This window comes from Streptomyces sp. NPDC040432 (genome assembly GCF_055595445.1).
This window is the reverse complement of record NZ_JBVIVP010000018.1, coordinates 55,971-113,641: the sequence shown is the minus strand read 5'-3', so window position 1 is coordinate 113,641 and position 57,671 is coordinate 55,971. Positions and strand designations below refer to the sequence as shown.

General features: G+C 73.1%; 43 protein-coding genes. 21 read left to right on the top strand and 22 right to left on the bottom strand.

What is annotated here, in order from left to right; translation table 11 throughout:
• Window positions 1–183: 183 nt before the first annotated feature.
• A complete protein-coding gene (locus ACZ58N_RS29205; protein ID WP_471165813.1) occupies window positions 184–1,308 on the bottom strand; it encodes a glycosyltransferase family 39 protein in 1,125 nt (374 codons plus the stop codon).
• A gap of 338 nt (window positions 1,309–1,646) precedes the next feature.
• Here ACZ58N_RS29205 and ACZ58N_RS29200 point away from each other — a divergent pair, with 338 nt between their 5' ends.
• Window positions 1,647–3,359, top strand: a complete 1,713-nt coding sequence (locus ACZ58N_RS29200) for an MFS transporter (RefSeq protein WP_471165711.1) — start codon at window positions 1,647–1,649, stop codon at window positions 3,357–3,359.
• A gap of 96 nt (window positions 3,360–3,455) precedes the next feature.
• Window positions 3,456–4,658 (top strand): acyl-CoA dehydrogenase family protein, encoded by a 1,203-nt coding sequence (locus ACZ58N_RS29195; protein WP_471165708.1) that lies wholly within the window; start codon window positions 3,456–3,458, stop codon window positions 4,656–4,658.
• Between the two features lie 9 nt (window positions 4,659–4,667).
• Here ACZ58N_RS29195 and ACZ58N_RS29190 read toward each other — a convergent pair whose 3' ends face one another.
• Window positions 4,668–5,126, bottom strand: coding sequence for a cell division protein SepF (locus ACZ58N_RS29190; protein ID WP_471165705.1), 459 nt, complete (start codon window positions 5,124–5,126; stop codon window positions 4,668–4,670).
• A gap of 286 nt (window positions 5,127–5,412) precedes the next feature.
• On the opposite strand from ACZ58N_RS29190, the gene ACZ58N_RS29185 reads away from it, so the two are divergent.
• From ACZ58N_RS29185 to ACZ58N_RS29175, 3 genes are all read left to right on the top strand, one after another.
• Window positions 5,413–6,774 (top strand): DUF5685 family protein, encoded by a 1,362-nt coding sequence (locus ACZ58N_RS29185; RefSeq protein ID WP_471165702.1) that lies wholly within the window; start codon window positions 5,413–5,415, stop codon window positions 6,772–6,774.
• Between the two features lie 1,103 nt (window positions 6,775–7,877).
• Window positions 7,878–8,771: a S1 family peptidase gene (locus ACZ58N_RS29180; protein ID WP_471165700.1), complete on the top strand. Its 894-nt coding sequence runs from the start codon at window positions 7,878–7,880 to the stop codon at window positions 8,769–8,771.
• Between the two features lie 105 nt (window positions 8,772–8,876).
• Entirely contained in the window at window positions 8,877–9,356 is a 480-nt protein-coding gene (locus ACZ58N_RS29175; RefSeq protein ID WP_471165697.1) for a hypothetical protein, read from the top strand.
• A gap of 77 nt (window positions 9,357–9,433) precedes the next feature.
• Here the strand turns inward: ACZ58N_RS29175 and ACZ58N_RS29170 are convergent, their stop codons facing one another.
• From ACZ58N_RS29170 to ACZ58N_RS29140, 7 genes are all read right to left on the bottom strand, one after another.
• Window positions 9,434–10,330 carry a DUF4231 domain-containing protein gene (locus ACZ58N_RS29170; RefSeq protein ID WP_471165810.1) on the bottom strand — a complete coding sequence of 299 codons (897 nt, stop codon included), beginning with the start codon at window positions 10,328–10,330 and terminating at the stop codon, window positions 9,434–9,436.
• Between the two features lie 84 nt (window positions 10,331–10,414).
• On the bottom strand, window positions 10,415–14,401 hold the full coding sequence (gene fxsT, locus ACZ58N_RS29165) for an FxSxx-COOH system tetratricopeptide repeat protein (RefSeq protein ID WP_471165695.1): 3,987 nt from the start codon (window positions 14,399–14,401) through the stop codon (window positions 10,415–10,417).
• Entirely contained in the window at window positions 14,385–15,797 is a 1,413-nt protein-coding gene (locus ACZ58N_RS29160) for a TIR-like protein FxsC (RefSeq protein ID WP_471165807.1), read from the bottom strand. The genes fxsT and ACZ58N_RS29160 overlap by 17 nt, the downstream gene beginning before the upstream one ends.
• Window positions 15,798–15,840: 43 nt before the next feature.
• The gene (locus tag ACZ58N_RS29155; RefSeq protein ID WP_471165692.1) at window positions 15,841–16,575 is read right to left on the bottom strand and encodes an AAC(3) family N-acetyltransferase; all 735 of its coding nucleotides are present in this window, start codon (window positions 16,573–16,575) and stop codon (window positions 15,841–15,843) included.
• 122 nt (window positions 16,576–16,697) lie between these two features.
• Window positions 16,698–18,962, bottom strand: coding sequence for a radical SAM/SPASM protein FxsBH, inactivated beta-hydroxylase extension form (gene fxsBH / locus ACZ58N_RS29150; RefSeq protein ID WP_471165690.1), 2,265 nt, complete (start codon window positions 18,960–18,962; stop codon window positions 16,698–16,700).
• A gap of 29 nt (window positions 18,963–18,991) precedes the next feature.
• Window positions 18,992–19,180: an FxSxx-COOH cyclophane-containing RiPP peptide gene (fxsA, locus tag ACZ58N_RS29145; protein ID WP_471165687.1), complete on the bottom strand. Its 189-nt coding sequence runs from the start codon at window positions 19,178–19,180 to the stop codon at window positions 18,992–18,994.
• Window positions 19,181–19,456: 276 nt separating this feature from the next.
• Entirely contained in the window at window positions 19,457–20,377 is a 921-nt protein-coding gene (locus ACZ58N_RS29140; RefSeq protein ID WP_471165684.1) for an alpha/beta fold hydrolase, read from the bottom strand.
• Window positions 20,378–20,649: 272 nt separating this feature from the next.
• On the opposite strand from ACZ58N_RS29140, the gene adhE reads away from it, so the two are divergent.
• A complete protein-coding gene (adhE, locus tag ACZ58N_RS29135) occupies window positions 20,650–23,286 on the top strand; it encodes a bifunctional acetaldehyde-CoA/alcohol dehydrogenase (protein ID WP_471165681.1) in 2,637 nt (878 codons plus the stop codon).
• A gap of 91 nt (window positions 23,287–23,377) precedes the next feature.
• Here the strand turns inward: adhE and ACZ58N_RS29130 are convergent, their stop codons facing one another.
• Window positions 23,378–23,998, bottom strand: a complete 621-nt coding sequence (locus ACZ58N_RS29130) for a TetR/AcrR family transcriptional regulator (RefSeq protein ID WP_471165679.1) — start codon at window positions 23,996–23,998, stop codon at window positions 23,378–23,380.
• Between the two features lie 139 nt (window positions 23,999–24,137).
• On the opposite strand from ACZ58N_RS29130, the gene ACZ58N_RS29125 reads away from it, so the two are divergent.
• From ACZ58N_RS29125 to ACZ58N_RS29115, 3 genes are all read left to right on the top strand, one after another.
• Entirely contained in the window at window positions 24,138–25,526 is a 1,389-nt protein-coding gene (locus ACZ58N_RS29125; RefSeq protein ID WP_471165676.1) for a purine-cytosine permease family protein, read from the top strand.
• Between the two features lie 50 nt (window positions 25,527–25,576).
• Window positions 25,577–27,232: an amidohydrolase gene (locus tag ACZ58N_RS29120; protein ID WP_471165674.1), complete on the top strand. Its 1,656-nt coding sequence runs from the start codon at window positions 25,577–25,579 to the stop codon at window positions 27,230–27,232.
• Window positions 27,233–27,302: 70 nt separating this feature from the next.
• Window positions 27,303–27,731 carry a hypothetical protein gene (locus tag ACZ58N_RS29115; protein WP_471165671.1) on the top strand — a complete coding sequence of 143 codons (429 nt, stop codon included), beginning with the start codon at window positions 27,303–27,305 and terminating at the stop codon, window positions 27,729–27,731.
• A gap of 19 nt (window positions 27,732–27,750) precedes the next feature.
• Here the strand turns inward: ACZ58N_RS29115 and ACZ58N_RS29110 are convergent, their stop codons facing one another.
• Window positions 27,751–28,422: an acetate uptake transporter gene (locus ACZ58N_RS29110; protein WP_471165668.1), complete on the bottom strand. Its 672-nt coding sequence runs from the start codon at window positions 28,420–28,422 to the stop codon at window positions 27,751–27,753.
• Window positions 28,419–29,537, bottom strand: a complete 1,119-nt coding sequence (locus tag ACZ58N_RS29105; RefSeq protein ID WP_471165665.1) for a DUF3533 domain-containing protein — start codon at window positions 29,535–29,537, stop codon at window positions 28,419–28,421. Before ACZ58N_RS29105 ends, ACZ58N_RS29110 begins: the two co-directional genes overlap by 4 nt.
• A 160-nt stretch (window positions 29,538–29,697) precedes the next feature.
• Between ACZ58N_RS29105 and ACZ58N_RS29100 the strand changes: the two genes are divergently transcribed.
• Together ACZ58N_RS29100 and ACZ58N_RS29095 are read left to right on the top strand one after the other, a co-directional pair.
• On the top strand, window positions 29,698–33,285 hold the full coding sequence (locus tag ACZ58N_RS29100; RefSeq protein ID WP_471165663.1) for a DNA polymerase III subunit alpha: 3,588 nt from the start codon (window positions 29,698–29,700) through the stop codon (window positions 33,283–33,285).
• Window positions 33,282–34,283, top strand: a complete 1,002-nt coding sequence (locus ACZ58N_RS29095; RefSeq protein WP_471165660.1) for a DNA polymerase Y family protein — start codon at window positions 33,282–33,284, stop codon at window positions 34,281–34,283. Before ACZ58N_RS29100 ends, ACZ58N_RS29095 begins: the two co-directional genes overlap by 4 nt.
• Window position 34,284: 1 nt before the next feature.
• Here the strand turns inward: ACZ58N_RS29095 and ACZ58N_RS29090 are convergent, their stop codons facing one another.
• Entirely contained in the window at window positions 34,285–35,391 is a 1,107-nt protein-coding gene (locus tag ACZ58N_RS29090) for an acyl-CoA dehydrogenase (RefSeq protein WP_471165658.1), read from the bottom strand.
• A gap of 206 nt (window positions 35,392–35,597) precedes the next feature.
• On the opposite strand from ACZ58N_RS29090, the gene ACZ58N_RS29085 reads away from it, so the two are divergent.
• The gene (locus tag ACZ58N_RS29085; RefSeq protein ID WP_471165656.1) at window positions 35,598–36,458 is read left to right on the top strand and encodes an esterase/lipase family protein; all 861 of its coding nucleotides are present in this window, start codon (window positions 35,598–35,600) and stop codon (window positions 36,456–36,458) included.
• Between the two features lie 134 nt (window positions 36,459–36,592).
• On the opposite strand, the gene ACZ58N_RS29080 is transcribed toward ACZ58N_RS29085, so the two are convergent.
• Window positions 36,593–37,687 carry a lytic polysaccharide monooxygenase auxiliary activity family 9 protein gene (locus ACZ58N_RS29080; RefSeq protein WP_471165653.1) on the bottom strand — a complete coding sequence of 365 codons (1,095 nt, stop codon included), beginning with the start codon at window positions 37,685–37,687 and terminating at the stop codon, window positions 36,593–36,595.
• Window positions 37,688–38,146: 459 nt separating this feature from the next.
• Between ACZ58N_RS29080 and ACZ58N_RS29075 the strand changes: the two genes are divergently transcribed.
• Window positions 38,147–40,186 (top strand): TerD family protein, encoded by a 2,040-nt coding sequence (locus tag ACZ58N_RS29075; RefSeq protein ID WP_471165805.1) that lies wholly within the window; start codon window positions 38,147–38,149, stop codon window positions 40,184–40,186.
• A 213-nt stretch (window positions 40,187–40,399) separates the two neighbouring features.
• On the opposite strand, the gene ACZ58N_RS29070 is transcribed toward ACZ58N_RS29075, so the two are convergent.
• Both ACZ58N_RS29070 and ACZ58N_RS29065 read right to left on the bottom strand, forming a co-directional pair.
• Complete coding sequence (locus ACZ58N_RS29070; RefSeq protein ID WP_471165650.1) at window positions 40,400–40,885, bottom strand: ribonuclease FAU-1 family protein; 486 nt, start codon at window positions 40,883–40,885, stop codon at window positions 40,400–40,402.
• Window positions 40,882–41,826: a GNAT family N-acetyltransferase gene (locus tag ACZ58N_RS29065; RefSeq protein ID WP_471165647.1), complete on the bottom strand. Its 945-nt coding sequence runs from the start codon at window positions 41,824–41,826 to the stop codon at window positions 40,882–40,884. Before ACZ58N_RS29065 ends, ACZ58N_RS29070 begins: the two co-directional genes overlap by 4 nt.
• 71 nt (window positions 41,827–41,897) lie before the next feature.
• Here ACZ58N_RS29065 and ACZ58N_RS29060 point away from each other — a divergent pair, with 71 nt between their 5' ends.
• Window positions 41,898–42,284, top strand: coding sequence for a GntR family transcriptional regulator (locus ACZ58N_RS29060; RefSeq protein WP_388903445.1), 387 nt, complete (start codon window positions 41,898–41,900; stop codon window positions 42,282–42,284).
• Between the two features lie 197 nt (window positions 42,285–42,481).
• Here the strand turns inward: ACZ58N_RS29060 and ACZ58N_RS29055 are convergent, their stop codons facing one another.
• Window positions 42,482–43,579 (bottom strand): DUF5925 domain-containing protein, encoded by a 1,098-nt coding sequence (locus ACZ58N_RS29055; RefSeq protein ID WP_471165644.1) that lies wholly within the window; start codon window positions 43,577–43,579, stop codon window positions 42,482–42,484.
• Window positions 43,580–43,784: 205 nt separating this feature from the next.
• On the opposite strand from ACZ58N_RS29055, the gene ACZ58N_RS29050 reads away from it, so the two are divergent.
• The gene (locus tag ACZ58N_RS29050) at window positions 43,785–44,588 is read left to right on the top strand and encodes an SGNH/GDSL hydrolase family protein (protein ID WP_471165803.1); all 804 of its coding nucleotides are present in this window, start codon (window positions 43,785–43,787) and stop codon (window positions 44,586–44,588) included.
• 17 nt (window positions 44,589–44,605) lie between these two features.
• On the opposite strand, the gene ACZ58N_RS29045 is transcribed toward ACZ58N_RS29050, so the two are convergent.
• Window positions 44,606–46,321, bottom strand: a complete 1,716-nt coding sequence (locus ACZ58N_RS29045; RefSeq protein WP_471165641.1) for a serine/threonine-protein kinase — start codon at window positions 46,319–46,321, stop codon at window positions 44,606–44,608.
• Between the two features lie 246 nt (window positions 46,322–46,567).
• On the opposite strand from ACZ58N_RS29045, the gene ACZ58N_RS29040 reads away from it, so the two are divergent.
• Window positions 46,568–46,837, top strand: a complete 270-nt coding sequence (locus tag ACZ58N_RS29040) for a hypothetical protein (RefSeq protein ID WP_281205829.1) — start codon at window positions 46,568–46,570, stop codon at window positions 46,835–46,837.
• 48 nt (window positions 46,838–46,885) lie between these two features.
• On the opposite strand, the gene ACZ58N_RS29035 is transcribed toward ACZ58N_RS29040, so the two are convergent.
• Together ACZ58N_RS29035 and ACZ58N_RS29030 are read right to left on the bottom strand one after the other, a co-directional pair.
• Window positions 46,886–48,223 carry a CaiB/BaiF CoA transferase family protein gene (locus tag ACZ58N_RS29035; RefSeq protein ID WP_471165638.1) on the bottom strand — a complete coding sequence of 446 codons (1,338 nt, stop codon included), beginning with the start codon at window positions 48,221–48,223 and terminating at the stop codon, window positions 46,886–46,888.
• 104 nt (window positions 48,224–48,327) lie between these two features.
• A complete protein-coding gene (locus ACZ58N_RS29030; RefSeq protein ID WP_471165800.1) occupies window positions 48,328–49,449 on the bottom strand; it encodes a type ISP restriction/modification enzyme in 1,122 nt (373 codons plus the stop codon).
• A 160-nt stretch (window positions 49,450–49,609) separates the two neighbouring features.
• On the opposite strand from ACZ58N_RS29030, the gene ACZ58N_RS29025 reads away from it, so the two are divergent.
• The gene (locus ACZ58N_RS29025) at window positions 49,610–49,774 is read left to right on the top strand and encodes a hypothetical protein (RefSeq protein WP_471165636.1); all 165 of its coding nucleotides are present in this window, start codon (window positions 49,610–49,612) and stop codon (window positions 49,772–49,774) included.
• A gap of 42 nt (window positions 49,775–49,816) precedes the next feature.
• On the opposite strand, the gene ACZ58N_RS29020 is transcribed toward ACZ58N_RS29025, so the two are convergent.
• Window positions 49,817–50,566 carry a GntR family transcriptional regulator gene (locus tag ACZ58N_RS29020; RefSeq protein WP_471165634.1) on the bottom strand — a complete coding sequence of 250 codons (750 nt, stop codon included), beginning with the start codon at window positions 50,564–50,566 and terminating at the stop codon, window positions 49,817–49,819.
• 132 nt (window positions 50,567–50,698) lie between these two features.
• Window positions 50,699–52,021 carry a homogentisate 1,2-dioxygenase gene (gene hmgA / locus ACZ58N_RS29015; RefSeq protein WP_471165632.1) on the bottom strand — a complete coding sequence of 441 codons (1,323 nt, stop codon included), beginning with the start codon at window positions 52,019–52,021 and terminating at the stop codon, window positions 50,699–50,701.
• Between the two features lie 149 nt (window positions 52,022–52,170).
• Here hmgA and ACZ58N_RS29010 point away from each other — a divergent pair, with 149 nt between their 5' ends.
• The 4 genes from ACZ58N_RS29010 (at window position 52,171) to ACZ58N_RS28995 (ending at window position 57,652) form a co-directional block, all read left to right on the top strand.
• Window positions 52,171–54,300, top strand: coding sequence for a right-handed parallel beta-helix repeat-containing protein (locus ACZ58N_RS29010; RefSeq protein ID WP_471165630.1), 2,130 nt, complete (start codon window positions 52,171–52,173; stop codon window positions 54,298–54,300).
• 280 nt (window positions 54,301–54,580) lie between these two features.
• Window positions 54,581–55,417 carry a cupredoxin domain-containing protein gene (locus ACZ58N_RS29005; protein ID WP_471165797.1) on the top strand — a complete coding sequence of 279 codons (837 nt, stop codon included), beginning with the start codon at window positions 54,581–54,583 and terminating at the stop codon, window positions 55,415–55,417.
• Window positions 55,414–56,952 (top strand): hypothetical protein, encoded by a 1,539-nt coding sequence (locus ACZ58N_RS29000; RefSeq protein WP_471165627.1) that lies wholly within the window; start codon window positions 55,414–55,416, stop codon window positions 56,950–56,952. Before ACZ58N_RS29005 ends, ACZ58N_RS29000 begins: the two co-directional genes overlap by 4 nt.
• Before the next feature lie 79 nt (window positions 56,953–57,031).
• Window positions 57,032–57,652 (top strand): TetR/AcrR family transcriptional regulator, encoded by a 621-nt coding sequence (locus tag ACZ58N_RS28995; RefSeq protein WP_471165795.1) that lies wholly within the window; start codon window positions 57,032–57,034, stop codon window positions 57,650–57,652.
• Window positions 57,653–57,671 lie beyond the last annotated feature (19 nt).

Below are 57,671 nucleotides of genomic sequence, written 5' to 3'. Positions count from 1 at the left end.
CGTTATTGTGGCTCCGGTTGGAACTCCGGGGATTCAACTCCCGCGACTCGGGCGGCGTAATTATCTGCATACTTACCCGAGCTTTATTGCTGCTGGTCAATTCCTTTGCCCAATCATGGATTGGAATGATCCGTTCCGTGATCACGTCCTCCGGGGCGGCCCGGCGGCCGTCCGGCGGCGGTCCTACGGAGGTCCCGACCCGTTGAGCCAGAAGGCTCCGTACACGGCCGAGCACACGGCCAGCGCGCCCAGCACCACCACCGCCCGTCGCGTCCTCCACCGGCCGAGGGCCGCCGCCACCGGCAGCATCAGCGGGAACGCCGGCAGCAGCAGCCGGGGCTTGGAACCGAAGTACCCGGAGGCGCACAGCGCCAGCGCCACGACGATCCCGCAGTACACGAGCAACGCGGCGGGCTGCCCCTGCCGGACGCACGCCCGGTACAGCCACAGCACCAGCAGCACGCCGGCGATCAGTCCCACGCCGGCGAGGAACGCGGAGGAGGCGAGCCGCTCCCCGACGAACCGGGCGAAGGCCCAGCCCCCGTCGAAGCCGTTGCCCCAGCCGGCCTGCACGTCCAGGTACCCGAGCAGCCCGCCGCCGGTCCGCTGCCCGACCCACAAGACGTACGAGGCCGCCCCCAGCGGAGCCAGCAGCACCCCGGCGGCCGTCCGCCAGGACCCTTCGCCGCGCCGCCACGCCAGGGCGGCCCCCACCCACAGGGCCGCGACGACGGCGGCGCCGACCGGGCGGGTCAGACCCGCGCCCGCCGCGAGCAGCCCGGCCGTGATCCAGTGCCCGCGCAGCACCCCGTACAGCGCCCAGGCGGCCAGCGCCGTGAACAGGGCCTCGCTGTACGCCATGGACTGCACGACGGCGACGGGCAGTGCCGCCCACAGCGCCACCGAGAGGATCCCGGCCCGGCGCCCGAGGAGCAGGTCGGCCACCGCGAAGATCCCCCAGGCGGCGGCCAACCCCGCCACCACCGAGACGACCAGTCCCGCCGACCCGTACGAGAGCCCCGTGACGGCCGCGACGAGCCGCTCCAGCCACGGCAGGAGCGGGAAGAACGCCAGGTTGGAATGGACGTCCCCGTTCGGCAGGGCGATCTCGTACCCGTACCCCTCGGCGGCGATCCGGGCGTACCACAGCGAATCCCAGCGGGCCGAGAGCAGCGTGTGGGGACTGCTGCCCGCCGCCGCCCCCCAGCCCGCGAGGACGGCGAGGCCGAGCAGGCGGACGGCCGCGAAGGCGGCCAGCGCGGGGGCGGCCCGCCGCAGCGGGGAGAGCCCGGGGGGCGCGTCGGTCACATCGTTCTCGGGGGTCACGGGCGTGTCGTTCACACGGACAGTCTCGCGGGCCCGCCTCCCGGCGCCCCCCTCGCCCGGCCGCACCCGCCGGCCGGAACCACGGAAAGTGAACAGGCGTGCACCCGGAGGAAAGGGGGGATCGGACGAGTGGCGCACACCACAGGCCGGCCGTCGCCGAGGTGAGAGCTTGACCACGTGTCGGACACGCGAACTCGCGTACGCTGACCGTTCACTCGCGTGTCGATGCCGGACCCCGTTGGACGCCGCAAGCGCACCACCCGCGGCGGGCCGACGACGCAGGTCCGCCGAGTGTGAGGGATCACCTGGGAGGTACATGCATGTCGGGCACGCACATGACCGGCGACAGGACCCCTTCCTACCGGCAGCGGCTCAGCGCGGCATCCGGCGGGGCGAACCGCTGGTTGGTCCTCGCGGTCCTGTGCGTCAGCCTCGTGCTCGTCGCGCTCGACGCGACGATCCTGCACGTGGCGGTCCCCTCCGTCACCGAGGACCTGCGCCCCGGCGCGATCGAGCTCCTGTGGATCGTCGACGCCTACCCCCTGGTCTGCGCCGCGCTCCTGATCCTCTTCGGCACCCTCGGTGACCGCGTCGGCCGCCGCCGGATCCTGCTCCTCGGCTACGGACTCTTCGGCGTCGCCTCCGCCATCGCCGCCTTCGCCGACAGCGCCCAGGTCCTGATCGCCGCGCGCGCCCTGCTCGGCATCGGCGGCGCGATGATCATGCCGGCGACCCTGTCCATCCTGCGCCAGGTCTTCCCCGACCGGCGCGAGCGGGCGCTGGCCATCGGCATCTGGACCGCCGTCGCGGCGATCGGCGCGGCCGGTGGGCCGGTGCTCGGCGGATTCCTCGTCCAGCACTTCTGGTGGGGCTCCGTCTTCCTGATCAACATCCCGCTGATGGCACTGATCCTGCCGCTCGGCCGCTGGCTGCTGCCCGAGTCCAAGGGCTCCTCCGACGGTCCCTGGGACGTCCTCGGCGCGCTGATGGCCGCCGCCGGCGTGCTCGGTTCGGTGCTCGGCGTCAAGCGGATCGGCGCGGAGCGACACCTCGCCGACCCCGGGGCGCTGCTCCCGCTGGCCGTCGGCGTGGCCCTGCTCATCCTCTTCGTGCGCCGCCAGAAGCGGCGCGAGCACCCGCTGATCGACATGCGGATGTTCTCCCGGGCCGCGTTCTCCACCTCCGTCGGCTGCATCGTGCTGGCCATGTTGGCGCTGGTGGGCCTCGAACTGATCGCCGTCCAGTACCTCCAGCTGGTGTTGCACCTGAGCCCACTGGAGACCGGCCTGCGGCTGCTGCCGCTCACCTTCGCCGCCATGGCCGCCGGCGCCACGGGCTCGTACACCCTCCAACGGGTCGGCCCCCGCACGATGGTCTCGCTGGGCTTCGTGCTCACCGCCGCCGCCGTCCTGCTCCTGACGTTCATGGGCCAGCAGGACCGGCCCGTGCTGCTGACCGTCGGCTTCATCCTGCTCGGTTTCGGCCTCCAGACCACCCTGTTCGCCGCCTACGAGTCCATGCTGAGCGAGGCCCCGTCGGCCACCGCCGGCGGCGCGGCCTCCATAGGCGAGACCTCGTACCAGCTCGGCGCGGGCATCGGCATCGCCCTGCTCGGCAGCGTGATGAACGCCGCCTACGCGCCCGGCCTCCACGGGGTACCCGGCGTCTCCGCCACCGACTCGGCGGGGGCCGCGCACTCCCTCGGCGAGGCCTACCAGATCGCCGCCCGGCTCGGCGGTCCGGCGGGGGAGTCGCTGTACGCCGCGGCCCGGCACTCCTTCGTGCACGGACTGCACGTCACCCTCGTCGTCAGCGCCGCCCTGCTGCTGGCGGGCGCCGTCATGGCGCTGAAGCTGCCGCGCGCCATGGACACCACCGAGCCGGTCGACGACGCCGAAACCGGAGCGGAGCGGTCCGTGCGGCTGCCCGCGCAGTCGACCGCCCCGGCCGCGTCCGCCGGAGGACGGATCCCCGGCCCGGCCACGTCCGAGTGCGATTCGGCCGTCGGCGGGCGGCCCGGCCGCACCGCCTGACGGCACGCCCCCGGAAGCCGGGGGTGGACCCGGGGCCCGACCGGCGACAAACTTGCACTGCTAGGTTTCGCCCACGTGCCTGCCGGGAGGCCCCTCTTGTCCGCCTCGTCTGCGTCCTCAGTGCCGAGGACCCCCTTCGTCCCCACCGATCCGCTCGGCCTCGACGAGCTGCTCGGCCCCGAGGACCTCGCCGTCCGCGACACCGTCCGCTCCTGGGCCGCCGACCGGGTCCTGCCGCACATCGCGCAGTGGTACGAGGACGGCGAACTCCCCGGCATCCGCGAGCTGGCCCGCGAACTCGGTTCCATCGGCGCCCTCGGGATGTCCCTGGAGGGGTACGGCTGCGCCGGCGCCAGCGCCGTCCAGTACGGCCTGGCCTGCCTGGAACTGGAGGCCGCCGACTCCGGGATCCGCTCGCTGGTCTCGGTACAGGGCTCACTGGCCATGTACGCGATCCGGAAGTACGGGTCCGAGGAGCAGAAGCAGCGCTGGCTGCCCGGCATGGCGGCCGGCGAGCTGATCGGCTGCTTCGGACTGACCGAACCGGACGTGGGCTCCGACCCCGCGGCCATGCGCACGTACGCGAAGCGGGACGGCACCGACTGGGTGCTGAACGGTCGCAAGATGTGGATCACCAACGGCTCGGTCGCCGCCGTCGCCGTGGTCTGGGCGCAGACCGACGAGGGGATCCGCGGGTTCGCCGTGCCCACGGACGCGGCCGGGTTCTCCGCGCCGGAGATCAAGCACAAGTGGTCCCTGCGCGCCTCGGTGACCAGCGAACTCGTCATGGACGACGTACGTCTGCCCGCGGACGCGGTGCTCCCGGGCGTCACCGGGCTGGGGGGGCCGCTGGGCTGCCTCAGCCACGCGCGGTACGGGATCGTCTGGGGCTCCATGGGCGCGGCGCGCGCCAGCTTCGAGTCCGCGCTGGACTACGCGAGGACACGGGAGCAGTTCGGCAGGCCGATCGGCGGGTTCCAGCTCACGCAGGCCAAGCTCGCGGACATGGCTCTGGAACTCCACAAGGGCATCCTGCTCGCCCACCACCTGGGGCGACGCATGGACGCGGGCACGCTGCGGCCGGAGCAGATCAGTTTCGGCAAGCTCAACAACGTCCGCGAGGCCATCGATATCTGTCGGACCGCGCGGACCATCCTGGGTGCCAACGGGATCTCGCTCGAATATCCCGTGATGAGGCACGCCACCAACCTCGAATCGGTGCTCACCTACGAGGGCACCGTGGAAATGCACCAGCTGGTGCTGGGCAAGGCACTCACCGGGCTCGACGCCTTCCGGTGAGGGCCCCGCTCAGCTCTGGTTGAAGAAGTCGCGCGAGCGGCCGTTCGCCTCACCGTTGACGATCTGGGTGTCGGCCGGGGTCAGGAGGAAGACCCTGGTCGCCACCCGCTCGATCGAACCGCGCAGGCCGAAGGTCAGGCCGGCCGCGAAGTCGACGACCCGCTTCGCGTCGCCCGGGTCCATCGACGACAGGTTCACGATGACCGGGACGCCCTCGCGGAACAGCTCGCCGATACCGCGGGCGTCACGGAAGCCGTCCGGTGTGACGGTCGCGATCCGGCGGCCCTGCTCGACGGCCGACTCCGAGGCGACCTTCACGCGGGGATCGGTGACCCACTGGTCGCCGGGGCCGGAGACCGAGCCCTGCTGGCGCTCCACCGCCTCCGCGTAGTCGTCGTCGTAGTACCGCTCGTCGTCGCTGTCCTCAACGAGACCCAACCAGGCACTCGCCTTGCGTACCGAACCCATGGACGCCTCCTTTCACCGTGGCCAGTCTGTCTTCTTCCCCGTTGCCCCTATGGTCGTCCATGATGCTGACAACGCGCCAAGTGGATAGTCGCCGCGCAGGGGTTTCGTGACGGGACTGGTGCAGAACATCCGTTGCACGGTCAAGGATTCCGGGCGGCTGCCGCTGCTGTCTGAGTGAAAATACGACCGCCGCCGCCGTCCGGGTGAGCCCTTGGGGCGTACGGGTGAACGACCTGGCTGGATACCATGCCCGGGAAGAGTGCGGATCACACACGGGGGAAGCGGATTGTTCGGCATTGTCAGACCTTGCACGCACCGGCTCGGCGAGCGGTTCAAAACGGAATGGATGGCCCATCTTTGTGGGCTCTGTCTGGCACTTCGTGGTGACCACGGACAGTTCGCACGCATCGTCACCAACTACGACGGGCTGCTCGTCTCCGTTCTGACGGAGGCTCAGTCGGGTCCGCTGCCCGGCGCCCGGCGCACGGCGGGCCCCTGCCCGCTGCGCGGCATGCGGACCGCGCCGGTGGCGAACGGCGAGGGGGCGAGGCTCGCCGCCGCCGTCTCGCTCGTACTGGCGTCCGCGAAGGTGCGCGACCACGTGGCCGACCGGGACGGGCTGTTGGCCCGCGCCCCGATCGCCGCCGCCGCGCGCAAGGTGGCCCGCGGCTGGGACCGGGCCGGCGCCCGCACCGGTGCCTCGCTCGGATTCGACACGGCGGTCCTCGTCGACGCGGTGGACCGGCAGGGCGGCATCGAGACCCTGGCCGGGCTCGGCACCTCCGTGCTGGTGGTGACCGAGCCGACGGAGACCGCGACGGCGGCCGCGTTCGCGCATACCGCCATCCTCGCGGGGCGGCCAGGCAACGGTTCCGCGCTCGCCGAGGCCGGCCGGTACTTCGGGAGGCTCGCGCACCTGCTGGACGCCGTCGAGGACCGGGCCGCCGACGCCGCCGCGGGCGCCTGGAACCCGCTCACCGCGACCGGGACCTCCCTGGCCGAGGCCCGCCGGCTGTGCGACGACGCGCTGCACGGGATACGGCTGTCGCTGGACGAGGTCGAGTTCGCCGACTCGGGGCTCGCGCACCGGCTGCTGGTGCACGAACTGCGCACCTCGGTCGACCGGGCCTTCGGGACGGGCACCTGCCGGCACGGCGTCGCGAGCGTCGCGGGCCCCGGCCCCGGGCAGCCCCAGGGCGGCCCGTACGGCCAGGGCGGGCCCCACCAGGGCGGCGGCCCGTACGCGGGCGGGCCGTACGGCCAGGGCGGCCCGTACGGCGGCGTGGGCGGCAACCCGTACGGGCAGCAGCCCGCTCCGGGCGGGCCGGCGGGGCCGCCGCCGATGGGCCCCGGCGGGCCGTGGGGGCCGGGCGGCGGTGGTCACGGCGGCCCCTCCGGGCAGAAGCCGCGCCGCGGACTGCTGGCGGGCTGCGCCGTGGCCATCGGGCTCTTCTGCACCTGCCAGATCTGCTGCACCGAGCACGAGGGCCCGTGGTCGCGCAAGAAGCGCGACCCCTGGTGCGACGCCTGCGAATGCTGTGACTGCTGCCGACCGAACTCCTCGCCCACGGGCGGCTCGGGCGGCGGGAGCGGCGGCGGTGGTGACGGCGGGTGCTGCGACTGCAACTGCTGCGGCTGCGACTGCTGAGGGTCCGCGGGCGCGGCGGCGCCGGACCGACCCCTTCCTGAGTCCACGTCAGTTCCCTTGGGCCCGGACGGAGTACCGGGGGATTCCCGCCCCGGCCCGTGTGGAAGGGGTGAGCGGCATGAGTGACGACGACGCCGCCGCGACCCGGCGGGAGGGGCGCGAGCACCGGGCGGCCGCGGGCTCCGGGTCCTGCCGACCCCCGACGGTGACCGGTGCCCACCGGCCTCCCGAGGCGGCCACCAGGCACCCGGAAGGTCGAATTCCGGCCGTTCCGGGACGCCGGCGCGCCACCGGCGGCGGTGGTGTCCCGCCGAGCGCCGCCGCCGAGGACGGCCGCGGTCCCGACGGCGCTCCCCTCGCGTGGGACGTCGTCCGAGCCGCCGACCGGGGCGGGCCCGCGGGCCCCCGGAGTGCCTCCGGGGGCGTACGGCTCGGCGCGGTCCACCGGGAGGGGGAGCGGGTCGTACGGGTCCGCGCCCCCGTCCCCTCCGCCCGGCGGGTCTCCGCCGGGATCGGGGTCGCCGACCGCGACCCCCTTCTCGCGCCGCCCGGTCGCCCCGCGCCGGACGGCGGGCGGGGGACGGGCAGGTGGCGAACGCCGACGGGTGTGGGCGCGGCCTCGGACCCGGGGCGAGCCGATGTTCTCGGACGGGCGGGGTCCGCTCGTCCGGCACGTGTCGGTGGCCGGTGACGGCGGCAGTTCCCGGGCCGTTCCCGGTGACGCCGGCGGCGGCCGTGCCGGCCGCCGCTCCCGTTTCCCGCGGCCCGGGATCCCGGCCGCCGACGGGGGCGTTGACGTCACCGTCGACCCGGCCCCGCTCCCGCCCCGCGCCGTCGCCGATCACTTCGTCCGCCCCTTCCCGCTCCCGGGCAACACCCGGCCCTTCGCGGTCGAGGCGGGCGGGCAGAGGCTGAAAGACGCCCTTGTCGCCGGAATCCGACGCCATGACACTCCCGTCAGCGTCATCCGGCGGACTTGTCAGGGGCACGGCGAAACTGTGCGGGGTGCGACCCCACCCGCACGCCCTGCCCCCACCGCCGCTCACGGGCTCCGGCACCCCCACGACCGCCGGGCCCCCGACCCCCTTCCGGGAGGACGTGCAGTGAGGATCAACCGCATCACCCGTGTCAGGCTGCTCGCGGTGGCCACCGGCCTGGCCGCCGCCGGCGTACTCGTCGCCCCCACGACCGCCGGCGCCGCCGCGCCCGAACCCACCGACAACGGCTTCAGCGCGGCCCGGCTCGCCGCCGCCGAGGCCTCCGTCCTGCGGGCCGACGTCGCGGGCACCGCCTGGCACACCGACACCGCCACCGGCACCCTCGTCGTCACCGCCGACTCCACCGTCAGCGCCGCCGACCTGGCCAGACTCCGTCGCGAGGCCGGATCCGACGCCCGCGCCCTGCGCATCGAACGCACCCCCGGCAAGCTGACCAAGCTCGCCTCCGGCGGCGACGCCATCTACGCCTCCAGCTGGCGCTGCTCCCTCGGCTTCAACGTGCGCAGCGGCAGCAACTACTACGCCCTCACCGCCGGTCACTGCACCGACGGCGCCGGCACCTGGTGGACCAACTCCGCCAAGACCAACGTGCTCGGCTCCACCACCGGCTCCAGCTTCCCGACCAACGACTACGGCCTGATCAAGTACGCGAGCAACTCGCCCGTCCCGCCCGGCACCGTCGGCAGCCAGGACATCACCAGCGCGATCAACGCCACCGTCAACCTGTCCGTCACCAGGCGCGGCTCCACCACCGGCATCCACAGCGGCCGGGTCACCGGCCTCAACGCCACCGTCAACTACGGCGGCGGCGACGTGGTCTACGGCATGATCAAGACCAATGTGTGCGCCGAACCCGGCGACAGCGGCGGCCCGCTCTACTCCGGCACCCGCGCCGTCGGCCTCACCTCCGGCGGCAGCGGCAACTGCTCCTCGGGCGGAACCACCTACTTCCAGCCCGTCGTGGAAGCCCTGAACGCCTACGGGGTCAGCGTCTACTGACCCACGCGCCCCCGTCACGCCCCTGGACGTCCTCCCGCCTTCTGGGAGGATGTCCAGGTGCCCGTGTCCTTGGGGGAGGCAGGTTTGCCGCATGCAGGTTTCCACATGAAGCGCATCGGCGTGACCGGACACCGGGCGATCCCGACGGAAGCGCTCGGACACGTCCGGGACGGCCTGCGCGCGGTCCTGGCGGAACACGAGGGACCCCTGGAGGCGCTCTCCAGCCTCGCCGACGGAGCCGACCAGCTCTTCGCCGACATCGCCCTGGAACGCGGAGCCGACCTCACCGTCGTGATCCCCAGCGGCGACTACGAGGAGACCTTCGACGACGCCGAAGCCCTCGCCGGCTACCGGCGCCTGCGCCTGCGCGCCACCCAGGAGGTCCGGATGGACTTCCCCCGCTCCACCGACGAGGCCTACTACGCCGCCGGCACCTGGATCGCCGACTGCTGCGACCGACTCGTCGCCGTCTGGGACGGCCTGCCCGCCCGCGGGCACGGCGGCACCGCCGAGATCGTCGCCTACGCCCGGGCCCTCGGCAAACCCGTCACCGTCATCTGGCGCGAGGGCGTGGCCCGGGACTGAGCCGCGCGACCCCGCCCCGGACCTCAGGGCACTGATCCCCGGCGGGCGCACCGGGGATCACGGGGCAGCCCTTGGCCTCAACTGCTGTGCCGGGCCAACCAGTCGGTGTGCTGCGGGGACACGTACCGCTCCGTCTCGTACACGCTGGACGGCCACTGCGCCTCCGTGATGGTCGTCTGCATCACGACCATCATCGCCGACAGGTCCTGCTCGATCAGGGTGTGCGCCTCGATCAGCGGATGGTGGCGCCGCACCTCGTTCCAGGCGATCCCGGCCGCCGCCGCCGCGCTCAGCAGCGCCGTCAACCGCGGCCCCGGACCCGAGCCCAACGCCCCGAAGAGGGCGAACAGCAGGGCGAGACAGGTCAGCAGCACGATCGTCCACGACCACACCCGGGTCGCCCGCCGCGACACCTCCGTCCTGCGCCGGTACCAGGTGCGCTGCTCGATCAACCGGTCCCGCACGTACGTCTCCCGGCGGACCTGGTAGTCCATCCCGCGCAGCCGGTGCATCGCCCCCGTGATCTCGGCACCCTCCGGCACCGGCCCCGAGACGCGCGGATCCTGCCAGCCCATCTTGCGCAGTTCGGCCAGCCCCGCCTCCAGCCGCGTGCGGTACGCGGCCTCCACCCCCTCGGTCTCCTTGCCGAACGGCGCCCCGTGCACGGCGTACCGCCAGGCCAGCGACTTGATGAACTCGGCCGCGCTGCGGTTCAGCTGCCACTGCGGCCGGGCCCGCCGCCGGGTCGCCCGCACCCCCACGGCCAGCACCCCCGCGTACGCGAGGGTGCTCAGTGCCCCGAAGAGGTGCAGCGGACCCGCGGCGGGCCCGGCCGGAAGGGCGGCGGCCCCCGCGGCGGCCACCAGCAGCAGCAACTGCGCGCGCGTGGCCTTCACGGACTCCCGCTGCCGGGAGATCGCCGCCTGATCGGTGTGGTGGTAGAGGGCCGGCAGGTCCTCGTTGCGAAAGGTCATGCTGTCGGTCACAGCGCCCCCCTGCTGTCGGGTGGCGGGCGGCGGGGGCCCCGCGCCGCGGAGCACCCGCCGCCCTCCGTCGGATCACACGGCGAGCGGCTCCAGGTCCCGGTGGACCCGCCGCTCGTCACGGGCGTACCGGGTCAGACCGTGGTCCTCCCCGAGCAGCCGGGTCAGCTCGGCCACCGCCTCCGCCCGTACCCGGGCCGCCTCCTCCTTGCGGCCCATCATGTCCAGGCTCACCGCCATGTTCGACGCGCTCGCCAAGGTCTCCGGATGGTGCGCCCCCAAGGCCTCGCGCAGGCGCAGCACGGAGACCCGCTCCAGCTCCAGGGCGCCCTCCGGATCACCGAGGTCCGCCCGCGCGTTCGCCAGGTTGAGGTGGGCGAAGACGGTGTGCGGGTGGTTGTCGCCCAGCACGTCGCGCATGTGCCGGATCGTCAGCCGCAGCATCGACTCGGCCGTCTCCGCCGCCCCCGTGCCCCAGTGGAACACCGCCAGGTTGTTGGCCGCGGCCAGGGTGTACGGGTGCCGCTCGCCCGGCACCTTCATGTACTCGTCCACCACCTCCTGCGCCAGGTCCCGGGCCGCGCCCGGATCACCCGTCGCGAACAGGTCGGCGGCCAGGTTCAGCTCGCAGGCCAACAGGTCCGGGTTGACCGAGGTGTACTTGGCCCGGTACCGGGCCCGGGTCGCCGTGGTCAGCCGCAGCGCGTCCTCCAGCTCGCCCGCCCGCCGCAGCGACACCGCCAGGTTCTTCGCCGCCGACAGCGTCCCCGGGAAGGCCCGGCCCAGTTGCCGCTTGTAGATCTCGTACGTGCGGCCCAGCAGTTGCACCGAGTCCTCGTACCGGCCCACCTCGCGCAGGTCCCGGGCCAGGTTCTGCGCCGAGGACAGGGTGTACGGGTGGTCCGTGCCCAACACCTCCGTGCGCCGGTCGAACACCTCCTGGTCGATCTCCCGGGCCCGCGCGTACTGCCCGATCATGCGCAGGTTCAGCGCCAGGTTGTTCGCCGCGGCCAGGGTGCGCGGGTGCGCCTCGTGGAAGATCTGGCCGAACCCCTCGTGCGCCGCCGTCGCCAGCTCCATCGCCTCCCCGTACCGGCCCATCGCGCCCAGGTCCATGGCCAGGCCGCTGGTCGTCATGTACGTGTGCGGGTGCGAGGGGCCCAACGCCGTGCGCTGCCGTTCCAGCGTCACTTCGTCGAGCTCCTTCGCCTCCACGAAACGACCCTGCGACCGCAGGATGTTGGACAGGTGGAAGCGCAGGTACAGGTACTGGAGGTCGTCGTTGCCCAGGGTCTCCTTCCAAGCGTCGCGCAGCTCCTCGCCCAGCGCGTACGCGGCCTTGAAGTCACCGCGCTTCCACAGGTACCGGACCCGGTCGATCAGCAACCGGCGCGTCTCCGGCTCCTTGCAGAACCGGGCCTCCGACGGGCTCAGGTGCGGCCAGATGGTGTTGAACCGCGGCCACGTCTCCGGATTGTCTATCGGCTCGTCGTCGTCGGGCCGGGCACCCGCCAGGATCCGGTGCACCGCGTGCCGCGCCTCCCGCTGCTCCTCCTCCGTCAACTGGGCCCGGATCACGGCCTGTACGAGGCGGTGCACCTGGATGCTGTTGCTCACCTGGTCGACCTTGGCCATCGCGAACCGGCCGATCTCCCTGATCACCCGGCCGAGCACCAGCTTCTCCTGGAGCGAGGCGTCGTACGGCTTGAGCGCGTCGATCATCTCCTTGCTGTACAGCAGGTTCGCCGAGATCGGCTCCGGCGCGAAGAAGGCGCACAGCTGCAACAGCCGTACCGCGGCCGGGGAGCGGGACTGGAGCCGCTCGATCGACACGTTCCAGGTCGCGGCCACCGGCTCCGGATAGCCGGGCGGCTGGTTCAACCCGAGGACCCGGGCCGCCTGCTGGGCCAGCTGCTCCAGGTACGCGGATACCGGCGTCGCGGTCTCCGCGATCCAGGCGCCCGCCTGCTCGACGGCCAGCGGCAGGTCACCGACGGCGACGGCCACCTGCTCGGCGTCGTCCTTGGACAGGCCCGGGGCCCGGCGCTGGAGGTGCTCGATGGACTCCTCGCGCAGGAACACGTCCACCGGCAGCGCGTCCCCGTACTGCGACCAGGACTGGTTGCGGGAGGTCACCAGGACGTGCCCCGGACCGCCCGGTGGGAAGAACCGCTTGAGCGTCTCGGGGTCGTCCGCGTTGTCGAAGACCAGCAGCCAGCGCGCCGACGGGACGCCGCGCCGGAGCAGGTCGATGGCCTCCTGCGACGCCGCGGACATGTCCTCGCCGGTCTGCGCGCCGAGGCGCACCGCCAGCTCGGCGAGGGCCGCGACGACGTCGTCGGTCTGCTCCGAGGAGATCCACCAGACCAGGTCGTAGTCGGCCATGAACCGGTGGACGTACTCCAACGCGACCTGCGTCTTGCCTACGCCGCCCAGCCCGTACAGCGTCTGCGGCTGCGGCAGCACCACGGCCATGCCGCCGCCGAGTTGGTCGCGCATCCGCTCCAGGACGATGCTGCGGCCGGTGAAGCCGGGGTTGCGGGGCGGCGCGTTCCAGATCTTCGGGACGGTCCCCGGGAAGCGGGGGCCCGGGTGGGAGGCGCCGGCGACGCCGTCGGGCAGCACCATCGGCCGCTCCACGGCCCGCAGCAGGGCGGTCGCCGCGTGGACCTCGTCGAGCCGGAACAGGTCCACCGGGTTGCGGTCGATGTACGGCGTCGCGAGGCGTACGTCGCCCACCCGCAGCGGCACCAACTGCCGTCGGCCCCCCGTCGGGTCCTCGGCGGCGGCCCGGTTCCACACGTCGACCGCCCGCGCCGACTTGAGGTAGGCGCTGGAGAGCAGCACCACGGTCCGGGCCGCCGTGTCGACGCCGATGCCCGTCCCGCCCAGGGTGTCACCGGCGCCGGCCGCGGCGGGCGCCGGGGCCCGCTCGGCGGACACGTCCCGGGGGACGACCCGGAAACCGGCCCGGGTGAGTACGGACTCGATCCAGTCGGCCCACATCCGGTTCTCGGCGACGTAGGACAGGAACAGGTCGGCGGGCAGGGCCGGGCGCCGCCGGGTGAAGGCGTCCCTGATCCGCAGCCGGACCTCCTCGCCCACGGCGGGCATGGAGGTGACCTCGCCCTCGGTGACCACCGTGGTGAGCCGCTCGAAGGCGGAGAGCAGGGAGTTGGTCAGCCCGGCCTCGTCGCCGAAGGTGGCCAGGGTCTCCTCGTAGGCGTAGTAGGGACGGTAGGGGATCTCCACCGCCCCCCAGTACGAAGTGAGTTCGTCGCCGATGAGGCCGTTCGGGAAGCGGTCGAACTTGATCCGGGCCAGGGCGCGGCCCGCGTCGGCCTTCTCCTTCTCGCCCTCGTCGATGCGCATCGGCACCGGGTAGATCTTGATGCCCCGATCGTTGAACCGTTCGTCGATCTGCCGGGCGACGGAGGCGGCGCCGTCGATGGACTGGTCGGACAGGGTGAAGCAGTCGACCAGCACGTCGGGGAGGTGGACGGTGCAGATGTCGGCGATGTCGGACAGCCCGGTGCGGCTGTCGATCAGGACGTAGTCGTAGTTCCGCTTCATGTCCGCGCGTAAGGCGTCGAAGAAGAGGCCGCCGCCGAGCCGGTCGTAGAAGTTGTCCCAGTCGAAGGTCGAGACGGTCGCCGAGTACTCGCGGTTCTGCCGGCCCGCCGAGACGAAGTCGAGGGTGCCGCCGTCCGGGAACTCCCAGCCCAGGTTCTCCGGGGTGAGGGAGACGGCGTGCGGCTGGATGCGGGCGTAGTCCTTGTGCCAGTCGTCGGGGCGCTGCACCGGGCTGGTGGCGGCCCACGCGTACTCGCTGATCAGGTCGATGACCCCGGTGGTGGCGCCGAGCGTGGAGGGGTCCAGGAAGGGGTGGAAGAAGCGGTGCAGGCCGGGGGCCTCCAGGTCCCAGTCGACGGCGAGCACCCGCTTGCCGTTCGCGGCGAGGATCCAGGCGGTGTTCGCCAGCGCCATGGTCCGGCCGGTGCCGCCCTTGTACGAATAGAAGGTGACGATGTGTCCGTCTCGGTCGTCACGACTCGCTGTCATCCGCGTCCCCCCGGTCGGTGTCGTGTGGGTCGTCGTGTCCTGCGCGTCCTTCGGGTCCGTATCGCCCCCCGGGCCGCCCGTGGGCGTCCGGCGGGAAGGGTGCGGGCGGCGGCGAGGGCGGTCCGCCCATCCCCATCGGGCCCAGCAGTCGAGGGCGTTCGGTGGGGGTGCTCCCGGCCGGGAGGTACACCTGCGCGTGTCTGAGGAACTGCTGGGCGGCGGCCTCGACCACCTGGGGCAGGATCTGACCGAGGGTCTCGATGTTGGCCACCCCGTTCGCGGCGGCCCGGCAGGCGGCCCGGCCCTGGCCCATCTTGACGGGCAGGGTCTCCTCCAGCCGCCGGGCCAGCTCTGCCTCCTTGGCCCGGCCCTGGTGGTCGTAGCGGTTCCAGGGCACGACCACGTTGATCCACGGCCGGGACTCCTGGTCGAAGGCGGCCAGGCGCCGCCGGCGGTGTTCGTCCTCCACCGCCCAGCGGTCGACGATGAGGATCTCCGGCCGGGTCGGCGGCTGCTTGCTGTCGAAGTGGCCCGACTCGTCGTCGAAGGACGACATGGTGGTGCGGTAGTTGAGGTTCTTGACCAGGTCCTCCGCCACGTAGGCGATGGGCCGCTGCGACACCGGGTGGTACGGGTTCCAGTCCAGCGCGCTCTCCCCGTAGTACTCGGGGCTGCGGCCGTCGGGCAGGTCGTGCCGGGATGCGGCGGCCACCGTCACGTGGAGCGTGCGCGCCGGGCTGCCCGTGGGACCGAACGCGCTGGGCACCACCCGGTAGTCCAGCGGGCGGACGGGTTCGAGGCGGACGGTCTCGGCCACCCGGACGATCCGCTTGGCCAGCTCGTAGACGGCCCGCTCGTACTGCTCGGCGTACCCGCGCAGCTTGATCAGCCCGTACAGCCCGTCGGTGACGTAACGCTCGCCGAAGGTGTTGTGGTTGAACTGCAACCGCTCGGCAGGGCCGGGCAGTTGCGCGGGCGGGACGGGCACCCACAGGGCGGGCACGATGGCCTCGGCCCGCTCGTTGCTGACCGCGCCGTGCTGGATGGCGCGCTGCGCGAAGGCGAACCACTCCTTCCCGCACATCTCGCTCGCGAAGTAGCGCGGGGAGAACAGGGGGACGAAGACCCGGCAGGTGGCCAGCGCCGCCCCGAGCCGTTCCGACCAGCCCTCCCCGCTGCGTATCTCCCGGTCCATGAAACCGGCGTCGGATCCGGCGGGCAGATCGGTCAGTGCCATGACGTGGCTGCAGAGATCGCGGAAGAGCCGCTCGACCCACATGTCGGGGTCGGGGCCGCCGGCCCCGAACCTCGGTGTATGCGCATAACTGAGAAAAAAATACGGCTGCACTGATGCGGGCACACGACCCCCGTCCCGAAGATGCGAGCGAAGAAACATCATTCCGGAGCTGCTTCGCCACATCCCCTCATCGTTCAGTCAATCAGCGTCTGTTTTCGGTCATCCAGTCCATTGCGTGATCGACGGCATCCGGAATGGAGAAGAGCACGGCCCGAGCCCCTCCCACCCGCCCCCTGCGCACCCGGGAATCCGGGAATGAGCTGCCGATCACGGCGAAATCACCGTCGTCCAGTGCGACGTCCTCGAAGGTGGTCCACTCTCCCCCCTGCTGACCACCGATTCCCCCCGGATGGTTCACCTTCACCACACAGTCGTACATGCGCAAGGGGGGCTTCGGAATTCGATACTCCGCGAGGTGGAAGGCGGTGCAGGCGGAAAAACCCACATTGATCATCAGTACCTGACCTCCCTCCCAGCACAGCTTTCCCAGGGGCGACTCCTCGCCGAGGTGGTTTTCGAGCCGGTGCCCTGAACACAGTTCGCGGGCGTCCGCGCCGAGCGCGGCGAAGGAGGTCTGCGGATGGTCGCTGCGCGCCGCGCCCGGCGCGGAGCGGACGGCCTCGGCGAAGGCGCCCATGCCCTGGCTCGGCGTGCTGTCCGGGTCGAACGCGGGCATCCGGGCGCGGAAGGCCCGTACCGCCGGCTCGTCCAACCCCGCGACGCGCGCCCGGTGCGCGGCCGAGGTCAGCGAGTTCTCCGGGGTGAACGCCGGCACCACCAGGGTGCCGTGCGGGCCGAGGAGCCCGATCAGGGCGTCGCGCAGCGTCCCGGCGCGCAGCCCGGTGCCGCCGAGCGCCGCGTGCACCAGCAGCCGCATGCGGGGACGTACGCCCAGCAGTCGCAGCTGGGCCGCCAGGGTCAGCGGGCCGGGGGAGCGGGGCCGGGCCGTGGCGTCGGGGGGTGAGGCGGCCCCGGATCGGGCCGGGGCCCCGGGGGAGGTCACGCGTCGACCGCCTTCAACTCCCAGTGCAGCTCCTCCACCAGCCGCTTGCCGGTCACCGTCAGCTCGGCCGCCCCCGACAGCCGGTCCAGGGCCCGTTGGATGCGGTCCGCGCCGTCCGGCTCGTGGGTGGCGGTGGCCCGCCGGTACGCCTCCACGGCGACCCGCTCGTACACGTCCGCCAGCAGCCTGGACACCGGTACCGGACGCTCCCGCCACGGCGAGGGGTGCTGCCAGGCCCCGTCCAGCGCGTACAGGTCGGTCACCTCGGTCAGCTCCCGCAGCCGGGCCCGCCGCCGGCCGGTCAGCAGGGCCAGGGCCGTCTCCCGTACCCCGGCGCCGTACGGGACGCCGAGCGCCCCGGGACCGTGCCGTCCGGCCTCGCCCCAGTCACCGGCCCGCGGTCCGCCGGCCAGCGGGGTCAGCGTGCTCAGTCCGGCGCCCGCGGCCCGGGCGAACCCGGGCACGGTGCGGTACAGCAGGGCCCTGGCCGCGTCGAGGCGGTTCCGCCAGGCGTCGGCCTCCCCGGCCCCGAGGCGGAGCCTGGGCGGGCGGGCGAAGCAGTTGCGGTGCGGATCGAGGTCCTCCAGCGCCACCGGGGCCGCGTCCGGTCCCGGGGACCAGGTCCGTACGGGGAACCAACGGGCGTCGCCCGCGCCCGGGCCGAAGCGGTGCTCGGCGCGGCCGTCCCGGACGGCGTAGCCCTCGTCGGTGACGCGCAGGGAGGCCCGTCCATCGGTACCGGGCTCGCCGAGCCGGAGCAGGCCCAGGGTCGGGAGGTACACCTCGCCGTCCCGGTGGGCGACCTCGGCGGGCAGGGCGAGCCCGCCCCGCAGCACGGCGGCGGCGGTCAGCGCGGTGAGCTCGCGGGCGGCCCGGGGGCCGTCCGGGCGCATGTCCCGGGCCGCGTCGAGGGCGGCGAGCACCCAGGTACGGGTGAACGGGTGGTCCAGTACGGAGTCCAGGGCGTCCGCGCCCGCCTCCCCGGCGGCCTCGACCCCGGACAACGACTCCCACGCGCGCAGCCATTCGGGGTCGGCGGCGAGGTCCTCGTGCAGGCGGGCCAGCAGGATCCGGGTCAGTTCCGCCTGGGACCGGGCGAGTTCCGCGGTGTCGGCGAGCTCGGGGGCGCTCTCGCGGACCGCGGTCCGCCCCTCCACCCCGTCCACGAGCTCGCGCAGGTCGGAGCAGTAGACGGAGGGGTGGTCGAAGCCCGGCCCGTCGGCCGCGTCCTCCCGGTAGCGGTGGGTGTACAGGCCGCCGCCGCACGAACGTACGACCGGGCAGCGGCGGCACGTGTCGCTGACGCCGGCGAGGCCCAGCTGCCGCGCCCGTACGCCGGGGTGGGCGGCGACTTCGTCGAGGGAGTGGTCGAAGACGTCGAACCCGGTGGCGGCGGCGCCCTCGTAGGCGCTCTTGAGGGAGTCGACCTGCTCCAGGGTGCCGTCGGTCTCCACGACGACGAGGTCGGTCGGCGCGAGCCCGAGGGACTCGGTGAGGCTGGGGCCGCCGCGCAGGGTGGACAGCAGGGACTCGAAGAGCCGCACGGGCACCGGGCGTCCGAGCCGGTCCCAGTGGTCGAAGACCCGCAGCAGCCAGCGCGCGTACGCGTCGGGGGCGCCGTTGGGGCGGGGCGGTGGGGCGGCCCACGTGGCGTGCGGGAGCAGGAAGTCCACCCGGGGCGGCTCCAGCGCGATCAGCGCGTCCAGGACGGCGACGGGGTCGTTGGCCACGTCGACCGTGCACAACAGGCCCTGGTAGAGGTGGCGGTAGGGCGCGGACCGGAGCAGGTCGACCGCGGCGAGGACCAGCGGGTGGCTCGTACGGCCGTCCGCGAAGCGGCGGTGGCGGTCGTTGGCGGCGCGGTCCCCGTCGAGGGAGATGCCGACCCGGACGTCGTACTCGGCGAAGAGGTCCAGGAAACGGGTGCCGAGCCGGAGCCCGTTGGTGTGGATCCTCAGGTCGAGCGCGGCCGTTCCGGCGAGCGCGCGGGTGAACTCCTCGCACACGAGACGGAGTCGGGCGGTGCCCGCCAACAGGGGTTCCCCTCCGTGGAGGATCACCGTGACGGAGGGGAGGGCATGATCACGGGCATGTTCGGCGAGCCGTGACGCGGTCCGGGAAACGACCTCGGGGGAGATCACTTTCGGACGGCCCCGCCAGCTCTGATCTGCGTGTTCGTAGACGTAGCAATGATCACAAGCGAGATCGCATCTGCTGTGAACCTTCAGGACGATCTCGCGAAATGCGATCAGGCCGGTCATTCCGCCAGTCTAGAGCGCGTACTTCCGCGTCAGAGCGCAGAGTTGAAGATCGGTGCCTGGGCGTGACGACCGGATTCCGACGGAAGGACCCGACCGAGCGCCGCGGCGGCGGAAGCGCTGCGCACGTCGATCCGCGCGAGCGGGACGCGGCGGTCCCTGTCCGTGCTGGTCGGGGGGGTTGCGGAAGTGTTCACGACACCGTCCTCGGGGGAGGCCATGCGAAATGGGCGGGGAAGACCTCAGCGCGTTGCTGCTGTCAAGCGTGGACTTTACTCGGCCACACCTCAATGGCAACCGAGACATGACGCCTGGTCAAGCGTTCTATGGAAAGCGTGGCGCATTTCTCGGGAAGGGGTATTCGGCCGTTTGCCCCACGGCAAGATCCTTTTCTTCCGCGGCCCGCTCCGGCGCGGATTCCCCCGCCGCTCGGAGGCGGTTTCCTCCCGCCGGCCCGCCGGCCACCACCGTTTCGGCCCGGCGGGAGCGGCGTCCGCTCAGGCGGGCTGGCGGGTGTCGAGCGGGGGTGCGGGCAGGTCGCGCAACAGCCAGGTCAGTACGTCGGGCAGCGCGCGCAGTGCCGCGAAGTGGGCGGCGGCCGGATCGATGCTGGTGGTGGCCCCGGGGATGCGCCGGGCCAGCCAGCGGGAGTGGCCCACGGGGGAGAACACGTCGAGTTCCCCGTGCCACAGGAGCACCGGGCAGCGGATGTCGGCGGGGTCGAAGCCCCAGGGGCCGCTGAAGGCGAGGGCGTCGTCGATCCAGCCCCAGGCGGAGGTGCGCAGCCCCTCCCGGTAGTTGCGCAGCAACATCGCCCGCAGTCCCGCGTCCGAGACGATCATGCGGTCGTTGTCGGTCAGCTCCCGGCGCAGTTCGTCGAGCAGCCGTCCGGGGTCCCTGCGGATGCCGTCGGCGCGGGGGATCAGCCGGGCGGCCAGTTCCTCGGGGTCGTCGGAGGCGGTGGTGTACTCCCGTACGTTCGATGCGGCCATTCCCGCGAACCAGTCGAGGTCCTCGGCGTCCCGGGGGGCGAGGGGAACCAGGGCGGCGGTGCGGGTGACCCGGTCGGGGAGCAGCGCGGCGCAGGCCAGGGCGCCGGGGGCGCCGCCCGAGCGGCCGGCCACGGTGAACGTGTCGAGGCCCAGGGCGTCGGCGATGGTGGCGACGTCCTCGGCCACGTCGGCGACGGTGCGGCCCCGCCTGCGGTCGGAGCCGCCGTAGCCGGGCCTGTCGTAGGCGATGAGCTGCGTCCGCCGCTGGTAGAGGACCATGCCCCGGGGGGCGGGCCCCAGGCGGCTGCCGGGGGTTCCGTGGAGCAGGAAGACGGGCTTGCCGTCCGGGTCGCCCCAGCGTTCCGTCATCAGCACGCGTCCGTCCGGGGTGCGCACCTCTTGGCGCACGTGCTCCCTCCCTCGCATCGGTGCGGGCCGTCGGTCAGGCCGATTGTGCTCTTCCCCCGGTGAGCGCGATAGGGCGCACTCCGCGGGAAATTCTTGTGAAAGTTTTCACAAGCGCGCAGGGGTCTTAGGTCCCGGACTGTATTCGCAGGTCAGCGGCTTGTTGGTGGAGGAGCGGGCGGGCGTGAAGGGTCCTTCGGCCCGCAGGGTCGGGGCTTTTTCGGCGCCACCGCTTCCGCTTTCGGGTGTCGAATTGAGACATCAGGAAAAGGTCGAAATGAAGGAGTCCTGTCATGCAGGCCAACGAGATGGTCGACGGACTGGTCCAGGGAGCGCTCGCGGCGCTCGGCCGGTTCGAGTCGTTCAACCAGGAGCAGGTCGACCACATCGTCAAGAAGGCCTCCCTCGCCGCGCTGGGCCGACACGGCGACCTCGCGCGGCTCGCCGTCGAGGAGACCGGGCGCGGTCTCTTCGAGGACAAGGCGGTGAAGAACCTCTTCGCCTGCGAGCACGTGGTCAACTCCCTGCGCGGCCTGAAGACCGCGGGTGTCATCCGCCGCGACGAGCTGAACGGCATCACCGAGATCGCCGAACCCGTCGGTGTCGTCTGCGCGATGACCCCGGTCACCAACCCGACCTCGACCACCCTCTTCAAGGCGCTGATCGCCCTGAAGACCCGCAACCCGATCATCTTCGCCTTCCACCCCTCCGCGCAGAACTGCTCCGCCGAGGCCGCCCGCGTCGTGCGCGACGCCGCGATCGCCGCGGGCGCCCCGGAGAACTGCGTCCAGTGGGTCACCACCCCGTCCATGGAGGCCACCGCCGCCCTCATGAACCACCCGGGCGTCTCCACCATCCTGGCCACCGGCGGCAACGCGATGGTCAAGGCCGCCTACTCCTGCGGGAAGCCGGCCCTGGGTGTCGGCGCCGGCAACGTCCCGGCGTACGTCCACAAGAGCGCGAAGCTGGGCCGGGCGATCCACGACATCGTGCTCTCCAAGGCCTTCGACAACGGCATGATCTGCGCCTCCGAACAGGCCGTCATCCTGGACGCGGAGATCTACGAGCAGGGCCTCGCCGAGTTCGAGCGGCTCGGCGCGCACGTGGTGACCGCGGCCGAGAAGACCAAGCTGGAGCAGTTCGTCTTCGGCACGACGGCCCACGCCGCCAACTGTTCGGACGCCAAGCTCAACGCGGCGGTCGTCGGCCGGTCCCCGGAATGGATCGCCGAGCAGGCCGGGTTCACCGTCCCCGAAGGCACCTCGATCCTCCTCGCCGAATGCGACGAGGTCGGCGAGGGGGAGCCGCTGACCCGCGAGAAGCTCTCCCCGGTACTGGCCGCCCTCAAGGCCTCCGGCACCGAACACGGCCTCGAACTGGCCGCCGCGATGGTCGAGTTCCACGGGCTGGGGCACAGCGCCGCCATCCACGCCGAGGACGAGGCACTCGTCGAGGAGTTCGGCCGCAAGGTCAAGGCGGTCCGTGTCATCGCCAACTCGCCGTCCACCTTCGGCGGCATCGGAGACGTCTACAACGCCTTCCTCCCCTCCCTCACCCTCGGTTGCGGGTCCTACGGCCACAACTCGGTGTCCAACAACGTCACCGCGGTGAACCTGATCAACGTCAAGCGGATCGGACGGCGCAACAACAACATGCAGTGGTTCAAGGTCCCGCCCAAGATCTATTTCGAGCGCAACGCCATCCGCTACCTCGGTGAGATGGAGGGCATCGGCCGGGTATCGATCGTCACGGACCGGACCATGGTCGACCTCGGTTTCGTGCGGCGGGTCACCGACATCCTGGGGGCCCGGGAGGGCGCCGTCGCCATCCAGGTCATCGACAACGTCGAGCCCAACCCGGAGCTCGACACCGTCCGGGCCGGTGCGGCGATGATGCGCGACTTCCGGCCCGACACGATCATCGCCCTCGGCGGTGGCTCGCCGATGGACGCCGCGAAGATCATGTGGCTGATGTACGAACGGCCCGAGGTCGAGTTCGGGGACACCAAGGAGAAGTTCTTCGACGTCCGCAAGCGTGCCTACAAGTTCCCCTCGCTCGGCGAGAAGGCGCGGATGGTCGCCATCCCGACCACCTCCGGCACCGGCTCCGAGGTCACCCCCTTCGCGGTCATCTCCGACCCGGCCGCCGCCCAGAAGTACCCGCTGGCGGACTACGCGCTCACCCCGAACGTCGCCATCGTCGACCCGGTCCTGTCCATGGGGCTGCCGCCCACCGTGACGGCGGACTCCGGCTTCGACGCCCTGACGCACGCCACCGAGGCGTACGTGTCCGCCTACTCCAACGACTACACCGACGGCCTCTGCCTCCAGGCCATCAAGCTGATCTTCGAGAACCTCCAGCGGTGCGTCGTCGACGGGCCGAACGACCCCGAGGCCCGCGAGAAGATGCACAACGCCTCGACCATCGCGGGCATGGCCTTCGCCAACGCCTTCCTGGGGCTGGTGCACGCCATGGCCCACACCCTGGGCAACACCTTCAAGGTGGCCCACGGTCGGACCAACGCGATCCTGCTGCCCCACGTGATCCGCCACAACGGAACCGTCTCGCACAAGGCCACCCCGTGGCCGAAGGCCGAGGTCTACCGCGCCCCGGAGCGGTTCCAGGAGATCGCCGGGATGCTCGGACTGCCGGCCGCGACCCCGGCCGAGGGCGTCGAGTCCTACGCCCGGGCCGTCGAGGAACTGCGGACCCGGTGCGGGATCCCCGCCTCCTTCGCGGAGGAGGGAGTGGACGAGGAGGCGTTCGCCCTGGCCCTCCCGGTCCAGGCCATGAACGCCTACGCCGACCAGTGCGCCCCCGCCAACCCGCGGATGCCGATGATCGACGACATGAAGCAGCTCATGCGGCAGGCCTACTACGGCAACGCCGAGGGCGCCCCGGCCGGTGGGACCGAGGCCGAGCGGGAGTAGCGCGCCGCCTCACCGCGGAAGGGCCCGCCCGGGCCGGCAGGACCCGGGCGGGCCCTTCCGCGTGCGCCGGGGGCGGGCCGGGCCGCGCGGTTCACGCCGGTGGAACCCTGAGCGGGGTCGGGATCAGCAGGGCCGTCGCCGAGCGGGCCCGTTCCAGGGCGGTGGCCCGGTCGGCTCCGCGCTGGCCCAGCACCACACGGGTGCTCAGTCCGTCCAGCAGGGCGAGCAGCTCCGAGGCCCGGTCGGGCACGTCCAGGGGGGCGAAGCGGCCCTGTTCCACGCCCTTGGTCAGCAGGGCCTCCAGGTCCCTCTGCCAGCCCTCGTCGATCTCCTCCTGGGCGGCCTTCAGCGGCTCGTTCGAGGCGGTGCGGGCCCACAGCTCGATCCACAGGGTCCAGCGGGGGTCGCGCGGGCCGAGCGGCAGGTACAGCTCGACGAAGAGGGTGAGCCTGCGCCGGGCGGTGACCCGACGATTCATCAGTTCCGTTCGTTCGGCGCTCAGTTGGGCCTCGCTCCAACGCAGGGCCTCCAGCAGGAGCCGGTCCTTGGTGCCGAAGTAGTAGAGGATGTGGCCGCCGCTGGTGCCGAGCCGCTCGGCGAGCGCGGACATGGTGAGCGAGGCCAGGCCGTCCTCGGCGATCGCCGCCATGGCCTCTTCCAGCATCCGCTCCTGGGCGATCCGCCCGTCGCGCCGCCGTGTCGCTCCAGCCACCGGTCCGCCTTCCTGATCTTCCTGGCCCGACCTTATCCCGGACAGGGTCTTGACGGGGCCGCCATCCAGCGCGCATCTTGAATGCCATTCAAGAACTTAGAACGTCATTCAAGGTTTGTAGTCGAGTCAGGGGCCCGTCATGAGACAGCAGGAGAGCGTCGACGTCGACGAGGTGTTCCGGGTCGAGACCCATGGGATCGACCCCATCCCCGACGCCGAGCGGCACGGCAGCGCCAAGGACCTCTTCTGGCTCTGGTTCGGCTCCAACCTCACCTTCACCTACGTGATCAACGGCGCCCTCGCCGTGGCCTTCGGCCTCTCCTTCTGGCAGGCCACCGCCGTGGTCGTGATCAGCGGCCTGTCCTTCTTCGCGATCAGCGCCGCCGGCCTGAGCGGCATCCGCACCGGCACCGCCACCCTGGTCATCTCCCGAGCGGCCTTCGGGGTCCGCGGGAACTTCCCCGCCGGGGTGCTGAACTGGGTGGTGAGCATCGGCTACACCATCGTCAACACCGTGGTCGGGACGCTGGCCCTGGAGGTCTTCCTCGGCGAGGTGGGCCTCGGCGCCGGGACCGCGGTCCGCGCCCTGGCGCTCACCGTCACCCTCGCGCTGACCTTCGCCGTCGCCATGTGGGGACACGCCACCGTGCAGTTCGCCGAGCGGTGGATGGCCTACGTGCTGGCCGCCGGGTTCGGCGTCCTGCTGCTCTTCGTGCTGCCCGGCGCCGACACCTCCGCCCCGGCCTCGGCCCCCGGCCTGTCCGGGTGGAGCCTCGCCTTCGTCGTCATGCTCGCCGGACCCTTCTCGTACCTGCCGATGCCCGCCGACTACACCCGCTACCTGCCCCGCACGACCTCGCTGAAGTCGATCACCTGGATGGGCGCGCTCGGCGGCTTCGTCTCCTCCGTCGCCCTCGGCATCGCGGGCGTCGCCGCGGCCACGCAGACCGACATGACCGACGCCGTCGCCGGGGCCGAGGGCCTGCTGCCCGGCTGGTTCCAGCCCCTGTTCCTGGCCCTCGTGCTCGGTGGCTCCGTCACCAACTCGATCATCACGCTCTACTCCTCCAGCCTGAACCTCCAGGTCCTCGGCATCCCCTGGAGCCGCTCCCGCGCCATCGTCATCAGCGCCGCCGTCACCGCCGCGGGCTCGCTGGCGGCCCTCTTCCTCACCGACTTCACCACCTCCCTGCTCTCCTTCCTCTCCCTGCTGATCATCGTGTTCGCGCCCTGGGGCGGGGTCTTCCTCGCCGACATGCTGCTGCGCCGCTGCCACTACGACGCCGAGGCGTTGCACTCCGGCAGCCGGGGCGCCTACTGGTACCGCTCGGGCTACCACCCGGCCGGCCTCGCCGCCCTCCTCGCCGGCATCGCCTTCTCCGCCCTGACCTGCGACTCCGCCCTCTGGACCGGGCCGCTGGTGGCCCCGCTCGGCGGCGCCGACCTCACCCTCCTGGGCTCGGTGGTCGCCGGGCTCACCTACTGGGCCCTGGCCCGGCGCGTGCCCTCGTACGCCCCGGCCGCCTGACACGGCCCCCACCCCTCCCACCCCCCCCGCCTGCACAGGAGCACCACCCCATGGCACAGCAGCCCTTCCCCGCCGACCTGCTGCTCACCGGAGCCCGCATCCACACCGTGGACGCGGAGCTGCCCGAGGCGGAGGCCCTCGCCGTGCACGACGGCCGGATCGTCTGGGTCGGCCCCGACGCCGGGGCCGAAGCCTGGGCCGGTCCGGACACCGAGCGCATCGACGCCGGCGGGAAGCTGGTCCTGCCCGGCTTCATCGACGCCCACAACCACGTCCGGCTCGGCTCCGACGACGCCTGCGTCCAGCTGGCCGGGGTACGGACCCTGGACGCCATCCTCGACCGCATCGGGACCTGGCGCGAGGCCCACCCGGACGCCCCCTGGATCGAGGCCGAGGCCTTCGACTACTCCGCCATCCCCGGCGGCCGGATGCCCTGCGCCGCCGACCTCGACCCGGTCACCGGCGACACCCCCGCGATCGTCCTCTCGTACGACGTGCACACGGCCTGGCTGAACACCGCCGCCATGCGCCGCCTGGGCGTCACCCGCGAACGCGTCGACCTGCCCTTCGGTACCGCCGCCGTGGACCCGGCGACCGGCGAGCCCACCGGCTTCGTCAAGGACTTCGCGATCAAGGGGCTCTCCCGGGACGGCCACCGAGCGCTGCGCGACCTCGGCGTGCCGTGGGCCTCGCCCGACCGGCAGTACGGGCGCCTCGCCAAGAGCCTCGACGACGCCATCGGCTTCGGCATCACCACCGTCGTGGAACCGCAGAACTCCCTCGACGACCTGGAGCTGTACGAGCGGGCCCGCGCCGAGGGCCGGCTGCGCTCGCGCATCGTCGCGGCGCTGTTCCACCCGCGCGGCACCACGGAGGCGGAACTCGACGCCTTCGCCGCCGCCGCCCGCAGGTACGCCGGGGACCGGCTGCGGGTGGGCCCGCTCAAGCTGTACATCGACGACGTGGTGGAGCCCCGTACGGCCGCCCTGCTGGAGCCGTACACCGGCTGTGGCAAGCACCGGGGCGAGACCTTCTACCCGGCCGAGGAGTTCGCGGAGCTGCTCGCCGGGCTCGACGCGCGGGGCTTCCAGTGCTTCGTCCACGCCACCGGCGACCGGGGCATCCGCACGGTCCTCGACGCGGTGGAGCACGCCCGGGCGGTCAACGGCCCGCGCGACGCCCGCCACCAGGTCGTCCACGTCGAGTGCCTGGACCCGGCGGACGTGCCCCGCTTCGCGGAGCTGGGCGTGGTCGCCTGCATGCAGCCCCGGCACTGCGCGCCGGAGATCGCGGGCCCCGGCCAGGACTGGGCGGAGAACGTGGGTGAGGACCGCTGGCACAAGGCCTGGCCGATGCGCAGCCTGCACGAGGCGGGAGCCGTACTGGCCTTCTCCAGTGACTGGAACGTGGCCGAGATGGACCCCATGGTCGGCATCTACACGGCGGTCACCCGGCGCCCGCTGGACGGCGGGGACCCGTGGCAGCCGGCCGAGACGGTGGACGTGCGGACCGCCGTCCACGGCTACACGATGGGCTCCGCCCACGCCAACTTCCTGGAGGCCGACCGGGGTTCGCTGACCGTGGGCAAGGCCGCCGACTTCGTCGTGCTGTCCCGCGACATCCTCGCCATCGCCCCGGAACGCATTCCCGGCACGGTCGCCGAGACGGTGGTGGTGGCGGGCGAGGTGGTCCACCGGATCGCCTGACGCCGACCCCGGGCCCTTCGTAGGGTGGAGCGCTGCCGGTGCGGCGGCGCTCTTCGGGGGGGCGGGGACGATGGAATGGTTGATCGAGGTGGCGCTGGTCGTGCCGCTCGTTCTCACCGCGGCGTTGGTGGCGCGGTTGACGCGCAGGACGGTGGCCCGCCGGGCCGGGGCACGGACGGCGTCCGCCGCCGACGGCGCGGTCGTGCCGATCCCCTGCCGAGCGCGGTGGCGGCAGGGCGCCCGGCGACGGGTCTTCGGGTACGGGAAGCTCGGCCCCGGCGCGGACGGCACGGGCGCGGTCTTCAAGGCCCCGCTGCGCAGGGCCGTCGCACTGCCCTGCGGCGGCCGGGCAGCCGTCCGGACCGGCCTGCGTCCGGGCATGCAGGTGCTGGAGTACCGGGCCCCCGACGGGCTGCGCGTCGACTTCCAGGTGTACGACGCGGAGGTCGACCGCGCCGTCCGCATGCTGCGGATACCGGACCCGGCCGACTTCCGCTGACCCGGGAGCCGGGCACGGCTCACGTCTCGGGGTGCTCCTCCGGGCCGTCCGGGGCGAGGAAACGGCCCATCGGCAGCACCTGGCGGCCCCAGGTGCTCGCCATGATCTGCCCGGCCAGCAGGTACGTCGCCCCGAGCGCGGCCAGCAGCCCGCTCCAGCCGGTGATCCGGTTCCACACGACCGAGCCGGTGAAACCGCTGATCGTCATCGCCACGAACACGACGAGGACGCAGGTGAACGTGGACAGCAGCACCAGGTGGATCCGCCAGCTGCCGAGCCACAGGACGAACACCACGAAGACCCAGGGCAGGGTGAACAGCCCGCTGACGTCCCCGCGCAGCGCCGGATCGGTGGCCGGCAGCACCCACTGGATCAGGCAGGCCTTCGCCATCCAGAAGAGACCGAAGCCGCCGAAGACGGTGGCGTGCCAGGTGTCGCCGCGCTGCGCCTGGAACAGCCCCGCCAGCAGTTGGGCGAGCCCGCCGATGAAGAAGCCGACCAGCGGCAGCACCGAGTGGCCGAGCTCCTCGGGGAAGACGCCCGCGTCGATCCCGGTGGCGATGACGGTGACCACGATGAACCCGGTGAGGCCGAGCGCGCCCAGCTGCGCCTGGGCGCTGGGCTCCATCCGCTTGACGGAGACGGCCTGCGCGGCCGGGCCCTGACGGTTGCGGAAGACCGGGGTGTTCACCGCCCGGACGTTCCGTCGTCGGCGAACCGGGCGACGGAGGGCGAGTCGTCGGGGAGCCCGCTGCCCACGGCGGCTCCCGGTCTGCCCTTGCGGAAGACCGCGCAGGCGAGCGTGACCGCCGAGCCGACCACCGCCCAGGCGGCCAGTACCAGCATCGGGGTGCCCGCGCCGTTGCCCTTGAAGTAGGCGATGGAACGCGCGGCGTAGGTGCCCGCGCCCGGCGGCAGGGCCGGACCGATGGTGCTCCAGAACGGCGGGAGCAGCGGGTACGGGTAGGCGCCTCCCGCGCTCGGATTGCCGAACACGACGACCAGCAGGATCGCCAGGCCGATGCCGACGACGCCCGCCAGCCCCTGGAAGGCCAGGGTGATCGCGCCGACGGCGAAGACGACCAGGGTGCCGAGGCCCCACAGGCCCATGAGGGAGCCGGGCAGCGCGTCCAGGACCGGGCCCGCGATGACCGCGCCGAGCAACCCCGCGATGATCGCGTACGCGAGGAGCGCGCCGAGCCGGATGACGGCGCGGGCGGAGTTCGCGGGCCGGGCGCCGGCGCTGATCGCGAGGATCGCGGCGCACAGGTAGCCGCCGACGCACCAGCCGACGACGAGGTAGAAGGAGCTCAGGCCGCGTCCGTCACCCGCGGCGGACGGGGCGACGTCGGTGACCCGGACGGTACGGCCCTGGCTCTTCTCGGCGAGGCCGACGACCTCCTCGATGGCCTGGGAGAGGGCGGCTCCGGCGCCTCCCGCGACGAGCAGCCGGTCGGTGGTGCCCTCGGGGTCGACGACCAGGGCGCCGTCCACCTCGCGGTTCTGGATCAGCCGGACGGCGTCCACCTCGTTCGTCGCCACCCGGGTGTCGAGCGGCTCGCCGGGCAGGCCGTCGAGCTGCTGCGCGGTCCGCTGGGCGAGCGGGGCGGAGGGAGCGGCCACGGCGAGCGGGATCCCGCTCGGTTTCGGGTGGTGGAAGGCCCCGATGTAGGAGGTGATGAAGGCCAGCTGGAGGGCCAGTACGCCCAGGACCAGCAGGGCGGCCCGGACGGTCACGGCGTCCTTGATCTCGGCGAGGAAGCTGCCGGGCGGACCCGGGTCGGTGCTCTGGGTGGGCTGGGTCATGCCTCCCACGCTCGGCGCGTCGAGGGCCTGGCGCAGCAGGGGAGGCCCGAACGGATGATCGAACAAGTGTTTCGCACGTGTATTCGAATTGCTCTATGGTGGAGAGCAGGGGGACAGACCGAAGGAGCCGGGGGGCATCGAACGAAGCAGGAGGCCGCGGGTGCCGGGTTTCACGCATCTGCACACCGTCTCGGGGTTCTCCATGCGCTACGGGGCCTCCCACCCGGAGCGACTGGCGGAACGCGCCGTCGAGCGGGGCATGGACGCCCTCGCCCTGACCGACCGCGACACCCTCGCGGGCGCGGTGCGGTTCGCGAAGGCGGCGGCCGGAGCCGGCATCCGGCCCCTGTTCGGAGTGGACCTGGCGGTGGCCCCCGCGGCGTCGGCCGCCCACGGGTCCTCGGCGCCCGCACCGCCCCGGCCGTCCCCGGTGTCCGCGTCGGCCGGCGTTCCGGCGGGCGAGACCTCGTACCGGCGGCGCGTTCCGGTCAAGGGCGGCGCCTTCGTGGACGAGTCCGCCGCGCGCGCCGTCTTCCTGGCCCGGGACGGGGCCGCCGGCTGGGCCGAACTGTGCCGGATGGTCACCGCGGCGCACCGCGGCGCCGACCCGGGCGCGACCGGCGCCCGTTCCGCCACCCCCGGGATCCGCGGCGCCGACGCCGGCGGGGTCGACGGGGGCGCCGGCGTCCCCGTCCGCATCGGAACGCCACTGCTGCCCTGGGAGGCCCTGCGCGGCGACGGGGTGTTCGTCCTGCTCGGTCCCGGTTCCGAGGTCGGCCGGGCCCTCGCCACGGGCCGCCCCGACCGCGCCGCCCGGCTCCTCGCCCCCTGGCGGGAGGTCTACGGGGACTCCCTGCGCCTGGAGGCCGTCCACCACGGCCGCACCGGTACCGGACCGGGCTCGCTGCGACTGGCCGCCCGTACGGTCGGCTTCGCCGCGCAGCAGGGCGTCCCGGCCGTGCTGACCAACGCCGTCCGGTACGCCGACCCGGGCCTGGGGCCGGTCGCCGACGTCCTCGACGCGGCCCGCCGGCTCGTCCCCGTCGACCCCCGCGGCCCCCTCGACACCGGCGAACGCTGGCTCAAGGACCCCGCAGCCATGGCCGAGGCCGCCGACCGGATCGCCGAAGCCGCCGGGCTGCGCCCCGCCGACGCCCGGCGCCTGCTCGCCCGTACCCGGGAAACCGCCGAGGCCTGCTCCGTCGACCCCGAGGACGACCTCGGCATCGGCTCCGTGCACTTCCCCGAGGCGCGCCTCGTCGGCGCCGCCCACCGCACCGCCCAGCGGGTCCTCGCCTCCCGAGCCGCGGCCGGCATGGTGCTGCGCGGCCACGCGGGCGACCGCGCGTACTGGGACCGGATGCACGAGGAGCTCGACGTCATCGCCCACCACGGCTACGCCTCGTACTTCCTGACGGTCGCCCGGGTCGTGGACGACGTCAGGGACATGGGCATCCGGGTGGCCGCCCGCGGCTCCGGCGCCGGTTCCCTGGTCAACCACCTCATCGGCATCGCGCACGCCGACCCCGTCGCGCACGGCCTGCTGATGGAACGCTTCCTCTCCAAACGCCGCCGGGTCCTGCCCGACATCGACATCGACGTCGAATCCGCCCGCCGGCTGGAGGTCTACCGCCGGATCATCGACCGCTTCGGCACCGAACGCGTCGCCACCGTCTCCATGCCCGAGACCTACCGCGTCCGGCACGCCATCCGCGACGTCGGCGCCGCCCTGTCCATGGACCCGGCCGCCGTCGACCGGCTCGCCAAGGCCTTCCCGCACATCCGGGCCCGCGACGCCCGAGCGGCCCTGGAGGAACTGCCCGAACTGCGGTCCGTCCGGGGGGAGTCGTACGGCCGGCTCTGGGACCTCGTCGAGGCGCTGGACGCGCTGCCGCGCGGCACCGCCATGCACCCGTGCGGGGTGCTGCTCTCCGACGCCTCGCTGCTCGCCCGCACCCCCGTCGTCCCCACCAGCGGGGAGGGCTTCCCCATGTCCCAGTTCGACAAGGAGGACGTGGAGGACCTCGGCCTGCTCAAACTCGACGTGCTGGGCGTCCGCATGCAGTCCGCGATGGCGCACGCGGTCGCGGAACTGCGCCGGGGGACCGGACGGGAACTCGACCTGGACGATCCGGCGCAGCTGCCGCCCGGCGACCCGGCGACGTACGAGCTGATCCGTTCCGCCGAGACGCTGGGCTGCTTCCAGATCGAGTCCCCGGGCCAGCGCGACCTGGTGGGGCGGCTCCAGCCCGCCACGTTCCACGACCTCGTGGTCGACATCTCGCTGTTCCGGCCGGGTCCGGTCGCCGCCGACATGGTGCGGCCCTTCATCGAGGCCCGGCACGGGCGGGCCCCCGTCCGCTTCCCGCACCCGGATCTCGCCGACGCGCTGCGGGAGACGTACGGGGTGGTGGTCTTCCACGAGCAGATCATCGAGATCGTGCACGTCATGACGGGGTGCGGACGCGACGAGGCGGACCGTGTCCGGCGCGGACTGTCCGACCCCGGCTCCCAGGCCCGGATCAAGGTCTGGTTCGCGGCCGCGGCCGGCGGGCGCGGCTACTCGCCCGAGGTGATCGCCCGCACCTGGGAGATCGTGGAGGCCTTCGGCAGCTACGGCTTCTGCAAGGCGCACGCGGTGGCCTTCGCCGTGCCCACCTACCAGTCGGCCTGGCTCAAGACCCACCACCCGGCCGCCTTCTACGCCGGACTGCTGACCCACGACCCCGGGATGTACCCCAAGCGGCTGCTGCTGGCCGACGCCCGGCGCAGGGGAGTGCCCGTGCTCCCGCTCGACGTGAACCGGTCGGCGGCCACTCATCGAATCGAACTGGTGTCCGGTCCACCGGAGCGGTGGGGTCTCCGGCTCGCCCTCTCCGACGTCCACGGCATCAGCGCGGCCGAAGTCGGACGCATCGAGGCCGGCCGACCCTACGCCTCCCTGCGCGACTTCTGGGACCGTGCCCGCCCCGGCCGTCCCGTCGCCGAACGCCTCGCCCAGGTCGGCGCCCTGGACTGCTTCGGCGCGAACCGCCGCGACCTGCTGCTGCACGTGACGGAACTGCACGGCGCCCAGCGCGCCCAGCGCGCCACGGGCACCCAACTCCCGCTGGAAGGAGGCAGGTCCACCGCCCGGGTCGGCCTGCCCGACCTCAGCGACACCGAACGGCTCAGCGCGGAACTCGGCATCCTCGGCATGGACGCCTCGCGCCACCTCATGGGCGACCACCACGCCTTCCTCGCCGAACTCGGCGTCACCCCGGCCCGTCGCCTCCGGGACACCGACCACGGGCGGACCGTCCTGGTCGCCGGCGCCAAGGCCGCCACCCAGACCCCGCCGATCCGCTCCGGCCGCCGCGTCATCTTCACCACCCTCGACGACGGCACCGGCCTGGTCGACCTCGCCTTCTTCGACGACAGCCAGGAAGCCTGCGCGCACACCGTCTTCCACTCCTTCCTGCTCCTCGTACGAGGAGTCGTGCAGCGCCGCGGACCGCAGAGCCTCAGCGTGGTCGGAGCGGCCGCCTGGGACCTCGCGGCCCTCGCCGAACTGCGCGACCGCGGCGGCCTGGAAGCCGTCACCGCCCGGCTCTCCGAACCCCTGACCCAGGGCCCCGGCGACTCCGGCCGCCGCATCCACCTCCCGACCGGCTACGAGATGAACCCGTGGGCCGACCTCCGGCCGCCCGGCGAGGGCGCCGCGACCGGCCGCAAGCTGTGGCACTCCAGCCCGGGGAGCGCCGGATGACCGCGATCCTGCACGTCCGCTGCGCGCCCGGGCTCCCCGAGCGGGGCTACCGCGACGTCCTCGACCTGCTCCGCGAGTTCTCCCCCCTCGTGCAGGCGCTGCCGCCGCGCGCCGCCCTCGTCCAGGCGCGCGGCGCCCAGCGGTACTTCGCCGCCGACGCCACCCGCATCGCCGAGGTCGTACGGCTCCGCGCCGTGGCCCGGCTGGGCACCGACGTGCGCATCGGCGTCTCCACCACCTGGGCCGTCGCCGCCACGGCCTCCGCGCGGATACCCGGACCCGGCGGGATCCTCGCCGTGCCCGAGGACGAGGTCACCGCGTTCCTCGCACCCCTCCCCGTGGAAGCGCTGCACGGACTCGGGGCCCGGCAGGCCGAAGCGCTCCGCGGGTACGGGCTGCACACGGTCGGGGCGCTCACCCGGGTGCCGTCCGGAGTCATCGAACGGATCCTCGGCAAACGGGCCGGCCGTACGGTCGTCGAACGCTCCCGCGGCATCGACCCCCGCCCCGTCACCCCACGTGACCTGCCCGCCTCCGCCGCCGTCCGCACCCGCTTCGCCCGCCAGGAACTCGACGGCCCCCACGCCCGGGCCGCCCTGCTCGCCCTCGTGGTCCGGCTCGGCGCCGGCCTGCGCGAACGTCGTCAGGCCGCCCGGTCCCTGGCCCTGACCCTCCACTTCGCGGACGGCACCCGCTGGGAGAAGTCCCGTCGGCTCACCGAACCCTCCGCGCACGAGGAGGACCTGCGCACCCTCGCGTACCGCCTGATGTGCGCGGCGGGACTCCAACGGGCCCGGCTGACCGGCATGACGCTCCGCGCCGAGGACCTCACCGGCGCTGCCGGAGCCACCCGGCAGCTCTCCATGGACCCCGTCCGCGAATCCCGCCTCACCGTCGAGGCCGCCGTGGACCGGGCCAACGCCCGCTTCGGCCCGGGCACGGTCAGGCCGGCGGCCACCTTCCCGGCGGGTCGGGCCGCCGGGGCGTTCGCCGCCTGACTCACAGGTCTTCGAGCATCAACCGGGCCGTCTCCGTACGCAGCGAGGTGGTCTGGGCCTGGATCAGGTGGAACTGGGCCTCCCGGGAGAGACGGCCCGCGGTGTGCCCGTACTGGATCGCACGGCCGCCCGCCACGGCGACACAGGTCGCGGCGGCCCGTACGGCCAGGTCCAGCGAGGCCGCGCGCAGGGCGAGGCGCTCCGCCGTCCCCTCGCCCGGCGCGAGCCCGTCGCGCAACCCGTACGCCCGCGCCCGCAGCCGGGCCGCCCGCCGGGCGACCCGCAGTCCGAGGTCCTCGTACGGGGGCGACGCGAGCAGGAAGTCGGCCGTGGCCCGCAACTGGCCGAAGACCGCGGGCTGGGCGTCGGCGTTCTCCAGGTCGTAGGCCCGGATCCAATCGGCCCGCGGCTCCCGTCCCAGCACCCGGTCATCGGGCACGTGGACGTCGCGCAGCTCCACGGAAACCGTGTGCGTACCACCCATCGCCCACAGCGGGGCCCCCGCGACGGCGGTCATGCCCCCGTCCGCAACACGGTCGACCAGCGCCAGGACCACCTCGTCAGAGGCGGTGACGGCCCCGACGAACAGGGAGTCGGCCCGCTCCCAACCGGTCACCCACGGCGCCCGGCCGGACAACCGCCAACCACCCGGCACCCGTTCGGCGGTGACGGGCGGGCGCGGATGCCGCAGGAAGGCGAAGCCGGCCGTCGCCCGCCGCGTGCCACCGGCCAGCGCCGGCAGCCATTCCTCGCGCAGCGCGGTGCCCACCGGACCGTCCGCCGCGAGCAGGGCCTTGGCCAACGGGACGTGCTGCGTCCACACGAACCAGGTCGACGGATCCACCGCAGCCAACACCTCGTGCACCTCCCGGGCCACCTGACGCGGCGTGAGCCCGCCCTCCGGCGCCGGTTCGTATCCGATCAACCCGTACGCACCGCAGGCGGTCAGCGCCTCCAGGTGTGTGGCGGGCACCCCCTCCACGGCCGTCCGCTCCGCCTCGGGTCGTAGGACGCGCACCGCGGCCTCCGTGACCGCCGCGACGAGCGGATCGGCCGCCAGGCTCGCGGGAGCCGCGAGTTCGGTACCGGCGCCGGGGGCCCTCTGCATGACCGTGCTCACCTCAACCGGGGGTTCGGGGGCGTCCATTGTTCACGAGCGGTGCTGGAGAAGGGCTCGACACGCGATTTTTTACCGACGCGTAACTTCCCTGTCTTGCTACTCGCCCGTAATTTAACGGCAGCAGCCCCACCTTGTGATCCGGATCACGGGACGAACCCCCACGCATTCCCCTTGACCCGCAAGGAGATCACACGATGCTGCCCTGGAGACGCCTGCTCCGCCCGCTGGCCGTCCTCACCCTCGCCGCCGCCGCCCTCGTCGCCCCCACCGGCACCGCACAGGCCGCGGCCACCACCAGCAGCGGCTGGAACAACTGGTCCTGCAAACCGTCCGCCGCGCACCCCCGCCCCGTCGTCCTCGTCCACGGCACCCTCGGCAACTCCGTCGACAACTGGCTCGGGTTCGCGCCGTACCTCGTCCACCGCGGCTACTGCGTCTACTCCCTGGACTACGGGCAGCTCCCCGGCGTGCCCTTCTTCCACGGCCTCGGCCCCATCGACAAGTCGGCCGGCCAGCTCGACGTCTTCGTCGACAAGGTCCTCGCCGCCACCGGCGCCCCCAAGGCCGACATCGTCGGCCACTCCCAGGGCGGCATGATGCCGCGGCACTACCTGAAGTTCCTCGGCGGCGCCGCCAAGGTCAACGCGCTCGTCGGCATCGCCCCCGACAACCACGGCACGACCCTCCTCGGCCTCACCAAACTCCTCCCGTACTTCCCCGGGGCCGAGGACCTGATCAGCACCGCGACCCCGGGTCTCGCCGACCAGATCGCCGGATCCCCCTTCCTCACCCGGCTCAACGCGGGCGGCGACACCGTCCCCGGCGTGAAGTACACCGTGATCTCCACCCGGTACGACCAGGTCGTCACCCCGTACCGGAGCCAGTTCCTCGACGGGCCGAACGTCCGCAACGTCGTGCTCCAGGACCTGTGCGCCCTGGACTTCTCCGAGCACGTCACCATCGCCCTGACCGACCGGCTCACCTGGCACGAGGCGCTGAACGCCCTCGACCCGGCCAACGCCGAACGGACCACCTGCGCGTCGGTCTTCGACTGACGCACAGGCGGTCCGCGGCGGGAGGGCGCCGTTGGGGCGGCGCCGTGGATCACGACTCCCGGTCGGGGCTCCGGCCCCGACCGGGAGTCCGACGACAGGTCCCGGGACCCGTCGTCGAAGTCCGACGACAGGTCCTAGCGGCCGTGGCGACCCGACGCCGCCCGGCGGCGGGCCATGGCGAACAGCACGGCCGCGCCCGCGGCCAGCGCGCCCGCACCGGCGATCGCGATCGTCGGCGTGGTGCTGCTGCCGCCGGTCTCCGCGAGGTTGTCGCCCGTGGCGGCCAGCGGGGTCGAGGAGGCGAGCGGCGCGGGGCCGGCGGCGTGCCCGTTCGTCTTCGGGTCGTCGTCCCCGTGACCGTTGTGCTCCACCGAGGACTTGGCCGCACCGTCAGAGATCTGCTGGTCCGTCGGAGCCTGGGGCTTCGGCGCATCCCCACCGGTGCCGGGCGTTCCCGAGACCGGCGTGGCGGGGGCCGAGGAACCGGCGCCCGGCCGGGAACCGGGCTTCGTGTCCGCCGGTACGCCGGCGGACGCGCTCGGCTTGCCGCCGGGCGCGGGCGTCGTCGTACCGCCGCCCGCGGAACCGCCGTTGTCCTTGCCGAAGACGACGTCGGAGCAGGTGTAGAACGCCTCCGGGCTGTCCGAGCGCTGCCAGACGCTGTACACCAGGTGGCGGCCGGTCTTCTTCGGGACCGTCCCGCTGAACACGTAGTCGCCGTTCTGCATCCCCGGGTCGGTGACCTTCGCGAACGGCGCCGCCTCCAGGTCGGACCACTTCAGCGGCTTCGTCGGGTCGTAGCCGTCCTTCGTCACGTACAGCTCGAAGGAACCCTTGTGCGGGGCGGTGCCCTTGTAACGGAAGGTGTGCGCGCCCGCCGTCATCGGGCTCGCGGGCCAGTCGGCGCGCGGCAGGTCCAGACCCTTGTACTTGGCGTTGCCCGCCGAGCACAGCTGCCCGTCGGGGATCAGGGACTTGCTCTTCCCGGCCGCGTTCGCGATGTTCACCGCGTTCCAGTCGTAGAACGCCTGCGCCCCGCTCGCCGCGACGGCGGCCTTGCACGCCGCCGACTTCGGGGACTCCGGCCCCTCCGCGTAGCACGCCGCCACCCGGCTCACCGGGTCCGTCATCGAACCGTGGGCCGCTGCGGGCACCGTGGCGTACGCGGCCACCGCGAGCGGGGCGAGACCGACGACGGCGATCCGGGTGGCGGTGCGGCGTACGGGCATGGGGGAACTCCTTCGGGCACGGGGCAGGGTGTGCCAGTGGACCCGGACTGCACGGCGCCGCCCCGAATCGGGGCCCGACGCCGTTCCCGGCCCTCCCTGGCACCGCCAAGCTAGCCCGCCGGAAACCCGGTTCCGCCTCCCCGAGGCCCCACGAGCTGATCCTTAGGCTCCACTTAAGGCAGGGACAAGCGGGGGCTCAGGAACGGGGCCCTCGGCCCAGGCCGGTCGGGCCCGCGAGGTGACGTGTGCGGCTGTTGTCGTCCGCCGCCGTTGATGCCGGTCGTGGACGTCGGAACCTCGCCGGGCCCTCGTTCTCGCGCCCGTCTTCCGGGACGCCCCCCTGGGCCCGGTACGGGGCACTACAGTGCCGGATTGTGCCGTGCGTCACATCGAGGCGGCCCGGGGTGGGTGGCCCGGTGGGGTGGCCACGTGCCCGAGTCACGAGATCTGGGGGGTTCCATGCGGGAGATGGTCAAGGGATCGAACGTGGCGCTGGCCGCGCTGAGTGAGAACACCGGTTCGCTGATTGTCGGTCTGAGCTGGGTCAGCCCGACCGGGGAAGGCGACGCGGACGTGTCCGTCCTGCTGCTCGACGCGAACGGCAAGGTGCGCGGCGACGGCGACTTCTACTTCTACAACAACGCGGCAGCCGCTGACGGCAGCGTGCAACTGCTCGGGAAGACGCCCACGGAAAGCGGCGACGAGGACCGGATCAGCTTCGACCTCACCGCGGTCCCCGCCGGCATCGACCGGATGGTCGTCGCGGCCAGTCGCCACGAGGGGGCCGGCTTCGGCGAGTTGGAGGACCTGAAGGTGACCCTGGTCGACGGCAGCGGGGAGAACCTCCTCAGCTTCGCCATCGACGACGCCGGCACGGTGAGCGCGATCATCTTCGGCGAGTTGTACCGGCGCGGGGAGGAGTGGAAGTTCCGTGCCGTCGGGCAGGGCTACGAAGCCGGGCTGGCCGGTCTGGCGGCGGACTTCGGTGTCGACGTCGATGACCGCGCGGACACGGAGGAGGCACCGGACGACCCGGGGAGCGGTACGGAAGCCGTCGCGCCGGCTCCCGCGGCGGCGGTCGAGCAGGTGGCGCAGGTCGCCCCGGGCCTGGTTCCCGATCCCCGGCCGCCCCTCGACGAGGCGGCGCCGAAGAAGGCGGCGCGGCCCCGCACCGCCAAGAAGAAGGTCACGCTGCCCGTCGTCGCCCGGAAGACCCTGGCGGACAACGAGTCCTGGCAGCAGGCCAGGCTCTTCCCGCTCTCGGTGCTCAGGAGCGACCGGGACCGGGAGATGCGCGCCACGTCCGTCCTGCTGTCGGTGATGGCGCAGGTGCCGGAGTTCGGGCGGCGGCTCACGGCGGCGTTCGGGGCGCCGGCGGGCCGCATGGAGACGTTCACCGAGGTCTCCTTGCCGCACGGCGACACTCCCCGCCGCCCCGACGGGGTGATCCGTGTCGAGCGGGCGGGCAAGCTGTGGACCGCGCTGGTGGAGACCAAGACCAACGGCAACGAGATGAAGTCCGAGCAGGTGCAGGCGTACATGGACATCGCCGCACGTCGTGGCTACGAGGCCGTGATCACGCTCTCGAACGACGTCGCGTTGGAGGGCAGCCCCCTCGTCGACATCAAGATCGACGGGCGGCGCAAGCACAAGGTGGCCCTCTGGCACCTGTCCTGGGCCGAAGTCGCCTACCAGGCCCGGATGCTGATCCGGTACGAGGGCGTCGGGGACAAGGCGCACGCCTGGCTGCTCCACGAGCTGCTCCACTACCTGCGGCACGAGAACTCCGGCTGCCACGGCTTCCAGAACATGGGAGCGGCGTGGGTCCCGGTACGCAACGGAATCAACGACGAAACCCTCTGCCCGGGCGATCCGCGCGCCCTGGACGTGGTCGAGAGCTGGGAGCGGCTCATCCGCCAGATCTGCCTCAGCCTCGGTGGCGAACTCGGACAGAAGGTGCTGCCCGTCCAGCGGGCCAGGCGCGGCTCGGATCCACGGACGCGCCGCATCCAGTGTGCCGATCAGCTGTGCCTGGACGGCAAGCTCCAGGCGGAGCTCCGGATCGAGGGAGCACCCGGAATCCTGGGGGTCTGCGCCGACTTGCGGACCGGCAGGCTGCGCACCTCGATCGAGTTTCCCACACCCGAGCAGGGCTATCCGCTGACCCGGGCCAAACGCCTCGTACGGCGCCTGGCGGAAGCGCCGGCGGACCTTCACGTCGAGACCCTGCTCGAAGGAGGGGCGGGCGGACCGCGGGGCACGCTGGAACGACTCCGCCCCGAGCCGGCGGGCATGCTTCCCAAGAACAACAGCACCCGCATCACGGGTTTCCGCCTGTCCCTGTTCAAGAGCATGGGAAGCGGCCGAGGGAACGCCGAATCCGGGTTCATCCGCAGCGTCGACGAGGCCGTTCACCGCTTCCACACGGGCGTGGTGGCCCACCTGGACGGCCCGCCGGCCCGGCAGGCCCCGACGAAGGAACTCGCCGGAACGGCTTGACACCCGGCCGTGAACAGGTCGTCGCGGTCGGGGTGGCGGGACCCCCGACCGTGCGACGGAAGCCGTACGGGGCTCCGCCGGGCCGGTAGGCGGGGGCCGGGCTCCCTCCGGTGACCCGAGTCGGAACACCAGGACCTGTCGTCGAACTCCCGTCTGCCTCGCGGTGTCCGGCAGACCGGCCTCCGGGGGACGACGGGACTTTGACGACAGGTCCTAGGGGAGCAGCGGGGCGAGGCCCTCGGGCGTCCTTGCCAGGTCCTCCAGCGCGTCCAGGGCCCGCACGGCCCGGGCGGCCGCCTCCGGGTCGCTGGTGCGCAGGCCGCTCGCCTCGAACTCGTCCTCGTCCAGGCGCAGCACCGACGCCCCGTCCGCGGACACCCACAGGTCGAGGTCCAGGTCCTCGACCACGATCTCGCCCTCGCGGACCATCGCCGGGCGCGTGATGTCGCAGTACCAGCCCTTGAGGACGCCCCCGCCCGTCCACACCTCCTTCACCGCGTACCAGCGCGTGCGCCAGAAGTGCTCGACGAAGACGTCGCCGGGTTCGAAGCGTACGAAGCCGAAGTCCTTGACGCCCTCGGCCGCCCAGGGGGCGCGTACGGAGATCCGGTCGCCGTCGTCGGCGACCTCCGCCGCCGGGTAGCGGATCTTGGTGCGGCCCGCCTTGGTCAGGGTGACGGTCCATCCGGGGGTGTTCATCGTGCGGCTCCCGCCCTCTTCGTCCAGCGCGTCTCGGACGCGCAGATCTCGTACCCGAACCACCGGTTGATGGCGAGCATCGGTTCGTTTCCGCTGTCGTTGCCGGTGAACGCCTCCCGGTAGCCCGCGGCGCGGGCCCGGTGCAGTGAGTCGGTCTTGGCGAGCTTGGCCAGGCCGCGGCCGCGGAAGGCGCGCAGGGTGCCCGTCATCGCCGAGCCGTACCGGGTGGCGCCGTCGGTGTGCGCCGCGGAGAAAGCCGCCACGACGCCGTCGACGAGGACGACCGTGGTCAGTTCGTGGTCGAGGATCGGGTTCGACCAGACGTCGTTCAGCCAGTCCTCGTAGTCGTCCAGCCCGACCTGTACGTCACCCGGTTCGTCGGCCGTCGCCTCGGCGTCGGCCCGGTGCAGCGGGCGCGGATCCGCCGCGAAGGCACTGCCCGGGCGCAGCTCCACCCCGGCCGGCAGGTCGTCGGGCAGCGGCGGCAGCGTGTCGGCCGTCAGGTCCAGCCGCAGGAAGTGGGCCGAACGGCTCGGCCGGTACCCGCGGCGCTCCGCGAACGCCCGGTGTTCCGGCTCGTCCAGCACCCAGGAGTACGTGTCGAGCACGTCCAGCGCCGCCAGGTGCTCCTCGGCCGCCCGGACGAGCAGGCCACCGGCGCCCAGGCCGCGGTGCTCGGGGTCGACGTACGCGTTGAACCAGGCCTGCCCCGGTTCGGTGCCCCGGTGTGCCACGCCCACCGAGACGGTGCCCACGGGCAGCCCGTCCGGGTCCTCGGCGAGCATCACGCGGTGGTGGCCGTCGGGGTGCGCGGAGGCGAGCTCGTGGGCCACGCCCGCCGCCGTGGTGATGAGGAAGGGCAGCGCGGAACGGCGTACCCGGACGACGGATTCGGCGTCGGTGACGTCGCCCGGACGCAGGTCGCGGATCGTGGGGATCATGTGGCCGACGCTACGTCCGCGAGGGTGGGGGCCGCCTCCGAATTACCCGGCGATGGGGGAGAATCGGCGCTGTGACCCCGACGAACCTGAAGATCACCCTTGACGGCGCGGCGGGCTCGCCCGCCCCCTACGAGCAGCTGCGCGCGCAGATCGCCGACCGGGCCCGGTCCGGGAAACTACCGGCCGGCTTCAAGCTGCCCACCGTGCGGGGGTTGGCGGAGGAACTGGGATTGGCCGCCAACACCGTCGCGAAGGCGTACCGGGCCCTGGAGGCCGACGGGGTCATCGAGACGCGGGGCCGCAACGGGACCTTCGTCGCGGCGGCCGGGGAAGGAGCCGCCCGCGAGGCCGCCGGGGCCGCGCAGGCGTACGCGGAACGGGCCCACCGGCTGGGTCTGACCCGGGAGCAGGCCCTGGAGGCGGCCACGGAGGCCCTCCGCGCCCGGTACGGGCAGTAGGCGCGGCCGTCGGTCGGGCCTCCGGGCCCGGGACGGGGCCGGTCGCGCGGCCGTCGGTCAGGGGCCGCGCTTCCGGGAGGGGCCGCGCCTCCGTCAGGCGCCGCGCTTCCGTCAGGGTCCGCGCTTCGGCCGGCGTCCGCGTCGCGGTACGGCCGGGTGAGCGGCCGTCGCCCAGGGTCTCCGGGGGCGCCCCGGCGTCAGAGGTAGAGGCCCGCTTCCCGGTCGTGGGACTGCGCCGGCAGGACGGCGGCCGGGCCCGTGCCGCGCCGGAGGGCGAAGAGCTCGGCCAGGGTGGCGCCCTCGCGGGACACGCCCTCGTCCGTGCCGAGCCACTCCACGGCCTCCCCGTGGGTCAACCGGCCCACCTCGATGCGGGCCAGGCAGCGGCCCGGCCGGACCACCGCCGGGTGGAGCCGCTCCAGGTCCTCGTTGGTGGTGACACCGACCAGGACGTTGCGTCCCTGACCCAGCAGACCGTCCGTCAGGTTCAACAGGCGTGACAGGGCCTGGCCGGCGGTGTGCCGGGCCTCGCCGCGGATCAGCTCGTCGCAGTCCTCCAGGAGCAGCAGCCGCCAGCGGCCCTTGGCCGTGCCCTCGTCCTCGCCGATCGCGATGTCCATGAGGTAGCCGACGTCGTTGAACAGCCGCTCCGGGTCGAGGACGCAGTCCACCTGGCACCAGTCCCGCCAGGACCGGGCCAGCGTGCGCAGCGCGGAGGTCTTGCCGGTGCCGGGCGGTCCGTGCAGCAGGAGCAGACGCCCGGCGATGTCGTCCGGGGTGACCTTCATCAGCCGGTCCATCGCCCCGGCCACCGGAGCCGTGTAGTTGGGGCGTACCTCGTCCCAGGTGCCGGCGGAGATCTGCCGGGTCGTGCGGTAGGGACCGCGGCGCGGGGAGACGTACCAGAAGCCCATGGTGACGTTCTCCGGCTGCGGTTCGGGCTCGTCCTGCGCGCCTTCCGTGGCCTCGCCGAGGACCCGCTCCGCCACCTCGTCACTGACCGCCGTCACGGTCACGTCGGCGCCGCGGCTCCAGCGGGAGATCAGCAGCGTCCAGCCCTCGCCCTCGGCGAGGGTCGCGCTGCGGTCGGTGTCGCGCGCCGAGCGAAGGACGGTCGCCCGGGGTGGCAGCAGCGTCGCCTCGGCCTTCACCCGTTCGATCGACACGCTCTGCGAGTAGGGCTGTTCGCCGGACGCGAAGCGGCCCAGGAACAACGCGTCGACTACGTCCGACGGCGAGTCGCTGTCGTCGACATTGAGTCGGATCGGCAGCGCGTCATGCGGGTCTGCTGGCATGGCGCCCATGATCCGGCACGAACTGGCCTCCTGCACCTGTGTTTCGCCGGAACGGGTGCCCGAATTCCCTCTTCAAACGCATCGGGAGTGAAGATTCCGGCCGGTTCCCACCCCGAACATTCTTGGCATGAACACTTACAGAAAGCGCCGGCTGCTTGTACCACGGACTCAGGAGTAACCCCCACAAGGAGCCGCACACATGAGCATGAGAATGTCGCGCTTCGCAGCACTCGCCTCCTCCCTGGTCCTCGCCGCGGGCGCCGCCCTGTTCGGCGCGGGCCAGGCATCCGCCGCCCAGGCCGATTTCGGATACGTCGCCCTCGGCGACTCGTACTCCTCCGGCGTCGGCGCCGGCAACTACGACAGCGGGAGCGGCAACTGCAAGCGCACCAGCCGGGCCTACCCGGCCCTGTGGGCCGCCGCCCACTCCCCGCAGACCTTCTCCTTCACCGCCTGCTCGGGCGCCCGCACCGGTGACGTCCTCGCCAACCAGCTCGCGCCGCTCAACTCCGGCACCGACCTCGTCAGCATCACGATCGGAGGCAACGACGCCGGTTTCGCCGACGTCATGACGACCTGTGTGCTCCAGTCCGAGTCCACCTGCGTCAACCGCGTCAACCAGGCCAAGGCGTACGTCAACTCCACCCTGCCCGGCCAACTCGACCAGGTCTACAACTCCATCCGCAGCCGGGCCTCCGGCGCCAAGGTGGTCGTCATCGGCTATCCCCGCTTCTACCAGCTGAACGGCACCTGCGTCACCGGCCTCACCGAGGGCGAACGCTCCGCCATCAACGGCGCGGCCGACCACCTCAACGCCGCCATCGCCAAGCGCGCCGCCGACCACGGCTTCACCTACGCCTCGGTCGCCGGCGCCTTCACCGGCCACGAGATCTGCTCCGGCAACGCGTGGCTGCACAGCCTCAACTGGCTCAACATCGGCGAGTCGTACCACCCCACGGCCGCCGGCCAGTCCGGGGGCTACCTGCCCGTCTTCGCCTCCAAGGCCTGACGCCCGAAGGCCGCCCCTCAGGCGGCGAGCTCCGGATCCGACGCCCCCGGGGGCGTCGGATCCGGAGACGCCGACGGGTCCGGCGTCCCGGAGCCCGAGGGAGATCCGCCCGTCGGGGTCGGCGTCGGGGCGGGCGTCGGGGTGGGGGTGGGGGTGGGTGTCGGCGTCGGTGAGGGCGCCGCGCAGGCCACCGAGAAACCCAGCCACGCCGACTCCGTCCGCACCGGCTGCCGCACCTCGATCCGCACCGCGTCGTCCAGGGTCCCGCCCGCCCGGTACCCGGTCGCCGTGTGGAACAGCTGGCGGGTCCGGGGACCGCCCTCCTCGTACGCGAGGCTCTGCCACTCCTCGCCCGGGGCCGACCCGCCGCGCGTGGCCCATCGGTACTCCAGCACGGCCGGGGTACGGGCCACTTCGAGGGTGGCGGTGAAGGAGGGCGCCCCCACCGCGGGCGGCGGGCAGTTCCCGGCGTAGGCCCCGCGCAGGGTGTGCGCGTACACGGTGACGGCCTGCGCGGCGTCCGTTCCCGATGGAGTTGGCGCGGAGGTCGGGGCGGACGGGTCCGCGGAGGTCGGGGCCGACGCCGAGGGGGTGACCGTCCCCGCGCCCCGGCCGTCGTCACCGCCCGGGGGGTTCCTCAGCAGCAGCCACGCCAGCACCCCCAGGGCCACGAGCAGCACCACGACGCCGAGCGTCAGCACCACCCCCGCACCGCTCGTCCGAGGGGCCGGTCCGCCACTCGTAACGGGCCCGCCCGTGAGCGCCGGCCCGGACACCGGCAGCGGCGGCGTCGCCCCGCCGTACGGACCGCCGCCCTCCTGGCGCAGCACCGCGGTGGCCGCCGTGCCGCCTGGTCCGCCCGCCGGGCCGCCGGAGTCCCGCACGGCGCCGCCCGCCCCGATGACCCGCAGCATCCGGGTGGCCTCCGCCGCGTCCAACCGCAGGTCCGGGTCCTTGCGCAGCAGCCCCTCCAGGACGGGTGCCAGGGGGCCGGCCCGGCGGGGCGGCGGCAACTCGCCGTCCACCACGGCCTGGAGCGTCGACAGCGGAGTGTCCTGCCGGAACGGCGAGACGCCCTCCACGGCCGCGTACAACAGCACTCCCAGCGACCACAGGTCCGACTCCGGCCCCGGATCGCGGCCGAGGGCCCGCTCGGGAGCCACGAACTCCGGGGAGCCCACGACCTCGCCCGTCATCGTGATCGCGTTGGAGCCCTCCAGGCTCGCGATGCCGAAGTCGCCCAGTACCACCCGCCCGTCGTTGGCGATCAGCACGTTGGCCGGTTTGACGTCCCGGTGCAGCACCCCCGCCCCGTGCGCGGCACGCAGCGCCGCGAGGACCTGCTCCCCGAGGTGCGCCGCCCGCTGCGGGCTCATCGGCCCCTCGGCCTCCAGCACTTCCGCCAGGGACAGCCCGCGCACCAGCTCCATGACGATCCACGGCCGGCCGTCCTCGGTCGCCACGTCGTAGACCGTGACGACCCCGCGGTGCGAGACCCTGGCCGCCGCCCAGGCCTCCCGCTCCAGGCGCCGGTACATGCGGTCCGTCCCCGCCGCGTCCATCCCGGCGGGAGCGCGCACCTCCTTGACGGCGACCTCGCGACCCAGTACCTCGTCCCGGGCCCGCCACACGATCCCCATGCCCCCACGGCCGAGCGGGCCGAGCAGCCGGTACCTTCCGGCGACGACACGCGCGGCGTCATCGCTTTCGTTCCCACTCACGCGTACCCCCATGCGTCACCGGACGATCACTCCAAGTTAGCGCAGGACGCCTTGTGTGGCCGCTGTCGTGACACAGCTCTCCGTATGGCTCCCCAAGTGGGCCGATTTGTGCGGAGAGTGACGGTCGACTCCAGTGAGTAATCGTCAACTACCCGTAAGGACAGGGGTAATTCACACCACCGGGATACCCGAGGGCGACGCGGGGGCGATAGGGTTAACCTGCCCGGGCCGGGTGCCCTCGTACGGGTGGGGAGAGACATGGAACAGATAGCAATGCGCAGCAGGCCGCCCCGCGTGCCTGCCATCACCTGCGGCAGCAAGGCGACAAGCTCGCGCCTCGACCGTCACCTCGCGGTTCTGGGCGGCCCCGCCGTCCCGCACCACGAGGCCGCCGAGGCGACCCTGCTGATGCGTGAGCTCACGTCCCGCGACCACACGCACGTCCAGCGGAGCCGGAGCGCGCGCGTCGCGCTCTTCGCCCCGCTGCGCAGGCTGCGGCGCACGCTCTTCGGCAGCCGCCGCTCGTAACTGCCCCGCAGTGCAGCCGGCCGCTCCGGCCGCACCCGGCCCCCGTCCCTACTCGCCGGCGTCTCCCCGGCCTTCGGCGATCACACCGTCCCGGCGCAGCTCCGCGATCTGCGCGTCCGTCATCCCCAGGGCGCGCAGTAGGGGCTCGTCGTGCCGGCCGAGCGCGGGCACCGCTCCCATGCGCGGTGCCGCGCCACCCGGCAGCCCGATCGGTGGCAGCAGGGCCCGCAGCGGGCCCACCGGGGAGTCCACCTCCCGCCAGCGGTCACGCGCCGCCAGCTGCGGATGCCCGGCCAGTTGCGCCACCGAGTTCAGTCGCGCGCAGGCGATCCCCGCCGCCTCCAACCGCCGGACCGCCTCGTCCGCCCCCAGCCGCCCGAGCGCCCCGGCCACCACCGCGTCGGTCCGCCCGCGCCCCTTGGTGCGCGCCGCGTTCGTCGCGAACGCCGGGTCCTCGGCCAGGTCCGGGCGATCCAGCACCTGCCGCGCCAGCCGCCGCCACTCCCGGTCGTTCTGCACCGACAGGAGCACCCGGTCCCCGTCCGCCGTCGGGTAGGCGTCGTACGGCGCGATCACGGCGTGCGCGAGACCCGTCCGCGGGGGCTGTTCCCCGCCGTGCATCGTGTGGTGCAGCGGATGCCCCATCCACTCGGCGAGCGAATCCAGCATCGACACCTCGACGGGGCCGCCGCGCCCGGTGACCCCGCGGCGCACCAGCGCGGCGAGGACGCCCGAGAAGGCGTACATGGCCGCCGCGATGTCCGCGGCGGGGATTCCCGCCTTCACCGGCTCGTCGGGGGTGCCCGTCACCGACACCAGGCCCGCCTCGCACTGCACGAGCATGTCGTAGGCCCGCTTGTGGGCGTAGGGGCCCTGCGGGCCGTAGCCGGAGATGTCGACGGCGATCAGCCGCGGGTAGCGGGCGCACAGCGCGGCCGCGTCGAGCCCGAGCCGGGCGGCGGCCCCGTGCGCGAGGTTCTGGACGAAGACGTCGGCGCCCCGGAGCAGCCGGTGCAGCACCTCCAGGCCGCGCGGGTCCTTCAGGTCGAGCGTCAGGGACTCCTTGCCGCGGTTGGCCCAGACGAAGTGCGAGGCCAGGCCGTTGGCGGCGGTGTCGTAGGCGCGGGCGAAGTCCCCGCCGTCGGGACGCTCGACCTTGATCACGCGAGCGCCGAGGTCGGCGAGCTGCCGGGTGGCGAACGGGGCCGAGACGGCCTGTTCGACGGCGACGACGGTGAGGCCGGCGAGGGGCAGCGGCTCCTCGGCGCGCACGTCGGGTCCGGCGCTCGGGCGGGGTTCCGGGTTGGGGCGGGGTTCCGGGTCCGGATGGGTTTCCGGGTTCGGATGGGGTGCGTGCCCGGGCCGGGGGTGCGAGTCGGTGTCCATGACACCGATCCCTATCCCGGGACGCCCCGACCTGTCACCAGGGAGGGGTCGCGGCGTCCGCGGTTCGCCCCCGTTCGTACCCGTACGCGAACGCGAGCAGGAGCTCAGAGCAGGGCGAACTGGCCCCCCGGGCCCTCCTCCTGGTGGTCCAGCACGGAAGCGGGCCGCCGGGCGGAGCGCGGCGGCGGCAACACCCCGCCGGCCACGAGCTCCGCGGTCGGCAACAGCGGCCCCGGGGTGAACGCGGCCCGCTCCGGGGCCAGCTCGGCCAGCAGTGCCAGGGTCGTCACCAGGGCGAGCAGCTCCGAGGTCCAGGCCTGCGGCCACCGGGTGGGGCCCAGCGCGTCCAGCCCGTCCGCCTCCGGTCCCCGGTGCGCGCACCGGGCGGCGAACCAGGCCTCCAGCACGCGGACCCCCTGGGCCTCGTACTCCCACGCCTGCGCCGGCACGGGGGAGACGACGCCGTCCCCGAGGGTCAGCGTCTGCGTCTGCGGGTCGTACCCGAGGGCGTCGGGCCATCCCGTGACCGCCGCCCGGACGTACGGCCGCCGCCCGCCCGGCAGCCTCGGCGGCTCGCCGCCCCGTGCCCCGCGCAGCTGGACCGACAACAGTCGGTGCCCCAGCTCCAGCCCGGCGCGCCAGCGTTCCGGATCGGCGGCGAGGGGAACCTCGTACCCCCGGGGTCCGGGGCGGCCCGCGGCGAGGATCCAGCACAGCACGTCCTCCGGGGTGACCCAGCCGCCGTGGCGCTCGCCCAGCAGGGGCAGCAGACCGGGCGCGAGATTCGGCTCGGCGCCGCCCGGCCGCCGGTGCAGCGGCCGGATCCGGCCGAGCCGGCCCGCCGGGAGGTGCGCCGTGACCAGCAGCTCCGGGCTCTCCACGGCGAACAGCTGGTAGCCGTCCCGGACCCGCCACAGTTCCGGCCGAGCGGCGTCGATCAGCCGCTGGTCGGGCAGCAGCCATTGCTCGTCGAAGGGGGCCCGGAGCACCCGTACGGGTTCGGGGCAGGGGCCGGGCGCGTCGGCGAACCGGGCCGTGGCGGACCGCTGCCCCGGCAGCGCGGCGGCGCCGGAGGCGGTCGTACGGCTGCGGGACGGGCGGAACAACCGCTCCCGCTCGGCCCCTTCGACGCCCGTCAGGGCCGTCCAGCGGGCCCGCAGCGTGGCCGCGTCGGGCGCCGTGATCCAGTCCCGGCCCAGGCGCAGGCCGCCCACGGCCCAGGGCATCAGATCGTCCAGCAGCGGGTTCGGCGGCGGTGTCTCAGCGCTCACCCGGCAGATGGTAGCGACGCCCCGCGGGCCCGGGCCCCGCCCTGGCCGAAGCGTTACGCTCCTTATGCGGGTACATGTGGCATGTGTGCCCATCCGTATCGACGGAGGAGCGGCCATGAGTCAGTACGACGAGTACTCGATGCCTTCGCAGGCCGAGGGCGAACGTCTCGACGAGGACATGGACGAGGCCCAGCGCAAGCAGCGCCACCCGCAGACCATGCGCACCACCCCCTCCCAGGCCGAGGGCGAGCGCGCGGCGGACGACGACGACCGGGGGTGACGGCGTGGGGCGGCGGGGTCCGGGTGCGGCCGGGGCCGGGGGTCAGGGCGCGTCGACCGTGACCGTGAAGGAGAAACGGTCACCCCGGTACCGGATGCGCGCCACGTCGGCCACCCGTCCGTCCTGGTCGTAGGTCACACCCGTGTAGTGCAGGATCGGGCTCAGCAACGGCACCCCGAGCAACTCGGCCGTCACCGGGTCGGCCAGCCGCGCCTCGACCGTGTCCGTGATCCGGCTGATCCGCACGCCGACCACGTCGCGCAGCACCTTCGTCATCGGCCACCGCGCCAGGTCGGCCAGGTCCACCCGCTCGGCGAGGTCCGGGCGCACCGCGTTCTCCGCCCAGTTCGAGGGTTCGTCGCCCTCGCCGTCGTAACGCAGCCTGCGGTACGTGACCACCTCCGCGATGTCCGGGAAGTGCTCCAGCAGTTCCCCGGACACCGGAGTGCGCTCGTGGCCGAGGATCGTCGTCCGCTCGCCCGACTGCTGCGCCACGATCGCGTCCACCGAGCCCAACAGGCGTACCGGGGCGCTGCGTCGGGCACCCGGCTCGATGAAGGTCCCGCGCCGCCGGTGTCGGCTGATCAGGCCCTCGCCCTCCAGCTCCTTGAGCGCCTGGCGCATCGTCAGGACGCTCACCCCGTAGTGCTCGGCCAGCTGTTCCTCGGTCGGCAGCCGCAGTGAGGCGTCCGGGGTGCGGCCGAGTATCGAGGCGCGCAGGGACTGCGACACCTGATACCAGAGCGGGAGCTTCCGGTTCAGTACGAGGGAGTCGGGGGCGAAGGCGGTCACGGGTGGCTCTCCGTACGGCTGGCTGGACGTCATGCGGTGCGCGGCGCGGGCGGGAGCGCGGACGGTGCGGGTGGACCGGGCTCGTGCCCGGCGCCGCCCCGCCGCCCCCGCTCCTGCTCGCGCATGCGCATGTTAGGCCCGGAAGTGGCGTTCGAGACCCTGCCACACGTCGTCGTACGCGCGCTGGAGGTGGTCCGCGTCGGCCGCCTGCGGGGTGGCGGTGATCGGCCAGCGGGTCTCGAACATGAAGGCCAGACCGTCGTCGATCCTCTGCGGCTTCAGCTCCGCGGCGCTCGCCCTGTCGAAGGTCTCCCGGTCCGGGCCGTGCGCCGACATCATGTTGTGCAGCGAGCCGCCGCCGGGGACGAAGCCCTCGGCCTTCGCGTCGTACGCGCCCTCGATCAGGCCCATGTACTCGCTCATCACGTTCCGGTGGAAGTACGGCGGCCGGAACGTGTCCTCGCCGACCAGCCAGCGCGGCGCGAACACCACGAAGTCCACGCCCGCGAGGCCGGGGGTGTCGGAGGGCGAGGTCAGCACGGTGAAGATCGACGGGTCCGGGTGGTCGTAGCTGATCGACCCGATGACGTTGAAGCGGCTCAGGTCGTACACGTACGGGACGTGCGTGCCGTGCCAGGCCACCACGTCGAGCGGGGAGTGGTCGTAGGTCGCCGACCAGAGGTTGCCGCAGAACTTGTTGACCACCTCGGTCGGGCGGTCGCTGTCCTCGTACGCCGCCACCGGGGCCCGGAAGTCACGCGCGGCGGCGAGGCCGTTGGCGCCGATCGGACCCAGGTCGGGCAGCTCGAAGGGGCGGCCGTAGTTCTCGCAGACGTACCCGCGGGCGGGTCCGTCCGCGGAGTCCAGGGGTTCGACGCGGAACCGGACCCCGCGCGGGATCAGGGCCACCTCGCCGGGGCCGGCGCTCAGCAGGCCGAACTCGGTGCGCAGCAGCAGGCCGCCGCGCTCGGGGACGATCAGCAGTTCCCCGTCCGAGTTGCTGAACACCCGGTCCGTCATGGGGGCGTCGGCGGCGTAGAGGTGGATGGCCATGCCGCTGCGCTGCGCGGCGTCCCCGTTGCCGCCCAGGGTCCACAGGCCGGCGAGGAAGTCGGTACCGGGCGCCGGATCGGGCAGCGGGTTCCAGCGCAGCCGGTTGGGGTCGGGGACCGTCTCGGTGAAGGGCGCCGTGCGCAGGGCGCCGTTGTCGACGCGGGCGAAGGCCGGGTGCGCTGCCGACGGGCGGATCCGGTAGAGCCACGAGCGTCGGTTGTCGGCGCGCGGCTCGGTGAAGGCGCTGCCGCTGAGCTGCTCGGCGTAGAGGCCGAGGGGGGCGCGCTGGGGCGAGTTCCGGCCGTGGGGGAGAGCGCCGGGCACGGCCTCCGAGCTGTGCTCGTTTCCGAAGCCGGTGAGGTATTCCAGCGCCTCCGCCGTCTTCCTGGCCTGCTCACTCATGTGCTGCTCCCGCTCCGTCGAAGGAATCCTATGCCTGACAGTAGGATTCCGCGACCCCGCCGTCAACGCCCCCTCGTCCGAACAGGGGGTCGGACGGATTCCCGCAGAGGGGGATCCGAAAAGGTGAACATTCCTCTACTCTCTCGCGCATGTCGTGGACCCGCAGGTTCCCTGCCGTGCCGGCGGCGCTCCTCGCCGCCCTCCTCGCCTTCCTGTCCCTCCTCGTCGCCGCGCCCGCAGCCCGCGCGCACGAGGAGCGCCCCGTCACCTTCCCCGACGGCACCGGATCCGTCCCGCAGTACCGTTCCGCCGAGCCCGACCTGCTCGTCTGCAAGACCGACCGGGCCGCCTTCGAACGACGCACGGCCGGCTTCCCCGACGCCCTGCGACAACGCAATATGGCCCTGTTCGAGCGGTGCGAGAAGAGCGGCTACCGCCACCTCCAGGAGGCCGTCGACGCCGTCGACCGCCCCGGCATGAACATCGCGATCCTCCCCGGCCTCTACGAGGAGGAGCCCTCGCTCCCGAAACCGACGGGGGAGTGCGCCACCCTCAAGGCCCCCAACTCCTCCTTCGGCTACCAGATCCTGTCCTACGAGCAGCAGGCGCAGTGCCGCCACAACCAGAACCTCGTCGCGATCCTCGGCAAGACCGACCTCCAGATCGAGGGCACGGGCGCCTCCCGCACGGACGTCGTCATCGACGCCAAATACCAGAAGCTGAACGGCCTGCGCGCCGACCGCTCCAACGGCATCTACTTCCGCAACTTCACCGCGCAGCGCACCACCTTCAACTCGCTGTACGTCCTCGCGGGCGACGGCTTCGTCATCGACGACGTCCTGACCCGCTGGAACGACGAGTACGGCTTCCTGACCTTCGCCAGCGACCACGGCCTCTACAAGAACTGCGAGTCGTACGGCAACGGGGACTCCGGCATCTACCCCGGCAGCGCCTCCAACATCAACGAGGGCCGCGGCTACGACGTCCCCCGCTACTCCATAGAGATCACCGGCTGCCGCAGCCACCACAACATGGTCGGCTACTCCGGCACCGCCGGGGACTCCGTGTGGGTCCACGACAACGAGTTCGACCAGAACATGGGCGGCGCCTCGATGGACAGCGCCTTCCCCGGTCACCCCGGTCTCCCGCAGAACCACGCCCGGTTCGAACGGAACCTGATCCACGACAACAACCAGGACTACTACCGCCACGTCGCCGACGGCACCTGCGCCAAACCGCCCGCCGAACGCGGATACGAGCAGGGCGTGGTCTGCCCGCAGATCTCCATGCCCCCCGGTACCGGCATCATCACCGCCGGCGGCAACTGGAACCTCTACGAGGACAACTGGGTGTACGGGCACAAGCGCGCGGGCTTCTTCCTCAGCGCCGTCCCCGCCTTCATCCGCGGTGAGGAGAAGTGGTCCAAGCAGGCCGACACCTCCCACCACAACCGGTACGCCGGCAACGTCCTCGGCAAGGACAAGTCCGGCGCCTCCCGCCCCAACGGCACGGACGTGTGGTGGGACGGCCAGGGCAGGGGCAACTGCTGGCAGGACGGACCCGACGGCTCCACCCCGGCCACCCTGCCCCGGTGCGGGGACGCCCGGGGCGAGGTCAGGGGAGCCTCGGCCCGGCTGGTCGGCGAACCGGTGAAGCTCGCCCAACTGCTCGTCTGCGCCGACTACAACGTCCAGGCGCGCAAACTCCCGGCGGGCTGCGACTGGTACGGGGCCCGAGGGCCGGAGCGCGTCGAGACCCAGATCGCGCTGGGCGTGGCAGCCGTCCTGCTGCTGGTCGGCGGCGTGCTGTGGCGGCGCCGGCTGGCCGGCTCCCGACTGGGCGCGGCAGCCTCCCTGCTGGGCTTCGCCGGGCTCGCCCTGGACGTCGCCGGATCCACGATGCCCCTCGTCGACACCTTCGTCCCCGCGCTCGCCCTGCTGCTCCTGGGCCTGTGGTGGACGGGCGCCGGACTGGTCCTGCGCGCGGAGCGACCCTGGCTGGCCCGCCTGACCCTGCTCCTGGGGGCCCTGACCCTGCTCGACGCCTTCGACAAGGCCGTCCTGATGATCCCCTGGACCCCGCTGAGCCCCGCCTGGGTCCGGGCCCTGGTCGCGGTGGTGTGGGTGCTGTGGGCCGCCGTCGCCTCGGCCCGCCCGGGCCCGCCCACCCCGGCCCGCCCCGCGGGCCCGGGCGACGACCCGGAGGGCGACCGGGCCCCGAACCCGACGACCCCGCCCCCACCCCTCACCACCACAACGGCCCCGACCCCGAACCCATGACCGCCGGACGAACGCGACGGACGTTCCCAACGGTCCCCGCCTGCCTGGTGCTCCCGCCGCGCCCGCCGTGCCCGGGGCTCCCGCCGCACCCCGCGTGCCCGGGGCTCCCGCCGCACCCCGCGGGCCCGGTGCTCCCGCCGCACCCGGCATGCCCCACGACCCGTACCAGGACCGGAGGTCCGCAGTGAGCGTCCGCCCCGAAGACCGCGTCCGGTGCGACGCGTGCGGAGTGCCCGCCCGCGTCGCCCGACCGCCGCACCGGGCCACCCGTGTCGCCGCGCTGGTGGCCGTCCTCCTGCTGCTCGCGGGCGGCGCGGTCGCGGGATGCGGGGGCCGGGCCACGACCCACCACAAGCCCGGTACCACCCACGAGGAGGCGTCCGGCGGAGTCGGGACGCTCCTGGAGGCCCAGGACGGTACGGGCCACCGCCTGCGCGAGGTTCCCGCCGAGGGCGCGCCGGAGGTCGCGCTCACCGCACGGCCCGACTCCGAGGACGGCTGGAACCTCCAACTGGCCGTGAAGAACTTCCGCTTCACCCCCGACAGCACCGGCGGCGGCGCCCTCCCGGGCGCCGGCCACGCCCACCTCGAACTCGACGGCCGCAAACTGGCCCGGGTGTACGGCCCCTGGTTCCACCTGCCCGCGGCGCAGGTGCCGCAGGGCGCGCACAACCTGACCGTCCGCCTGTACGCGGACGACCACACCGCCTGGGCCGTCGCCGGCAAAGCGGTCCGGGCGACCGTCCCGCTGACCGCGGCCCCCGGCGGCGGCACCGACCACAGCCACCCGGCCGGCACCCCGAGCGGCGCCGGTACGCCTTCCGGGGCCTCCGGGGCCTCCGGGGCTCCGCGGGCGGACCGGACCGTGACCCTCGCGGTCCGGGACGGCAAGGTACACCCCGCCCCCGACCGCACCGAGCTCAAGCGCGGCGAGAGCGTCGCCCTCCGGGTCACCAGCGACCGTGCCGACACCCTCCACGTCCACGGCTACGACAAGGAGCTCGCGCTCCCCGCGGGCCAGGAGGCGACCCTGGTCCTGACGGTCGACCGCACGGGCCTCTTCGAGGTCGAGACCCACGCCTCCGGCCTGCTCCTGACCCAGCTCCTCGTCCGATGAACCCCGGCACCACCGGCATCGGCGCGGGCGCCGTCGGCATCGCCATCGGCAACGGGCCCGGACCCGGCGTGACCTCCGGCGCCGGCCTGCCGGGCGGCGCCCCGGCCGCGTGGCCCGACCGGTTCGCCGCGGGCGACCCCGTCGGGGCGCCCACCGGGATGGCCGCCGGACCGGTCACCGGCTCCGGCGCGAGCCCGGTCGGCTGGTCCGGTCAGGGCGTGGTCCCTCACCCGGCCGATCCGTCGAACCTGCTGGCGCACGGGATCGGATCCCAGCACGACCTGCCCATCTCCCCCTTCTACGCCTTCGCCGGGGCCTTCACCGCCCTGTTCGTCTCCTTCCTGGCACTCGGCCTGCTGTGGTCCGTGTCCCGCTTCCGCGGCGACCGCTCCGGTATCGCCGTGCCCGCCGGCCTCCAGCGGGTGGCCGACGCGCCGGCCACCCGCCTCACCCTGCGCGGACTCGGCCTCGCCGCAGCCCTCGCCGTACTCCTCCACCTCCTCCTCGGTCCCGACGACCCCGCCCGCAACCCCGCGCCGGGGGCCGTCTACGTCCTGTTCTGGGTCGGTCTCGTGCCCGCCTCCCTCCTCCTCGGCCCCGTCTGGCGCCTGGTCAACCCGCTGCGCACCCTGCACCGCCTCCTCGCCCGGCTCCGGGCCCGATTCCGGGGCCGCCCGCCCGGCCCGGTGCGCCCCCTGCCCGCCCGGCTGGGTCAATGGCCCGCCGCCGCGGGCCTGTTCGGCTTCACCTGGCTGGAGCTGGTCGCCCCCGATCCCGCATCCACCACCACCCTCCTCATCGCGATCACCGGCTACGCGGCCGTCCACCTGCTGTTCGCCGCCCGCCACGGCGAGCGCTGGTTCACCGACGCGGACGCCTTCGAGGCCTACTCCGGCCTCCTGGCCCGCCTCGCCGTCCTCGGCCGTCGCAGCGACGGCCGCCTGGTCCTGCGCAACCCCTTCCACGGACTCGACGCGACGCCCGAGCGGCCCGGACTCGTCGCCACCGTCTGCGTCCTCCTCGGTTCCACCGCCTACGACGGCTACAGCGACAACCCCTTCTGGATCAACGCCGTCCAGACCTCCCCCCTCGGCCGCACCGCCACGGCCACCATCGGACTGCTCGCTTCCGTCGCCCTCGTCGCCACCCTCTACTGCCTGTGCGCGGCGGTCACCCGCCTCGTCGCCGGCCCTCACCCCGGCCCGCTGACCGCCTTCGCGCACTCACTCGTGCCGATCGCCCTCGGCTATCTCATCGCTCACTACTTCTCCCTCCTCGTCACCGAAGGACCACGCACAGTGAGCATCGCACTCGGCACTGACAACGACTCCGAACCCGGTCCCCCCTTGGATCCCGGCGGACTCGCGGCCCTTCAGGTCATCGCCGTCATCACCGGACACGTACTCGGAGTGATCGCCGCCCACGACCGCTCCGTACGGCTCTTCCCGCCCGCCAGGGCCGTCGCGGGGCAACTCCCGCTGCTCGCGCTGATGATCGCGTACACCGTCGGCGGGCTCGCCCTCCTGCTCAACTGACCGCACGGGGAGCGGAGGCACCGCACGCGATGCGCGAAGACGGGCCCGAACGCTGGACGGAGGAGCCGTGAGCGGCATGATGGACCCCGTGCCTCCCGCCCATCCCCTGCGCCGGACCCCCGTCCAGCAACGCAGCGCCGACCGCCTCGTACGGATCCTCGACGCGTGCGCCGAACTGCTCGACGAGACGGGCTACGAGAACCTCAGCACCCGGGCCGTCGCCCTGCGCGCCGGGGTCCCCATCGGCTCGGTCTACCGCTTCTTCGGCAACAAGCGGGCCATGGCCGTCGCCCTGGCCCACCGCAATCTCGACCGCTACGCCGACGGCATCCAGCGGCGCCTCGCCGAGCTGCCCGCCGGTCGGTGGCAGCCGGCGGTCGACGCGGTGCTGGACGAGTACCTGGCCATGAAGCGCAGCGTCCCCGGGTTCGCCCTGGTCGACTTCGGCGTGCCGGCGCCGCCCGCCGACGGCCCGGCCCCCGACCCCAACCACCAAGTCGCCGCCCGACTCACCGAACTGCTCTGCGCGCACCTCGGACTGACCCCCGACGCCGACCTCCGCCGGGCGGTCCTGGTCGCCGTCGAGGCGACCGACGCACTGATCCAACTCGCCTTCCGCACCGACCCGGCCGGAGACCCCGGCATCGTCGCCGAAACCCGGGCGATGATGCGGGCCTACCTGGCACGCGTCCTCGACTGATCCGGCCCGTCGCCGGCCT

Excerpts from the sequence above, each read along its gene's own strand:
- ACZ58N_RS29200 (WP_471165711.1), top strand. The coding sequence starts at position 1,647 with ATGTCGGGCACGCACATGACCGGCGACAGGACCCCTTCCTACCGGCAG.
- ACZ58N_RS29190 (WP_471165705.1), bottom strand. The coding sequence starts at position 5,126 with ATGGGTTCGGTACGCAAGGCGAGTGCCTGGTTGGGTCTCGTTGAGGAC.
- ACZ58N_RS29175 (WP_471165697.1), top strand. The coding sequence starts at position 8,877 with ATGAAGCGCATCGGCGTGACCGGACACCGGGCGATCCCGACGGAAGCG.
- ACZ58N_RS29170 (WP_471165810.1), bottom strand. The coding sequence starts at position 10,330 with ATGACCTTTCGCAACGAGGACCTGCCGGCCCTCTACCACCACACCGAT.
- fxsT (WP_471165695.1), bottom strand. The coding sequence starts at position 14,401 with ATGACAGCGAGTCGTGACGACCGAGACGGACACATCGTCACCTTCTAT.
- ACZ58N_RS29160 (WP_471165807.1), bottom strand. The coding sequence starts at position 15,797 with ATGTTTCTTCGCTCGCATCTTCGGGACGGGGGTCGTGTGCCCGCATCA.
- ACZ58N_RS29155 (WP_471165692.1), bottom strand. The coding sequence starts at position 16,575 with ATGCGGCTGCTGGTGCACGCGGCGCTCGGCGGCACCGGGCTGCGCGCC.
- fxsBH (WP_471165690.1), bottom strand. The coding sequence starts at position 18,962 with ATGACCGGCCTGATCGCATTTCGCGAGATCGTCCTGAAGGTTCACAGC.
- fxsA (WP_471165687.1), bottom strand. The coding sequence starts at position 19,180 with ATGGCCTCCCCCGAGGACGGTGTCGTGAACACTTCCGCAACCCCCCCG.
- ACZ58N_RS29140 (WP_471165684.1), bottom strand. The coding sequence starts at position 20,377 with ATGCGAGGGAGGGAGCACGTGCGCCAAGAGGTGCGCACCCCGGACGGA.
- adhE (WP_471165681.1), top strand. The coding sequence starts at position 20,650 with ATGCAGGCCAACGAGATGGTCGACGGACTGGTCCAGGGAGCGCTCGCG.
- ACZ58N_RS29125 (WP_471165676.1), top strand. The coding sequence starts at position 24,138 with ATGAGACAGCAGGAGAGCGTCGACGTCGACGAGGTGTTCCGGGTCGAG.
- ACZ58N_RS29120 (WP_471165674.1), top strand. The coding sequence starts at position 25,577 with ATGGCACAGCAGCCCTTCCCCGCCGACCTGCTGCTCACCGGAGCCCGC.
- ACZ58N_RS29115 (WP_471165671.1), top strand. The coding sequence starts at position 27,303 with ATGGAATGGTTGATCGAGGTGGCGCTGGTCGTGCCGCTCGTTCTCACC.
- ACZ58N_RS29105 (WP_471165665.1), bottom strand. The coding sequence starts at position 29,537 with ATGACCCAGCCCACCCAGAGCACCGACCCGGGTCCGCCCGGCAGCTTC.
- ACZ58N_RS29095 (WP_471165660.1), top strand. The coding sequence starts at position 33,282 with ATGACCGCGATCCTGCACGTCCGCTGCGCGCCCGGGCTCCCCGAGCGG.
- ACZ58N_RS29090 (WP_471165658.1), bottom strand. The coding sequence starts at position 35,391 with ATGCAGAGGGCCCCCGGCGCCGGTACCGAACTCGCGGCTCCCGCGAGC.
- ACZ58N_RS29085 (WP_471165656.1), top strand. The coding sequence starts at position 35,598 with ATGCTGCCCTGGAGACGCCTGCTCCGCCCGCTGGCCGTCCTCACCCTC.
- ACZ58N_RS29080 (WP_471165653.1), bottom strand. The coding sequence starts at position 37,687 with ATGCCCGTACGCCGCACCGCCACCCGGATCGCCGTCGTCGGTCTCGCC.
- ACZ58N_RS29075 (WP_471165805.1), top strand. The coding sequence starts at position 38,147 with ATGCGGGAGATGGTCAAGGGATCGAACGTGGCGCTGGCCGCGCTGAGT.
- ACZ58N_RS29070 (WP_471165650.1), bottom strand. The coding sequence starts at position 40,885 with ATGAACACCCCCGGATGGACCGTCACCCTGACCAAGGCGGGCCGCACC.
- ACZ58N_RS29065 (WP_471165647.1), bottom strand. The coding sequence starts at position 41,826 with ATGATCCCCACGATCCGCGACCTGCGTCCGGGCGACGTCACCGACGCC.
- ACZ58N_RS29055 (WP_471165644.1), bottom strand. The coding sequence starts at position 43,579 with ATGCCAGCAGACCCGCATGACGCGCTGCCGATCCGACTCAATGTCGAC.
- ACZ58N_RS29050 (WP_471165803.1), top strand. The coding sequence starts at position 43,785 with ATGAGAATGTCGCGCTTCGCAGCACTCGCCTCCTCCCTGGTCCTCGCC.
- ACZ58N_RS29045 (WP_471165641.1), bottom strand. The coding sequence starts at position 46,321 with ATGGGGGTACGCGTGAGTGGGAACGAAAGCGATGACGCCGCGCGTGTC.
- ACZ58N_RS29040 (WP_281205829.1), top strand. The coding sequence starts at position 46,568 with ATGGAACAGATAGCAATGCGCAGCAGGCCGCCCCGCGTGCCTGCCATC.
- ACZ58N_RS29035 (WP_471165638.1), bottom strand. The coding sequence starts at position 48,223 with ATGGACACCGACTCGCACCCCCGGCCCGGGCACGCACCCCATCCGAAC.
- ACZ58N_RS29030 (WP_471165800.1), bottom strand. The coding sequence starts at position 49,449 with ATGCCCTGGGCCGTGGGCGGCCTGCGCCTGGGCCGGGACTGGATCACG.
- ACZ58N_RS29025 (WP_471165636.1), top strand. The coding sequence starts at position 49,610 with ATGAGTCAGTACGACGAGTACTCGATGCCTTCGCAGGCCGAGGGCGAA.
- hmgA (WP_471165632.1), bottom strand. The coding sequence starts at position 52,021 with ATGAGTGAGCAGGCCAGGAAGACGGCGGAGGCGCTGGAATACCTCACC.
- ACZ58N_RS29010 (WP_471165630.1), top strand. The coding sequence starts at position 52,171 with ATGTCGTGGACCCGCAGGTTCCCTGCCGTGCCGGCGGCGCTCCTCGCC.
- ACZ58N_RS29000 (WP_471165627.1), top strand. The coding sequence starts at position 55,414 with ATGAACCCCGGCACCACCGGCATCGGCGCGGGCGCCGTCGGCATCGCC.
- ACZ58N_RS28995 (WP_471165795.1), top strand. The coding sequence starts at position 57,032 with ATGGACCCCGTGCCTCCCGCCCATCCCCTGCGCCGGACCCCCGTCCAG.